General features: G+C 54.4%; 52 protein-coding genes and 1 other RNA gene (1 of these 53 only partly in view). 28 read left to right on the plus strand and 25 right to left on the minus strand.

Annotation, left to right across the window (positions count from 1 at the left end):
* The first annotated feature begins 148 nt into the window (after positions 1-148).
* The 9 genes from zapE to Q1A48_RS04180 all read left to right on the plus strand — a co-directional run bounded on the left by zapE (position 149) and on the right by Q1A48_RS04180 (position 8,539).
* Entirely contained in the window at positions 149-1,270 is a 1,122-nt protein-coding gene (zapE, locus tag Q1A48_RS04140; protein WP_299941582.1) for a cell division protein ZapE, read from the plus strand.
* A gap of 124 nt (positions 1,271-1,394) precedes the next feature.
* Positions 1,395-1,823 (plus strand): 50S ribosomal protein L13, encoded by a 429-nt coding sequence (rplM, locus tag Q1A48_RS04145; RefSeq protein ID WP_299941585.1) that lies wholly within the window; start codon positions 1,395-1,397, stop codon positions 1,821-1,823.
* A gap of 15 nt (positions 1,824-1,838) precedes the next feature.
* On the plus strand, positions 1,839-2,231 hold the full coding sequence (rpsI, locus tag Q1A48_RS04150; protein ID WP_299941588.1) for a 30S ribosomal protein S9: 393 nt from the start codon (positions 1,839-1,841) through the stop codon (positions 2,229-2,231).
* A 298-nt stretch (positions 2,232-2,529) separates the two neighbouring features.
* Positions 2,530-3,129, plus strand: coding sequence for a ubiquinol-cytochrome c reductase iron-sulfur subunit (petA, locus tag Q1A48_RS04155; RefSeq protein ID WP_299941591.1), 600 nt, complete (start codon positions 2,530-2,532; stop codon positions 3,127-3,129).
* Entirely contained in the window at positions 3,126-5,327 is a 2,202-nt protein-coding gene (locus Q1A48_RS04160) for a ubiquinol-cytochrome c reductase (RefSeq protein ID WP_299941594.1), read from the plus strand. The genes petA and Q1A48_RS04160 overlap by 4 nt, the downstream gene beginning before the upstream one ends.
* A 105-nt stretch (positions 5,328-5,432) precedes the next feature.
* Positions 5,433-6,059, plus strand: a complete 627-nt coding sequence (locus Q1A48_RS04165) for a glutathione S-transferase N-terminal domain-containing protein (RefSeq protein ID WP_299941597.1) — start codon at positions 5,433-5,435, stop codon at positions 6,057-6,059.
* 27 nt (positions 6,060-6,086) lie between these two features.
* Positions 6,087-6,482 (plus strand): ClpXP protease specificity-enhancing factor, encoded by a 396-nt coding sequence (locus Q1A48_RS04170; protein WP_299941747.1) that lies wholly within the window; start codon positions 6,087-6,089, stop codon positions 6,480-6,482.
* A 139-nt stretch (positions 6,483-6,621) separates the two neighbouring features.
* On the plus strand, positions 6,622-7,803 hold the full coding sequence (locus Q1A48_RS04175) for a GGDEF domain-containing protein (protein WP_299941599.1): 1,182 nt from the start codon (positions 6,622-6,624) through the stop codon (positions 7,801-7,803).
* 112 nt (positions 7,804-7,915) lie between these two features.
* Entirely contained in the window at positions 7,916-8,539 is a 624-nt protein-coding gene (locus Q1A48_RS04180; RefSeq protein WP_299941601.1) for a Yip1 family protein, read from the plus strand.
* A gap of 22 nt (positions 8,540-8,561) precedes the next feature.
* On the opposite strand, the gene Q1A48_RS04185 is transcribed toward Q1A48_RS04180, so the two are convergent.
* Both Q1A48_RS04185 and Q1A48_RS04190 read right to left on the minus strand, forming a co-directional pair.
* The gene (locus tag Q1A48_RS04185) at positions 8,562-10,493 is read right to left on the minus strand and encodes a M48 family metallopeptidase (protein ID WP_299941603.1); all 1,932 of its coding nucleotides are present in this window, start codon (positions 10,491-10,493) and stop codon (positions 8,562-8,564) included.
* 3 nt (positions 10,494-10,496) lie between these two features.
* Positions 10,497-11,093 (minus strand): LemA family protein, encoded by a 597-nt coding sequence (locus Q1A48_RS04190; protein WP_299941605.1) that lies wholly within the window; start codon positions 11,091-11,093, stop codon positions 10,497-10,499.
* A 184-nt stretch (positions 11,094-11,277) separates the two neighbouring features.
* Between Q1A48_RS04190 and Q1A48_RS04195 the strand changes: the two genes are divergently transcribed.
* Complete coding sequence (locus Q1A48_RS04195; protein ID WP_299941607.1) at positions 11,278-12,468, plus strand: acetyl-CoA C-acyltransferase; 1,191 nt, start codon at positions 11,278-11,280, stop codon at positions 12,466-12,468.
* Positions 12,469-12,573: 105 nt separating this feature from the next.
* Here the strand turns inward: Q1A48_RS04195 and Q1A48_RS04200 are convergent, their stop codons facing one another.
* Genes Q1A48_RS04200 through Q1A48_RS04215 form a run of 4 tightly spaced genes read right to left on the minus strand, consistent with a single transcriptional unit; the run spans position 12,574 to position 16,077 of the window.
* Positions 12,574-13,170, minus strand: coding sequence for a BON domain-containing protein (locus Q1A48_RS04200; protein WP_299941609.1), 597 nt, complete (start codon positions 13,168-13,170; stop codon positions 12,574-12,576).
* Positions 13,171-13,173: 3 nt separating this feature from the next.
* Positions 13,174-13,845, minus strand: coding sequence for an SIS domain-containing protein (locus Q1A48_RS04205; RefSeq protein ID WP_366523375.1), 672 nt, complete (start codon positions 13,843-13,845; stop codon positions 13,174-13,176).
* Positions 13,829-14,149 carry a YraN family protein gene (locus Q1A48_RS04210; RefSeq protein WP_299941611.1) on the minus strand — a complete coding sequence of 107 codons (321 nt, stop codon included), beginning with the start codon at positions 14,147-14,149 and terminating at the stop codon, positions 13,829-13,831. Before Q1A48_RS04210 ends, Q1A48_RS04205 begins: the two co-directional genes overlap by 17 nt.
* A 50-nt stretch (positions 14,150-14,199) precedes the next feature.
* Complete coding sequence (locus tag Q1A48_RS04215; protein WP_299941613.1) at positions 14,200-16,077, minus strand: penicillin-binding protein activator; 1,878 nt, start codon at positions 16,075-16,077, stop codon at positions 14,200-14,202.
* 39 nt (positions 16,078-16,116) lie between these two features.
* Here Q1A48_RS04215 and rsmI point away from each other — a divergent pair, with 39 nt between their 5' ends.
* The 3 genes from rsmI (at position 16,117) to Q1A48_RS04230 (ending at position 18,037) form a co-directional block, all read left to right on the plus strand.
* On the plus strand, positions 16,117-16,959 hold the full coding sequence (gene rsmI / locus Q1A48_RS04220) for a 16S rRNA (cytidine(1402)-2'-O)-methyltransferase (protein ID WP_299941616.1): 843 nt from the start codon (positions 16,117-16,119) through the stop codon (positions 16,957-16,959).
* A 72-nt stretch (positions 16,960-17,031) separates the two neighbouring features.
* An RNA gene (rnpB, locus tag Q1A48_RS04225) (RNase P RNA component class A) lies at positions 17,032-17,385 on the plus strand.
* 346 nt (positions 17,386-17,731) lie between these two features.
* The gene (locus tag Q1A48_RS04230; protein ID WP_299941618.1) at positions 17,732-18,037 is read left to right on the plus strand and encodes a BolA/IbaG family iron-sulfur metabolism protein; all 306 of its coding nucleotides are present in this window, start codon (positions 17,732-17,734) and stop codon (positions 18,035-18,037) included.
* Between the two features lie 137 nt (positions 18,038-18,174).
* On the opposite strand, the gene Q1A48_RS04235 is transcribed toward Q1A48_RS04230, so the two are convergent.
* Positions 18,175-18,912 carry a TIGR04219 family outer membrane beta-barrel protein gene (locus Q1A48_RS04235; protein ID WP_299941620.1) on the minus strand — a complete coding sequence of 246 codons (738 nt, stop codon included), beginning with the start codon at positions 18,910-18,912 and terminating at the stop codon, positions 18,175-18,177.
* A gap of 233 nt (positions 18,913-19,145) precedes the next feature.
* Positions 19,146-20,018: a LysR family transcriptional regulator gene (locus Q1A48_RS04240; RefSeq protein WP_299941623.1), complete on the minus strand. Its 873-nt coding sequence runs from the start codon at positions 20,016-20,018 to the stop codon at positions 19,146-19,148.
* Positions 20,019-20,204: 186 nt separating this feature from the next.
* Here Q1A48_RS04240 and leuC point away from each other — a divergent pair, with 186 nt between their 5' ends.
* The 7 genes from leuC to truA all read left to right on the plus strand — a co-directional run bounded on the left by leuC (position 20,205) and on the right by truA (position 30,214).
* The gene (gene leuC, locus Q1A48_RS04245; protein WP_299941626.1) at positions 20,205-21,653 is read left to right on the plus strand and encodes a 3-isopropylmalate dehydratase large subunit; all 1,449 of its coding nucleotides are present in this window, start codon (positions 20,205-20,207) and stop codon (positions 21,651-21,653) included.
* The gene (gene leuD / locus Q1A48_RS04250) at positions 21,653-22,300 is read left to right on the plus strand and encodes a 3-isopropylmalate dehydratase small subunit (RefSeq protein ID WP_299941629.1); all 648 of its coding nucleotides are present in this window, start codon (positions 21,653-21,655) and stop codon (positions 22,298-22,300) included. Before leuC ends, leuD begins: the two co-directional genes overlap by 1 nt.
* Positions 22,301-22,315: 15 nt before the next feature.
* Positions 22,316-23,389 carry a 3-isopropylmalate dehydrogenase gene (gene leuB, locus Q1A48_RS04255; protein ID WP_299941631.1) on the plus strand — a complete coding sequence of 358 codons (1,074 nt, stop codon included), beginning with the start codon at positions 22,316-22,318 and terminating at the stop codon, positions 23,387-23,389.
* A gap of 74 nt (positions 23,390-23,463) precedes the next feature.
* Positions 23,464-24,579, plus strand: coding sequence for an aspartate-semialdehyde dehydrogenase (gene asd / locus Q1A48_RS04260; RefSeq protein WP_299941633.1), 1,116 nt, complete (start codon positions 23,464-23,466; stop codon positions 24,577-24,579).
* 185 nt (positions 24,580-24,764) lie between these two features.
* Positions 24,765-25,760 carry an Asd/ArgC dimerization domain-containing protein gene (locus Q1A48_RS04265; protein ID WP_299941635.1) on the plus strand — a complete coding sequence of 332 codons (996 nt, stop codon included), beginning with the start codon at positions 24,765-24,767 and terminating at the stop codon, positions 25,758-25,760.
* A 197-nt stretch (positions 25,761-25,957) separates the two neighbouring features.
* Entirely contained in the window at positions 25,958-29,188 is a 3,231-nt protein-coding gene (locus Q1A48_RS04270; protein WP_299941638.1) for a FimV/HubP family polar landmark protein, read from the plus strand.
* A gap of 132 nt (positions 29,189-29,320) precedes the next feature.
* Entirely contained in the window at positions 29,321-30,214 is an 894-nt protein-coding gene (truA, locus tag Q1A48_RS04275; protein ID WP_299941640.1) for a tRNA pseudouridine(38-40) synthase TruA, read from the plus strand.
* 490 nt (positions 30,215-30,704) lie between these two features.
* On the opposite strand, the gene Q1A48_RS04280 is transcribed toward truA, so the two are convergent.
* From Q1A48_RS04280 to Q1A48_RS04290, 3 genes are all read right to left on the minus strand, one after another.
* The gene (locus Q1A48_RS04280) at positions 30,705-31,058 is read right to left on the minus strand and encodes a helix-turn-helix domain-containing protein (RefSeq protein WP_299941645.1); all 354 of its coding nucleotides are present in this window, start codon (positions 31,056-31,058) and stop codon (positions 30,705-30,707) included.
* Between the two features lie 91 nt (positions 31,059-31,149).
* The gene (locus Q1A48_RS04285; RefSeq protein ID WP_299941648.1) at positions 31,150-31,641 is read right to left on the minus strand and encodes a redoxin family protein; all 492 of its coding nucleotides are present in this window, start codon (positions 31,639-31,641) and stop codon (positions 31,150-31,152) included.
* Positions 31,642-32,304: 663 nt separating this feature from the next.
* Positions 32,305-33,048, minus strand: coding sequence for a hypothetical protein (locus Q1A48_RS04290; protein WP_299941651.1), 744 nt, complete (start codon positions 33,046-33,048; stop codon positions 32,305-32,307).
* 501 nt (positions 33,049-33,549) lie between these two features.
* Here Q1A48_RS04290 and Q1A48_RS04295 point away from each other — a divergent pair.
* Positions 33,550-33,747, plus strand: coding sequence for a hypothetical protein (locus Q1A48_RS04295; RefSeq protein WP_299941654.1), 198 nt, complete (start codon positions 33,550-33,552; stop codon positions 33,745-33,747).
* A gap of 118 nt (positions 33,748-33,865) precedes the next feature.
* On the opposite strand, the gene Q1A48_RS04300 is transcribed toward Q1A48_RS04295, so the two are convergent.
* Genes Q1A48_RS04300 through Q1A48_RS04310 form a run of 3 tightly spaced genes read right to left on the minus strand, consistent with a single transcriptional unit; the run spans position 33,866 to position 36,718 of the window.
* Positions 33,866-34,504, minus strand: coding sequence for a lactate utilization protein (locus Q1A48_RS04300; protein ID WP_299941656.1), 639 nt, complete (start codon positions 34,502-34,504; stop codon positions 33,866-33,868).
* Positions 34,501-35,949 (minus strand): LutB/LldF family L-lactate oxidation iron-sulfur protein, encoded by a 1,449-nt coding sequence (locus Q1A48_RS04305; protein WP_299941659.1) that lies wholly within the window; start codon positions 35,947-35,949, stop codon positions 34,501-34,503. The genes Q1A48_RS04300 and Q1A48_RS04305 overlap by 4 nt, the downstream gene beginning before the upstream one ends.
* Complete coding sequence (locus Q1A48_RS04310) at positions 35,942-36,718, minus strand: (Fe-S)-binding protein (protein ID WP_299941662.1); 777 nt, start codon at positions 36,716-36,718, stop codon at positions 35,942-35,944. The genes Q1A48_RS04305 and Q1A48_RS04310 overlap by 8 nt, the downstream gene beginning before the upstream one ends.
* Before the next feature lie 142 nt (positions 36,719-36,860).
* On the opposite strand from Q1A48_RS04310, the gene Q1A48_RS04315 reads away from it, so the two are divergent.
* The 6 genes from Q1A48_RS04315 (at position 36,861) to Q1A48_RS04340 (ending at position 43,590) form a co-directional block, all read left to right on the plus strand.
* Positions 36,861-37,772: a LysR family transcriptional regulator gene (locus Q1A48_RS04315; RefSeq protein ID WP_299941664.1), complete on the plus strand. Its 912-nt coding sequence runs from the start codon at positions 36,861-36,863 to the stop codon at positions 37,770-37,772.
* Between the two features lie 72 nt (positions 37,773-37,844).
* Positions 37,845-38,627: a transcriptional repressor AgaR gene (gene agaR, locus Q1A48_RS04320; RefSeq protein ID WP_299941665.1), complete on the plus strand. Its 783-nt coding sequence runs from the start codon at positions 37,845-37,847 to the stop codon at positions 38,625-38,627.
* Positions 38,628-38,825: 198 nt separating this feature from the next.
* Complete coding sequence (locus Q1A48_RS04325) at positions 38,826-40,130, plus strand: sugar MFS transporter (RefSeq protein WP_299941667.1); 1,305 nt, start codon at positions 38,826-38,828, stop codon at positions 40,128-40,130.
* Positions 40,131-40,161: 31 nt separating this feature from the next.
* Positions 40,162-41,448: a D-tagatose-bisphosphate aldolase, class II, non-catalytic subunit gene (locus Q1A48_RS04330; RefSeq protein ID WP_299941669.1), complete on the plus strand. Its 1,287-nt coding sequence runs from the start codon at positions 40,162-40,164 to the stop codon at positions 41,446-41,448.
* A 2-nt stretch (positions 41,449-41,450) separates the two neighbouring features.
* On the plus strand, positions 41,451-42,602 hold the full coding sequence (locus Q1A48_RS04335) for an SIS domain-containing protein (RefSeq protein WP_299941671.1): 1,152 nt from the start codon (positions 41,451-41,453) through the stop codon (positions 42,600-42,602).
* A gap of 64 nt (positions 42,603-42,666) precedes the next feature.
* The gene (locus tag Q1A48_RS04340; RefSeq protein WP_299941674.1) at positions 42,667-43,590 is read left to right on the plus strand and encodes an ROK family protein; all 924 of its coding nucleotides are present in this window, start codon (positions 42,667-42,669) and stop codon (positions 43,588-43,590) included.
* A gap of 147 nt (positions 43,591-43,737) precedes the next feature.
* Here the strand turns inward: Q1A48_RS04340 and Q1A48_RS04345 are convergent, their stop codons facing one another.
* From Q1A48_RS04345 to Q1A48_RS04380, 8 genes are all read right to left on the minus strand, one after another.
* Positions 43,738-44,532: an IclR family transcriptional regulator gene (locus tag Q1A48_RS04345; RefSeq protein ID WP_299941676.1), complete on the minus strand. Its 795-nt coding sequence runs from the start codon at positions 44,530-44,532 to the stop codon at positions 43,738-43,740.
* 103 nt (positions 44,533-44,635) lie between these two features.
* Positions 44,636-45,997: an L-fucose:H+ symporter permease gene (gene fucP, locus Q1A48_RS04350; protein ID WP_299941679.1), complete on the minus strand. Its 1,362-nt coding sequence runs from the start codon at positions 45,995-45,997 to the stop codon at positions 44,636-44,638.
* A gap of 113 nt (positions 45,998-46,110) precedes the next feature.
* Positions 46,111-46,956, minus strand: coding sequence for a fumarylacetoacetate hydrolase family protein (locus tag Q1A48_RS04355; RefSeq protein WP_299941682.1), 846 nt, complete (start codon positions 46,954-46,956; stop codon positions 46,111-46,113).
* 58 nt (positions 46,957-47,014) lie between these two features.
* The gene (locus Q1A48_RS04360) at positions 47,015-47,758 is read right to left on the minus strand and encodes an SDR family oxidoreductase (RefSeq protein ID WP_299941686.1); all 744 of its coding nucleotides are present in this window, start codon (positions 47,756-47,758) and stop codon (positions 47,015-47,017) included.
* A gap of 13 nt (positions 47,759-47,771) precedes the next feature.
* Entirely contained in the window at positions 47,772-48,971 is a 1,200-nt protein-coding gene (locus Q1A48_RS04365) for a UxaA family hydrolase (RefSeq protein ID WP_299941689.1), read from the minus strand.
* Positions 48,968-49,285: a UxaA family hydrolase gene (locus tag Q1A48_RS04370; protein ID WP_299941691.1), complete on the minus strand. Its 318-nt coding sequence runs from the start codon at positions 49,283-49,285 to the stop codon at positions 48,968-48,970. Before Q1A48_RS04370 ends, Q1A48_RS04365 begins: the two co-directional genes overlap by 4 nt.
* 68 nt (positions 49,286-49,353) lie before the next feature.
* Positions 49,354-50,199 carry an amidohydrolase family protein gene (locus Q1A48_RS04375; protein WP_299941694.1) on the minus strand — a complete coding sequence of 282 codons (846 nt, stop codon included), beginning with the start codon at positions 50,197-50,199 and terminating at the stop codon, positions 49,354-49,356.
* On the minus strand, positions 50,190-51,233 hold the full coding sequence (locus Q1A48_RS04380) for an aldo/keto reductase (RefSeq protein ID WP_299941697.1): 1,044 nt from the start codon (positions 51,231-51,233) through the stop codon (positions 50,190-50,192). The genes Q1A48_RS04375 and Q1A48_RS04380 overlap by 10 nt, the downstream gene beginning before the upstream one ends.
* Positions 51,234-51,389: 156 nt before the next feature.
* On the opposite strand from Q1A48_RS04380, the gene Q1A48_RS04385 reads away from it, so the two are divergent.
* Positions 51,390-52,817 carry an alpha-L-fucosidase gene (locus Q1A48_RS04385; RefSeq protein WP_299941700.1) on the plus strand — a complete coding sequence of 476 codons (1,428 nt, stop codon included), beginning with the start codon at positions 51,390-51,392 and terminating at the stop codon, positions 52,815-52,817.
* 65 nt (positions 52,818-52,882) lie between these two features.
* Here Q1A48_RS04385 and Q1A48_RS04390 read toward each other — a convergent pair whose 3' ends face one another.
* The 3 genes from Q1A48_RS04390 to Q1A48_RS04400 all read right to left on the minus strand — a co-directional run.
* The gene (locus Q1A48_RS04390) at positions 52,883-55,192 is read right to left on the minus strand and encodes an alpha-L-fucosidase (RefSeq protein WP_299941703.1); all 2,310 of its coding nucleotides are present in this window, start codon (positions 55,190-55,192) and stop codon (positions 52,883-52,885) included.
* A 17-nt stretch (positions 55,193-55,209) separates the two neighbouring features.
* The gene (locus tag Q1A48_RS04395) at positions 55,210-56,778 is read right to left on the minus strand and encodes an alpha-L-fucosidase (RefSeq protein ID WP_299941707.1); all 1,569 of its coding nucleotides are present in this window, start codon (positions 56,776-56,778) and stop codon (positions 55,210-55,212) included.
* A gap of 557 nt (positions 56,779-57,335) precedes the next feature.
* Positions 57,336-57,384, minus strand: the 3' end of a protein-coding gene (locus Q1A48_RS04400; RefSeq protein ID WP_299941710.1) for a PDZ domain-containing protein. It continues 2,426 nt past the right edge of the window; the window shows 49 of its 2,475 coding nt (coding positions 2,427-2,475); its start codon lies beyond the right edge, outside the window; the stop codon is at positions 57,336-57,338.

Genomic DNA, 57,384 nt, shown 5'->3' on the forward strand with positions numbered 1-57,384 from the left:
GGTCAGCCACCAGTCCCGGGTTATCGCCAATTTCCGGCTAAGCAGAGCCGGCATTATTTCGGCTTCAGGGGGCCGGCACCTAGGCGTCTTTGCCGGGTATTTGATAGAGTGCGCGCCGATAAACCCGTTGTTGAAGATCGTTTCCTCTATGTTGTCTGCCAGACCGCCATTAGCTTCCCCCCTTGAGCGTTATGAAAGTGATTTGCAGCGCCCGGATTTTACCCTGGATCTATCCCAGCAGGTAGCGGTGCAGGCGTTGCAGGATCTGTACCTGCGCTTGGTTGCCCGGGCCGAGCGGGGTGTTATTGCCCGTCTGCTGTCGCGGTTGCGCAGAAATTCAGCGGTACCGGAAAGGGGGCTCTACTTCTGGGGCGGGGTCGGCCGGGGCAAGACCTATCTGATGGATGCTTTTTTTGAATCTCTGCCATTTGCACAGAAACAACGCACACATTTCCATCGCTTTATGCGCCAAGTGCACAGGGATTTAAAAGAGTATGCGGGAGAGAAGAATCCGCTGGATAAGGTGGCTGACAAGATTGCCCGTCGGGTTCAAGTGTTGTGCTTTGACGAACTCTTTGTGTCAGATATTGCCGATGCCATGCTCCTGGCGGGCTTGCTCGAGGCGTTGTTTAGTCGGGGTGTGACCCTGGTGGCCACTTCCAATATTGAGCCTGAGGGACTCTACAGGGATGGCTTGCAAAGAGCGCGGTTTCTGCCGGCCATCGATTTACTCCAGCGCCACACCCAGGTGGTCAATGTGGACGGCGGCATCGATTACCGGTTGCGCACGCTGGAGCTACTGGAACTCTACCACACGCCCCTGGATAGGGCGGCGGAGGACAGCCTGGCTTATAGCTTTGCCCAGTTGAGTGTGGATGGCTGTGAGGTGCGCAGCAATGTGCAACTGCAGGTGGAGGGGCGACCTATCCAAGCCCTGAAAGTGGCGGATGATGTCGCTTGGTTTAACTTTGCTGACTTGTGTGATGGTCCCCGCTCCCAGAATGATTACATAGAACTGGCACGGGAGTTTCAAACCATACTGCTGGCGGCGGTCCCTAGGTTTGATGCGCGTATGGATGCCCAGGCACGGCGTTTTATCCATTTGGTCGATGAGCTCTATGATCGGTGTGTCAAGCTGGTGGTTTCTGCCGAGGTGCCGGCTGAGCAGCTATACGGTGGGCACCACCTGCGCTTTGAGTTTGAACGGGCGGTCAGCCGGCTGCTCGAAATGCGCTCCCGCGAGTACCTGGAGCGCGCGCACAGGCCCTGATAAGGCCTGGCGGGACGGCGGCCCAGGTTGGAAATGGCTTGAAAAGCCAGTACGCCTTTTGTACTATCCGCGCTCTTTTGTGGGACGGCCCCCAATCCAGGGGTCACAGACAGGTGTTTATAACATGAAGACTTACAGTGCTAAGCCAGAAGCGGTAAAACGCGACTGGTACATTGTTGACGCTGCGGACAAGACGCTCGGCCGTATTTCTGCCGAGATCGCCCACCGCCTGCGCGGCAAGCACAAGCCTGAATATACGCCCCACGTGGATACTGGCGATTACATTATCGTGATCAATGCCAAAAAGGTCCGCGTGACCGGCAACAAGGCCATAGACAAGATCTATCACAGCCACTCCGGCTACCCCGGCGGCCTCAAGTCCATCAGCTTTGAGAAGTTGATCGAGAAAGCCCCTGAGCGCACTATTCAGAGCGCCGTTAAAGGCATGCTGCCGAAGGGCCCGTTGGGCCGCGCCATGTTCAGAAAGTTGAAAGTGTACAGCGGCAGTGTACATCCTCATGCGGCTCAACAGCCGGTTGAACTGGCGATCTAAACGGGAATAACTCTGATGGCAACTACTCAATACTATGGTACCGGCCGCCGCAAGACCTCCACCGCGCGCGTGTTTGTCGTACCCGGTGAGGGAAAGATCACCGTGAATGGTCGGGCCCTGGATGAATACTTTGGCCGTGAAGTGGCTCGCATGATCGTGCGCCAGCCGCTGGAAAAGGTCGATATGGTGGAAAAATTTGACATCAATGTCACGGTAAAAGGCGGCGGCTCCTTTGGTCAGGCGGGTGCTATTCGCCACGGCCTCACCCGTGCCCTTATGCAGTATGACGAGGGACTGCGCCAACCGCTGCGCAGCGCGGGCTACGTGACCCGCGACGCCCGCGAGGTAGAGCGTAAGAAAGTGGGGCTGCGCAAAGCGCGCAAGAAGCCGCAGTTCTCCAAGCGTTAATTTTTTGGGCCCGGCACCTGCCGGGCTTTTTTTTGCTCGGCAGTTTGCGCGAATCGCGAATCTAGACGGATTTTGCCCGGTTTGTCGCAGTTTCACCACGCGGTTTCCGGTGCTCCCAGGTCTTTGCCTTGTATCAAAATGGCATTTTCTTTAACATTGCGCCGATTTGTATCCGCTTGATTTGTGGGGTTTATTCGCGCGGGCAATGTGCCGGAGCGGGACTGCTTTCAAGACTTTTTGAGTTTGGGCCAGCGCTTCCCCTGTGTATCCGGGATCGCTGTGATGGGAGAATTAGGTCATGAGTGATGACGGTGTAAATGCAGGACGGCGCCGTTTTTTGACCGCTGCCACCTCAGTTGTCGGTGGTGCGGGTGTGGTTGGGGTCGCTGTCCCTTTCGTCGCCTCCTGGAATCCGAGTGCCAAGGCAAAAGCCGCGGGTGCTCCGGTTAAGTACAATATCAACAAGCTGGAACCGGGCCAGATGGTCACTGTTGAGTGGCGTGGCCAGCCGGTTTTTGTGGTGCGCAGAACCACCGAGGCACTGCAGAACCTGGAGAAAGTGGTACCGTTGCTGCGCGACCCGGACTCAGAAGAATCCATCCAACCGGCGTATGTCAATCCGGAAAACCGCGCCATCAAACCGCATTTACTGGTATTGGTTGGTCTGTGTACCCATTTGGGCTGCGCCCCCATTTACCGGCCTGAAGTTGGCGCCACCGATCTCGGCGGCAGCGAGTGGCTCGGCGGCTTCTTTTGCCCCTGCCACGGTTCCAAGTACGATATGGCCGGTCGCGTGTATAAGGCTGTTCCCGCGCCGACCAACCTGGTGGTACCACCGTATTTCTATGAGAGTGATGACGTCATCGTAATCGGCGTAGACCAGGAGGATACCCCATGAAATGGTTGGCAGATTTCGGTGACTGGGTGGATCAGCGGCTGCCGATTTACCAGGCGTGGGACAAGCATATGGGCAAGTACTACGCGCCCAAAAACTTTAATCTGTGGTACTTCTTTGGGGTTTTTTCCTTAATCGTGCTGGTCAATCAGCTGTTGACCGGTATCTGGCTGGTCATGAGCTACAACCCCTCTGCCGAGGGCGCCTTCGCCTCCGTCGAGTACATTATGCGCGATGTGGACTGGGGTTGGCTGATTCGTTATTTACACTCTACCGGCGCCTCGGCATTTTTTGTGGTGGTGTATTTGCATATGTTTCGCGGTTTGATGTACGGCTCCTACAAGCCACCGCGCGAACTGGTGTGGATATTCGGGATGTGTATCTACCTGGTGCTGATGGCCGAGGCTTTTATGGGCTATGTATTGCCCTGGGGCCAGATGTCCTACTGGGGCGCCCAGGTGATCGTCTCCCTGTTTGGTGCAATACCCGGTATTGGCGAGAGTCTGGTAGAGTGGATCCGGGGCGATTACCTGATCTCTGGTATTACCCTCACCCGGTTTTTCTCCCTGCACGTGATTGCGCTGCCACTGGTGCTGGTACTGCTGGTTGTGCTGCACATCCTTGCCTTGCACGAAGTGGGTTCCAATAATCCAGACGGTATAGAGATTAAGAAAAATAAGGACGAGCAGGGTATTCCCAAAGATGGTATCCCGTTCCACCCTTATTATTCTGTACACGACCTGGTGGGCATTGCAGTCTTCCTGTTTATCTTTGTTACCGTAGTGTTTTTCTTTCCGGAGATGGGGGGCTTCTTTCTTGAGCACGCCAATTTCGAGGAAGCCAACCCGTTGAAGACACCACCGCATATCGCGCCGGTCTGGTACTTTACCCCTTTCTACGCTGTACTGCGCGCAGTGACCATGGATATCGGGCCACTGACGGCAAAGTTCCTCGGTTTGGTGGCAATGGGTGCAGCGATTGCCGTCCTGTTTGTACTGCCGTGGCTGGATAAGAGTCCGGTGCGCTCCATCCGCTATAAGGGCTGGCTGCCGAAAGCGTTGCTGCTGATATTTGTTGCCGTGTTTATTATTCTCGGCTATCTGGGTGTGAAATCCCCCACACCCGCTCGCAACTTTCTGGCGCAAGTGGGTACCCTGTTCTATTTTGCCTTTTTCCTGACCATGCCGGTTTGGACCAATCCCAAGGTGCGCAAAGGCATGGGTTCCTGGATTGTGAGTGGTGTTTTTGGTGTGCTGTTCCTTTGGATGGCCGTTGAAAACTATAGTGCGAATACCTTTGTTGCTGTTGTGACTGTACTACTCGCTCTGTTTTTCGCTGCCCTGCCCTGGATTGCCAGTCGCGACGAGGTGTATCCGGAGCCGGAGCGGGTCACCAGTCCCTCTGGCGGCAAGACGTTCGCAATCCTGTTTATGGGCTTGATCGTTGTGGGCCTGTTGACTCTTATTCCCATCAAGGCGGTGGGCGCCGAGTCAAACATTGAACTGGACCACATCAATACCGACCTGCAGGACAAGCCGTCGCTGCAGCGCGGTGCCAAATACTTTGTCAACTATTGTATGGGTTGCCACAGTGCCGACTATTCGCGCTGGGAACGGGTGGGTACCGACCTGGGTATCCCCACTGAGCTGATGATGCAGAACTTAGTCCTGGGTAATGATAAGATCGGTAGCCTGATGCAGATTGCCATGCGTCCGAATGAGTCCAAGGAGTGGTTTGGTGCCACTCCGCCGGACCTGACGCTGGTAGCCCGCTCCCGCTCCCCGGAATGGCTCTACACGTACCTCCGCAGTTTCTACCGGGATGACAGTCGTGCTACCGGGGTGAATAACAAGGTTTTCCCCAGTGTGGCCATGCCCCACGTATTGCTTGAGCTGCAGGGGCTTCAGGAGTGCGCACCCGGGCCAAAGCGCGACCACGGCAAGATCGTGCGCGATGAGTTGGGCAACCCGATCATGGATGCTGACTGTGGCAGCCTGCAGGTGGGCAAAATCAAGGGTTCAATGAGCCCGGAAGAGTTCGATCGGGCCATGTATGACCTGGTGAATTTTATGGAGTACATTGCCGAGCCGATGGCTCTTGAACGCAAGCGTATCGGTTTCTATGTACTGGCGTTTATTGTTGTCTTTTTTGTCTTTGCCTGGTTGCTGAACCGCGAATACTGGAAAGACGTGCAGCATTGAGGTTCGCCGGTTACTGTTTGATGGGTAGTGGAATCGCTGCGCTGCCCTTTATCTTTTGAATACAGGTCGGCGCTCGCCGGCCGACAAGTTTGAGGTAGTTTGAATATGGGTGTGCCTACCAACAAGCGCTCCTCTATGACCTTCTTTTCCGATGGCCAGAGCCATTACAGTCATCGGGTACGCATTGTGCTTGCCGAAAAAGGAGTGTCTGTCGATATCATAGATGTGGGTGCAAATGATAAACCTGCCGAGCTCGCTGACCTCAACCCCTACAACTCCCTGCCCACTCTGGTAGACCGGGATCTGGTGCTGTTTGAAACCAAGGTGATGATGGAGTACCTGGACGAGCGTTTCCCGCACCCGCCGCTATTGCCGGTATACCCTGTTGCCCGCGCACAGAGCCGCCAGATTATGTACCGCATCGAACGCGACTGGTGTCCACTGGTGGACAAGGTCCTCAGCGGTGGTAAGGATGCCGCTGCGGCGCGCAAAGAACTGCGCGACAGCCTGGCCGGTATAGCGCCGATGTTTAATGACTTGCCGTATTTCTTCAACGAGGAGTTTTCACTGGTAGACTGCTGCATGGCACCGCTGCTGTGGCGTTTGGATCAGTTCGAAATCAGCCTGCCCAAAACTAAGCAGGTAAAACCGCTGCTGGACTATATGGATCGCCTGTTTGCCCGTGATGCCTTCCAGCAGAGCCTTACCGAATACGAGCGGGAAATGCGCTGAGGACAGTTTGGTGTGAGTAAGCCGGCTATGACATCCAACCGCCCCTATATTCTGCGGGCATTCTACCAGTGGATCACCGATAACCGCTGCACGCCCTATATCCTTGTTGACACCCACCTGCTCGGTGTGTTGGTGCCCCAGCAACATGTCAATGACGATGGCCAGATTGTACTGAATATTTCTGAGAGCGCCGCTGCCGGCCTGACTATGGATAACTATGCCATCCGCTTCAATGCTCGTTTCAGCGGCGTACCCACCGATATACAAGTACCGGTAGGTGCGGTGGTCGGTATTTATGCCCGCGAGAATGGGCAGGGGATGGTATTTGAAGCAGAGGAAACTCCCGAGCCACCTGAGCCTACACCGCCCACCAGCCTGGGGAAAAAATCTATGAAAAAGCCAGCCCTGCGGGTAGTGAAATAAAATAATCGCGGAGGTAAAAGTGTCGGATAAGCGTTCCTTTTATTTATAACCTCGTGTTCTTCTATTGTGCGGTGAGTCCATGAATACGTCGGTGCGTGCTGCGTATAATGGCCTGTTATATTTCCAACGCTGACTTGTCATGCCGTCGTATCTGCAGTGGCTGCGTTTTTTCTGGCTGCCGGGGCTGCTTCTGGTATTGCCGCTCGCGCAATACCTTCCCTGGATGGATCTAGGGCACCTGTACAATCAGCAGCTGCCTTTTTTTCTGCTGGGGGCTGCACTGGTACTCAGTGTCCTATACCGCTCCAGCCGGGTTGCACTCGCCGCCGGGCTTTTCCTGCTTTTGTATACCGCCGCCAGCCTTGAGTTCCTGCCGGAGCAGACGCAAGGATTGCCACTGTATCTGGCCTTGACCTCTCTCAACCTGATGTTAATTACCTGTGCCCGCGACCGCAGTGCCCTCAGCTTTATTGCGCTTGCCTGGCTGTTAGTACTGGTTGCGCAGGGAGCGGGTATCCTTTTGTTACAGGAGTGTTGCGGCCCCCTTTCCCGTCAGTTTGCGTCGGAAAGCCTGCCTGCCTGGGTGTCTGAGGGCAGGGATGCCTCTCTAGCATTGCCGCTACTGGTCTGTGTCGCGGCATCTGCGGGCGCGTTTATCGTATTCACCCTGTATCCCGGACCCACGGTGGCGGGGCTGTTCAGCTGTACCCTGCTTCTATGCTACGGGATTTGGAACGGGTTGCCACTGGTGTCTATTGTATCAGCGGCGGGTCTGTTCCTGATCCTCTCTTTACTGGGTGCCGGTTATGAATTCGCTTTTCGCGATGCGTTGACCGGGCTGTTGTCGCGCCGTGCCTTTTACTACCATATGCTGGCACCGGGCCGCCACTACAGTCTGGCGATGATTGATATCGATCATTTTAAAAAGCTCAATGACCGGTTTGGTCACCAGACGGGAGACCAGGTGCTGCGCATGGTGGCGAGCCTCATCAACCGCTACACCAAGGGGCGGGTATTCCGCTTTGGCGGTGAAGAGTTCGCGGTAGTAATTCCCGGCCGGGACCGCGCGGCGGCCGAAAAAGCACTGGGGGACTTGCGTGGGAAAATCGCTGCTTACCCCATGCGGTTACGGGCCACTGGCCGTCTTCGTGACCGCATGATTCCGAGCCGAAGCGGCCAGCAGATCAAGGTTACGGTCAGTATCGGTCTCGCCCATCGCGAAAAACCTTTAAAAAAATCAGATGCTGTCTTGAAGGCAGCAGATCTGGCCCTGTACAAGGCCAAGCGCTGCGGTCGCAATCGCCTGTGCGTTCATGCATAGAATGGACATAAATCAGTTTGATGTAAAAGTGGCGTTTAATTTATTATTTGCATTGGTTAATCTGCCGCCTCCCCCCGATACTGCAAAACAAGACAATGAAGGGAGATTCAGCGTGCGATTACTCAGTCACACAATCGGAATCCTCACCAACCCGGAAAAGGCGTGGAAAGCCATTCGAGCAGATCGACATTCATTCTTTCAGGTGTTTGTCACGCATGTACCCTTCCTCGCGCTGATACCCACTGTTGCCGGCTACTTCGGTGTTACCCGTATGGGGTTCCAGGTGGGGGGGCACCTGGCCAAGCTGACGCCGGAGAGTGCCGCGGTATTGTCTGTGGTCACCTATTTTGCACTGCTGATTGGGGTTTATTGTCTGGGAGAATTTATTAACTGGATGGCCAGATCCTATGGTGTCGAAGGGGATGAGCCCACCCGGCACTATGAGGGGACGGCACTGGCGGTATTTATCTCCACGCCGATTTTTCTCGCCAGTATTGTTGTCCTTTACCCGCACCCATGGTTGACTATGGCTGCGGTGAGCATCGCCGGTATCTACTCTATCTACCTGGTGTTTGCCGGTATTCCGATTTTGATGAATATGAATAAGGACCGGGCCTTCCTCTACGCCTGCGCTGTGCTGACTGTGGCCCTGGTGATGATGGTGACCGTGCTGATCACTTCGGTAATTTTATGGAGTATAGGTATTGGTCCTGTCTACCAGCACCATACCCCGTGATTGGAAAGCCAGGCTGGCCATTTTAGGGGCTTATTGATCTGGGTGAGGTGCTTCCTGGGTCGGTTGACAACAGCGGGGGGATTGGACAGTCCAGGCTGTCGGCTACGGCGCGCAGCAGTTCGATCTCCTCGGCCTTAATCACTCCGTTGTGGTTCAGGGTGCGCACCATCGCCTTAAGCAGTGCGGGCTTTTCCAATGGTTTCATCTGCCCGGCAATGGCGATGGCTTTGTCCAGTCGGGATAAATTGATGTCTTTGTTGCTTGGCAGTGGCGTAACTTCCAGTGCCAGGGCCTTGAGCCCCTGCTCGTAGGCGCGTTTCGCCGGTAAATACTGATTGTTGCCAGAATGGGCAATGGCGGCAAGAAGAAATCGCACGGCATCCGTGCTGGCCCCTTTTTTGCTGGAGTGACGCTGCAGGTCGGGGGTATCTTCCAGGGCATGTACCAGGACCCGGTACAGGGCCCATTCCCAAATCTCGATTTTTCCGTCACTGTGCAGCAGTTTGATCAGATTTCTCTTGAAAACTTGATATTGCTGGGGAACCAATGCCCTCAGGGCGGGCACGCAGAGGTCCAGTAGCGCCAGTCGTGTCGTGTTTGGCAGGGCTTGCAGTTGTGGTTCCAGTTTTTGCATTTCCCGCACAACTGCGGGATGGGCGATTTTTTTCAGCAGCTGGCGCTGAGCCTGCTGTTCCACCGTATCCTTGTGCAGCAACAGGTGGTAGATCAAAGCGCGGGCGGCGAAAGGATCGTGGGCCGCCTGCTGGATACCGGCGGGAATGGACTGCAGCAGCTGACGGCCGTACTGCACCTGCTGTTTGCTCGGGTTTGCAATACTGTTGTCCACGGCCTCCAGGGCGACCTGAAACGACGCAGATTGTACAGTGCCGGATAACTGTGCCTGGCTTGGTGCGGGTGTTTGTGTTGATGAAGCGGCGCTACCGGCACTTGAATTGGGGTAAAGGCCATTCCAGCCGGGATCGAGGCGCGAGATGCGATCCGCCAGCGGCGGGTGGGTGGAGAAGAGATTAAACAGCGAGCGCTTCAGGCTGCTGGCAAAAAACAGGTGGCTGAATTCTGCCGCCTTGCCGTTAATCAGTGTTGAGCCGGTGCTGGAGCCACCGATTTTTTTCAGAGCGCTGGCAATGCCGGAATTGTCGCGGGTAAATTGTACCGCCGAGGCGTCAGCGAGGAATTCCCTCTGGCGACTGAGTGCGGATTTGATCAAATTGCCCAAAAAGGTTCCGCTAAAACCCACGATCATCAGGGTGGCACCGAGTCCAAACAGGGCGATGCGACCGCGATTGCCTCTACTGGTGGGGTAAATTCCGCGCACAAGCCAAAAACCGAGCAGGCCAATGACCAGAATGCCGTTCAAAAGGCCCACGATACGGATATTCAGGCGCATATCGCCGTTGAGTATATGACTGAACTCGTGTGCGACAACGCCCTGCAGTTCATCTCGGCTAAGTTTTTCTACACAGCCGCGGGTGAGGCCGATCACCGCGTCAGTAGGATGGTAACCTGCGGCAAATGCATTGATGGCATCCTCTTCGATCAGGTAGACATCCGGCACCGGGGTGCCCGAGGCAATGGCCATCTCTTCCACCACATTCAGGGCGCGCCGTTCGCAGGCATTTTGCGGAGCGATATTGAGCTTGCGACCGCCGAGTGATTCCGCCACCGCACTGCCGCCGGCACTGAGTTGGTGCAGCTTGTACAAGCTGCCTAGGACCACAATAGCAACAATGGCCAGGGCGATGGCAATAACGGTTTGCCATCCCAGCACCTGTTCGATATCTGCCGGTGAGAAGACCTGGCCGCGGGAGAGTGATACCGCGACGGCGGCGGCGAGCGTGGTAAGGCCGACCAGCAGGATGACTGCCAGGGTGAATAATCCGACCAGCAGAACGCTGTTGCGCCTGGCGCGGTCCTGGTATTCAAAGAAATTCATTGCTTAAAATTCAATGCGGGGCGCTGCCTGAATGGTTTCGCTGTCGGCAAACTCCAGCAGGCGGCCATCGGCGCGATGTCCAAAGAATCCCGCCAGCAGAACCGGGGGGAAGCGCTGCTTGTAGATGTTGTAACTGGTTACGCAATCGTTGAAAGCCTGGCGGGCAAAGGCAACCTTGTTTTCGGTGCTGCTCAGTTCCTCGTTAAGCGCCATCATATTCTGGTCGGCTTTCAGATCGGGGTAAGCCTCCATTACCGCGTTGAAACGCCCCAGGGCCCCGGTCAGGGCACTCTCGGCTCGGCCCAGATTGTCGATGGCGCTGGCGCTCGCTGGGTTGGATGCAGCCGCTTTGAGGTCGTTGATTGCGGTGTTGCGTGCGCAGGTTACGGCTTCGAGTGTTTCCCGTTCATGTTTCAGATAACCCCTGGCGGTTTCCACAAGATTGGGGATCAGATCGTGGCGCCGCTTCAGTTGTACCTCGATCTGGGCAAAGGCGTTCTCATTGCGGTTTTTGAGGGAAACCAGCCTGTTGTATATACCAACGATATAAAACAACAGGGCGGCAGCGATGATCAGCGCGACGATGCTTGTTATCTCCATGAGCCTCTTTCGCCATTTTTCTTTTCTGTGTGGCGCCGATAATAGCATGCCCTCCACTCCGGGTAGTGGGATGTGTTCTCCACCTTTCTGGCGAAGCAGGCTACTGCTTCGGCTATAATGCCGCGACATTAGCAACCCGTGCCGCCACAACAGGGGTGTCGGCACAGAATGTGGAGCAGACAGAATGAATGACGTAACTTCAGACCCCGTAGTGATCGCCGGAATAGCACGCACGCCGATGGGCACCATGCAGGGCAGCCTGTCGGCACTGAGTGCCCCGCAGTTGGGTGCGGTTGCGATTCGTGCAGCCCTCGATGATGCTGGCATGGCGCCCACGGATGTGGATGAAGTTCTGATGGGCTGCGTGCTTCCGGCGGGGGTCGGGCAGGCGCCGGCGCGCCAGGCATCACTGGGCGCGGGAATTTCTGACAGCACGCCCTGTACCACTGTGAACAAAGTCTGTGGTTCCGGTATGAAGACCGTGATGATGGCGCGCGATACCCTGTTGTTGGGTGAGGGCAAGGTCATTGTCGCCGGTGGTATGGAAAGTATGAGCAATGCGCCCTATCTGCTGTCAAAGGCCCGCGCCGGTATGCGCCTCGGGCACGGCGAAGTGAAGGACTCCATGTTCCTCGACGGCTTGGAAAATGCCGAGGACGGCAAGCTGATGGGCACCTTCGCCGAGAATACCGCCGACAAGTACGGTTTTACCCGTGAAGAGCAGGATGCCTTTGCCATGGAATCCCTGGCGCGCGCCCAGGCGGCAATTGAGAAGGGTGACTTCACCCGTGAAATTGCCCCTGTGACGATTACTTCCCGCCGCACAGAGGTGGAGGTGTGCGTGGATGAGGCCCCGGGCAGTGCCCGTCCCGACAAGATTCCCCAGTTGAAGCCGGCTTTCCGCAAAGATGGCACGGTCACAGCGGCCAACGCCAGCTCTATCTCCGATGGCGCTGCGGCCCTGGTGCTGATGCGCAGGAGCGAAGCGGACAGGCGCGGCCTCAAGGTACTGGCGGTTTTGAAAGGCCAAGCCCAGTTTGCCCGTGAACCGGAGTGGTTTACCACCGCCCCTGTGGGCGCTCTGCACAGGCTGCTGGAAAACACGGGCTGGTCAGCAGCCGATGTCGACCTGTTTGAAATCAATGAGGCTTTTGCGGTGGTGACCATGGCGGCCATGCGGGAATTGGACCTGCCCCGGGAAAAAGTCAACGTGAATGGCGGTGCCTGCGCCCTTGGTCATCCGCTGGGTGCCAGCGGTGCCCGTATCCTGATCACCCTTTTGGCAGCAATGGAAAAGCGCGATGCCAAGAAGGGCATTGCCTGCCTGTGCATTGGCGGCGGCGAGGCCACCGCAGTGGCCCTTGAGCGGGTATAATTTGAACCGCTGATGCTACCCTCGCAATAAAAACGGAAGCTTGGGCTTCCGTTTTTATCCGACGTCAATGCTCGGTGAATTTTTCCTGCCTGCACCGATTGGGATTTAGTTGATGTACTCCACCGCTTTCACAACCTTTTGCACCCCACCGATTGAACGGGTCACATCCGCTGCGCGCTCAGCTTCTGTCTGGGTCAGCAGCCCCATCAGGTAAACCACCCCATTTTCTGTAACCACCTTGATGCGCCCGCTGTCGATTTCCTTGTTGGAGAGCAGGTTGGTTTTCACCTTGGTGGTTAACCAGGCGTCGTTGGTGGTGGCGAGCAGGCTGACTTTGCCGCGAATCTGGGTTTCATTGTACACCTGGCGCACATTCTGTACTTGTTCCGCAGTGCGCCCGGCGAGCAGGCGCAGTTCCCGATCGGGAATTTGCCCGGTGAGTAATACCACCCCATTGAAAGAGGTGACACCAATATCGGCGGCTTTCAGGTCCGGGTGTGACTTATTGATATTCACCTTGACGATCGTCTCGATTCTCTGGTCATCGATATAGGTGCCCAGTGAGCGCTTGCCGGGGTCCTGCTGGATCGGGCCGTCATGTGTGGCCTCCAGTACGGTACTACACCCGGACCCGGCGAGAAGAAAGAGTACAGAAAACATCGCTAAAAGGCGTTTTCCCAGGGGTCGTTGTCTATTTTTCATAGTTTAGTCCTCATAGCCACCGAACAGGCTGCTGTCGATTAAGTCGGAGAGGCAAAATATCGTCAGTAGATGTACTTGATGTACCTCAGCCGAGACCTCAGAAGGCACGCGCAGTTCAATATCGTGTGTATTCAACAGGCTTGCGCAGTCACCGCCATCACCACCAGTGAGTGCCAGTATGCCCATATCGCGGTCCCGCGCGGCGCGCATGGCCTGCACCAGGTTGGGTTCGCGACCGTGGCTGCTGATAATAACGAGCAGGTCACCGGACTGGCCCAGGGCGCGCACCGGACGGGCAAAGGTGTCGGCGGAGCCGTGGTTTTGCGCCACGGTGCCCATAGAGACGCCATCGCTGTTCAGGGCCATTGCGGGGAGGCCGGGGCGTTCGCGCTGGAAGCCTCCGGTGAGTTGCGAGCTGAAACTCTGCGCAAGGGCACCGCTCACACCATTGCCACAGAGCAGCACTTTGCTCTCAGCCAGCAGCGTGTGAACTACCATCTGGCTGGCTTCCGCAATCAGTGGTGCCAGTATTTCACCGGCATTCATGGTGGCTTCCAGGCTGTGGTGAAAAAGGGTTACGACTCGTTGTTCCATTGTGTCCTTAATTCTGGCGAAGCGCTGTTCGCCATGCTCTGTCACGATAAATCCCGGTGCTGCCTCAGGCTTCAAAGGCATTCTTGATCCACTGGATGTTTTGCGCATCGCTGTCTATGGCAAGGACATCGAAGCGGCAGGGACAGTCCAGGTTGTGTTTTTGTAGATAGCCACAAGCGGTGGCAAGCAACTTCTGCTGCTTGCGCGCGTCCACGCTGGCCCCGGCACCGCCGAAGTGGTTACTGCGGCGGAAACGCACTTCCACAAACACTACAGTATCACTATCCCGGGCGATAAGATCTATCTCTCCGAAACGGCTGCGGTAGTTGTGTTCGATGACAGCCAATCCCGCGCGCCGCAAGTAGTCTGCGGCCTTGTCTTCCATCTTTGTGCCAACAGTGTCGCTGGTGTGCTTAAAAATTTCCCTGTCCTCGCCTATTGGGCACTTCCCCGCAGTGCAGGAGGCGATTCCACGGTGGTAATTGGTACCGGCACCCCCTTTTTAACCAGGGCCCAGATCTGTTCGCGCAGGATGCGGCCATCTGCACTCAGGCTGAGGGCGCCGGTGAGACCGTGCAGCTTGAGCCGGGGGAACTGGCGCAGCATGGGGATGCGAGGGTAGAGGCGGAAAGCGTCGGCGCCAAGGGCGTAGAGGCGGGCAAAGGCCGGTGCCGGAGCAGCCTGCTGTTCGATATCCCGTTTGGTCTGGTTGCTTTCAAACAGCCAGGGCAGGGCGGTAAAGCGAATGCCGTTGATGTCGCGGTCGGGGGGGATGCTGCCTGCGAACACCTGGGAGGTGGCATATACCGGCAGGTCCCCAGCGTAATAGTAAGTCAGCATGGGGTTGATCTGGCGCGCCTGTTGGGGTTGCGCCGCCAAAAACACCATGTCCACGTCGTCGCGGCGGCGCGGGGTGAACGCCAGCGGCGCAGACAAGCGGCCTTGCAGTGCTTTCTTGCGCGCTTCGCTGGCGGGGATTAACAGGGCATCACTGATCAGGTTGGAAAATTTGCTGTTGGGAGAGAAAGTTTTGCTTATTGCGACAGTACCACCGAGGTGCTGCCACTCTTCCTGAAAGGCCTCCGCACCGCGCTGTCCCCAGCTGCTGTTTGCCGCGAGTACCATCGCCTGGCGGTGGCCCTGGCGGTAGGTGTGCCGGGCGATCTGGCGGGCCTCGTCTTCCACAGCCAGGCCGAACTGTACCAGGTCTTCGCTAAGGCGCCCCTGGTCGCCATAATTCAGGGCCAGGGTAGGTACCGGTAGTTTTTCCGTGGCCAGCAGGTTGGTTACCTTGTTTTTGTCCAGGGGGCCGATAATCGCTTTGGCCCCGGCGTCCACGGCGTTCTGATAGATATCTTCGAAAGGCTGCTCGGCTCCGGTGTCGTACACCATTACACTGGGGGTGGCGGCGCCGGCATTCAGAGCGGTGTAGTGTGCCGCCATAAAGCCATCTCGGATTGCGCGCCCGGCGCTGCCGAGGGGGCCTGAGAGTGGAAGCAGCAGGGCAATGTTGTCCACCCGCTGGGCTGCCAGCCGCTCCAGCAGCTTCAGGGCTTCAGGGGGGTGGATATTAGCGCTGTGTGTCGGCCAGCGTTCGCGCCAACGCTTGAGGGCAACCAGCTGCGAGCTGATGTCGGTCTGGGTATCGCGGCCCAACAGAGCCAACTGGTACCAGCCACGCATCTGGGTATCGCTGCTATCAGCGGCGCGCGCCTGCAGCTCGCTGGAGGGCAGTTGAGTCAGCAGCTGCCAAAAGCCGTTGTTATTCTGCAGGATTGCCTCGTCGGTTTGCGCCAGAAAAGAAATTTCCCGGCGCTCTGTGATGGCGTTGTCCAGGTTGCCCAGTAGACCCCATAAGTCTGCGCGCAAGCTGCGCAGGGGCAGTGCCGTTGCTTGCGGCAACCTGGCCCAGACTGTGTCCAGGCGCGGCGAGGTTGCCAGTGTGAGGGCCTCAAAAAAGTCGTCACTGCCGGCGAGCAGATTGCCGTAAAGCTGTGCGTAGCTGGCATACAGCGTGTCGTCCAACTGTGTGGGAACAATGCGGGTCACCGCCTCCCTGGCCGTCTCTTTATCCCCCAACTCGTATAGAATGGCGGCTGCCTGCAGGCGTTGTTGGTCCCTTGCCGGAGTGGGCAAAGCCTCCGCACTGCGCAATAGATGCACGGCATCATTGCGGCTGGTTGATTGGCCCGGGGGGTAGGACGGCTTGTATACCCCTGGTCGTGGAGCCGGAGTTTGGCAGGCCGTCAGCACCAGTGCGACAGCTGCCATACTGGCGATCACAGTAGAGGTGCGCCTGGAAGAGGCGGACATAATCTTCTCCCGCAATAATGATATTTGGAGTGAACAGCTATGGGGCCTGATCTGGGGCTGCTTTATATTGTCGCTACGCCCATTGGCAATTTGGCCGATATGGTACCGCGAGCTGTCGAAGTTCTACAATGTGCCGATCTGGTTGCTGCGGAGGACACACGTCACAGTCAGAGACTCTTTTCGCATTTCGATATCGATTCGCCATTGATGGCATACCATGACCACACCGATGCCAAGCGCACCGAACAGATTCTACAGCGCTTGGAGCAGGGGCAGACGGTGGCACTGATCTCGGATGCGGGCACCCCGCTGATTTCCGATCCGGGCTATCGCCTGGTGCGTACAGCCCGCGAGCGGGGCATTCGCGTGGTGCCAATTCCCGGTGCCTGCGCTTTCATTGCTGCGTTGAGTGCCGCTGGCCTGCCCAGTGATCGCTTCAGTTTCGAGGGCTTCTTACCGGCCAAGGGCGGCGCGCGGGAACGCGCGCTGCGGGCGCTGGCCGGGGATACCCGCACCCTGGTTTTCTACGAGGCGCCCCACCGGGTGGCGGATACCCTCGACGCCATGGTTGCGGTTTTTGGAGGAGAGCGCGAAGCGGTGATTGCCCGCGAGGTGAGCAAAGCCTTTGAGACCTTCCAACTGATGCCGCTGCGCGAGTTGGCTGGCTGGGTGCGTGCGGACAGCAATCAGCAGCGCGGTGAGATAGTGTTACTGGTGCGCGGTACTGAGCGCCGGCGTGAGAGTGTGCTTGACGGCGAATCGCAACGGGTTATGTCCCTCTTGCTGGCTGAATTGCCACCGAAAAAAGCCGCCGCTGTGACTGCGGAAATCACCGGGGTGCCTAAAAAGGTACTGTACAACTGGAGCCTGTTGCAAAAATAAGGGGGTCAATGGATGTTCCCCTGGCGGGATAAGCCTGTTGCAATCTGCCAGTCGTCTCATTACTCTTCACGGCGAGCTGGCCGGGCAATCGCTATCGCCTTGTGCGGTGGAGGAAAGTCCGGGCTCCATAGGGTGGAACGCCAGGTAACGCCTGGGGGGCGCGAGCCTACGGAAAGTGCAGCAGAGAGTAGACCGCCGATGGCTCCCTCGGGAGCACAGGTAAGGGTGAAAGGGTGCGGTAAGAGCGCACCGCGCAGCTGGTAACAGCCTGCGGCATGGTAAACCCCGTTCGGAGCAAGACCAAATAGGCCCTCTATAGGTGTGACCCGCACTGAGGGCGGGTAGGTCGCTTGAGGTGTCTGGTGACAGGCATCCCAGATGAATGATTGTCCTCGACAGAACCCGGCTTACAGGCCAGCTCATTTTTCACACCGCTTGCATACTGCGGTAGAGAATGTATTTGCGCGTTACACTCCCGATGGAGTGTGGGTTTTTTAACCACTGCCGCACAAAACCCGCTTTTGCCATAGCCATCTGCGGCACTGGTGTAGCCTTCAAGTACGCGGGTCTTACTGTGGCGCACAGGGAAGGCATAGGTCGGATCACCGATGTGGATTAATAATCGTTGTGCTACCCCTGGTTTGAGTGCCAATTAACCTCCCTTCTTTTGGGTGGCCATACCTGCGCCTGGTGATAGGTGCTGCCTGATACAACATTGGGACTAACAGCCAGACGCACCTTGTCACTATAGAGAAACCGGTTGAGAGCCTCTATGACCCTTGCAAAACAGATCGAAGACAAACTCAGGGCGAGCTTTGCCCCACTGCACATTGATGTCCAGTGCGAAAGCCATATGCACAACGTGCCGGCAGGGTCGGAGATGCACTTTCGGGTGGTCCTGGTCAGTGAAGTTTTTCAGTCACTGGGAAAAGTGCAGCGTCACCAGAAAGTTTATTCTGTCCTTGGCGAGGAAATGGCTGGCCCTATCCACGCACTCGCCCTGCATGTCTATGCGCCGGATGAATGGGAAGGTGAAGCCCCTGAAAGCCCCGAATGCCGGGGGGGTGGAAAAAAATAAAGGGCAGATGCACGCCCGTACCCTACAGGCAATGCCATACACGGTTGTGTCAATATTTAAGCGCGGCTGTTAGCCGCGCTTGGCGCTTTTTCGACAGGCCGATAGACGGAAGATTCAACCGCGTGAACCGGATCTGGCTATAGATGCAGGTTGAGGCCGATATAGGGGCCTTTGATTTCTATATCGCTCTGCAGATCGTCCAGCTCTTCCAGGTCCAAGCTCATTACCCGGTAGCCGGCTTCAAAAGCCAGGTCCAATACCGGTACAAAATTCCAGCGCACCTTGGCGGTCAGGTCGGTATGGGTGTCGCCGCGAAAGGTAGTGCCATTGCCCTGGGCAATCAAAGACCAGCCGGTAAATGGCAGATCGAAGCGCGCCATGGCATAGGCCATAGGCAGATAGCCGGTAAGATCGACGGTTTCTGACTGGGTTTCGCTGACAGCAGTAAATTCACCATTGTACTTGCGCGCAGTCAGGCCCAGGTCCAGGTTGACCCAGTTGTCCAGCACTTCGTAGTAAAAGGTGGCATCGGTGTGGCTGAGGTTCAGGTCGGTGTTGACCTCGGAGCCCACTTCGAAGGCTTCGTCGTTAAAAGTCACAGCGCTTTCCAGGTGGGCGGCGCCATCGGTGTCAATTTTACTGTGGGCGAGCAGCACATTGGGTACCAGCGGGATAGGGTGCTCCAGGGCCGCCTGAAAGGTGGTGATGTTGTCCTCACTGAGGGAGAGGTTGTCCAGATCATAGTGATCGCTACCGATATCACCGGTATACCCCGGTAGCCAAACGCCGGCGGTGGCGTCAATGCCGAGAATCGTATCTGCGCTGGTGGCGTTGCAGGCGAGGAGGGCACTGAAAGCAATTGCGGTTTTTTTCATAGACGTTTCTTCGTAGTGATTTTGCTGTGAAGTGTACAGGTTTATTTTTTGCGTGCCGCTGTAAGCAGCACAGTTTTACAACACTTTTTGAATGGATATACAAAATTGGCGTGTGAAAGTATTGCGCTGGTTGGCCTGTACCTGTTTATCTCTTGATGTATGTGCTTTGGTTCCCTGAGGCATGAGTCAATTCCGGGTAGTGCTCTTGGGAGACTCCTGCCGAGTGAGCTTGTTCATTTTGCCACTTCAAGCAACATCTGCTGTAGCGCGCGGGCGGCATTGCTCAGAGTGCGGCCGCGATGGCTAATCACGCCGAGGTTGCGCAGGATCTGTAATTTTTCCACGGGCAAAATCGCAAGGCTGTTATCCACCAGGGTGCGCGGAAGCACGCTCCAGCCGAGCCCCACACAGGCCATCATCTTGATGGTCTCCAGGAAGTTGGTGGCCAGCTTGGCCGAAAGTTTCAAGCCGTGGGCATCAAACTCCCGCTTGATCAGGCGCCCGGTGTAGGTATTGAGATCCGGGAGTATGGCGGGATAGTTGGCCAGGTCGGTCAGTGCCAATTCAGAAATCTTTGTCAGGGGATGGTCCGGTGCGGCCACCACGACACAGGGGTCGGGCCAGATAATCTGCGCATTGAGTTGTGGGTATTCCTTCAGGGCCAGGGTTACTACAGCCAACTCGTATTGGGCCGCCATCAGCGCCTCGTAGGCCTGTTCGGAATCCACGAAGTCGATGTCCAGGGTTACCTGCGGATAGCGATTGCTGAACTCCCTGAGTACTGGCGGTAGGTGGTGCAGCCCTACATGGTGGCTGGTGGCGATACGCAGGCTGCCGTTTACAGAGCTGCCAAGGGCGCGCAGTTCCCGCTCAGTGTCGCTGATCTCATTGAGGATATGGCGGGCACGGGGTAACAGGGCCTGTCCGGCATCGGTCAACTGCAGGCGCCGTCCAATGCGGTTGAACAGCGCTGTGCCAAGTTGCTGTTCGAGGGTCGCAAGGCGCTTGCTTGCCGCGGGCTGTGTCAGGTGCAGTTGAGCCGCCCCCTCTGAAACGGAGCCCCGCTCGGCAATGGCCAGAAAGGCCCTAAGCCATTGAATTTCCAAGCGCAGTACCCCCTCGATTAACTGCAGTGGCAGAGCGGATTAGCCGCCCTTAAGTGTTCGAAAATACATGCTATCCCAAGAACACTTTTGAATTCCATAAAGGAATAGGTTCAATAATAAATATAAATTGGTGTTATTTGTTGCTGCTGGGTAGACTCGGCCTCTAAACCATTGAGAGGACAGGCTGTGGCTGCGCAAACACTCTACGATAAGTTGTGGCAAGACCACTTGGTCAAGGCCCATAACGATGGCTCCGCACTGATCTATATTGACCGTCACCTGATTCATGAAGTGACTTCCCCCCAGGCTTTTGAAGGCCTGCGGCTGTCGGGGCGCAAGCCCTGGCGCAAGGATTCCCTAGTCGCCACACCGGATCACAATGTGCCCTCCGAGACTGTCGAGCGCGCCGCCGGTGTGCAGGGTATTCGCGACGATATTTCCCGCATACAGGTACAGACCCTGGACGAGAACTGCCGGGATTTCGAGGTGGTGCAGTTTGGCATCAACGAACCGGGGCAGGGCATTGTGCATGTTATCGGCCCTGAGACCGGAGCGACACTGCCCGGTATGACCGTGGTCTGTGGTGACTCCCACACCTCCACCCACGGCGCCCTCGGCGCGCTGGCCCACGGCATCGGCACCTCCGAAGTAGAGCATGTGATGGCCACCCAGTGCCTGATCCAGAGAAAAATGAAGAATATGCTGGTGCGTGTGGACGGCGAGTTGTGCCCAGGCGTTACTGCCAAGGATGTCGTGCTGGCGATTGTTGGCAAAATCGGTACCGCCGGTGGTACCGGCTATGGGATCGAATTCGGCGGAGAAGTGATCCGCAAAATGTCCATGGAAGGCCGTATGACCGTGTGCAATATGGCCATTGAGGCCGGCGCGCGCGCAGGTATGGTGGCGGTGGACCAGATTACCCTCGATTACGTGAAGGGCAAGCCCTATGCCCCCAAAGGCGAACAGTGGGACAGGGCAGTTGAGGTCTGGAAGCACCTGCACTCCGATGACGATGCCAACTTTGATGAGGTGATCGAACTGCGCGGCGAGGATATCGAGCCCCAGGTCAGTTGGGGGACTTCACCGGAAATGGTGGCGCCGATCAGTGCCCGGGTGCCGGACCCCGCTGCCGAGGGCGATGCCACCAAGCGCACCGGCATGATGCGCGCCCTCGAATATATGGGACTCACGGCGGGGCAGAATATCAGTGACATCAAACTGGACCGCGTATTTATCGGCTCCTGCACCAACTCCCGTATCGAAGATCTGCGCGCTGCTGCGGCAGTCGCAAAAGGCCGCCGCAAAGCGGACAGCGTCAAGCAGGTGCTGATCGTGCCCGGCTCCCAGGCGGTGAAGGTCCAGGCGGAGCGGGAAGGATTGCACGAAATTTTTGTCGAAGCGGGGTTTGAATGGCGCGAGCCATCCTGCTCCATGTGTCTGGCCATGAATGCGGACAAACTGGGAGCCGGCGAGCACTGTGCCTCCACCTCCAATCGCAACTTTGAAGGGCGCCAGGGCTACGGTGGCCGCACCCACCTGGTGAGCCCGAACATGGCCGCGGCGGCGGCCATTGCCGGGCACTTTGTGGATGTGCGCGAGATGGCGCCGGTACCAGCGGAAGAGGAGAGGGTCTGATGAAAGCGTTTACCCAACACGAAGGGCTTGTGGTGCCCATGGATCGCGCCAATGTGGATACGGACCTGATCATCCCCAAACAATTCCTAAAATCCATCAAGCGCACCGGCTTTGGCCCCAATCTGTTTGATGAATTGCGCTACCTGGATGAGGGTTTTCCCGACCGGGACTGTTCTGGCCGCCCCCGCAATCCGGAATTCCCCTTAAACTTCCCCCGCTACCAGGGCGGCTCTGTGCTGCTGGCGCGGGAGAATTTCGGTTGTGGTTCCAGCCGTGAGCACGCTCCCTGGGCCTTGGACGACTACGGCTTCCGCGCGATTATTGCGCCCAGCTTTGCCGATATCTTTTTCAACAACTGCTTTAAAAACGGCCTGTTGCCGATTGTGCTGCCGGAACAAGTGGTGCATCGCCTGTTCGAGGAAACCCATGCACAGGCGGGGTACGTGCTCACTATTGATCTGGAGCAGCAGCAGGTACGCAAACCCTCCGGCGAGGCGATTCCCTTTGAAGTGGACGCATTCCACAAGCACTGCCTGCTCAACGGTCTCGATCATATCGGCCTGACCCTGGAGCACTCAGAGGATATTCGTGCCTATGAAGCGGCACGGCGGGAAAAGGCCCCCTGGCTTTTCGATGCGATTCAATAATTAAAGGAAATATACGTGACAAAAAAAGTGATGATTCTACCGGGCGATGGCATTGGTCCGGAGATTGTTGAGCAGGCCATGGCAGTACTGGAAGCCGCGTCTGGAAAATTGAATCTGGGGCTTCGCTTTGAGCGGGGCCTGATCGGCGGTGCCTCGATTGATACCCACGGCGAGCCACTCACCGATGCGGCGCTCGAGGCTGCGGGCGAGTGCGATGCGGTCCTGCTCGGTGCCGTGGGTGGTCCCCAGTGGGACACCCTGGCGCGGGAAATCCGCCCGGAGAAGGGCCTGCTGAAAATCCGCAGCGGTCTTGGGCTCTACGCCAATCTGCGTCCGGCGATACTCTACCCGCAGTTGGCCGACGCCTCCTCGCTGAAACCGGAAGTGGTTTCCGGGCTGGATATTTTGATTGTGCGGGAGCTGACCGGCGGCATTTATTTCGGTGAGCCCCGCGGTATCCGCACCCTGGAAAACGGTGAACGCCAGGGTTTCAACACCTATGTATACAGCGAATCGGAAATCGAGCGTATCGCGCGCAGCGCGTTCGAGGCGGCGCAAAAGCGCAACGGCAAACTCTGCTCCGTGGACAAGGCCAATGTGTTGGAAGTGACTGTGCTGTGGCGCGAGGTGCTGGATCGCCTGGCGCCGGAGTATCCGGATGTGGCGCTGTCGCATATGTACGTGGACAATGCAGCCATGCAACTGGTGCGCGCGCCCAAGCAGTTCGATGTAATGGTGACCGGTAATATGTTCGGGGATATTCTCTCCGACGCTGCCGCCATGCTCACCGGCTCCATTGGCATGTTGCCGTCCGCATCCCTGAATGAAAGCGGTTTTGGCCTGTATGAGCCCTGCCACGGCTCTGCACCGGATATTGCCGGCCAGGGCATTGCCAATCCGCTGGCCACGATCCTGTCTGCCGCCATGATGCTGCGCTACTCCCTGGATATGAGCGAAGCGGCGGTTGCCATTGAGGCCGCAGTGCGCAAGGTGCTCGACCAGGGGTTGCGCACCGCCGATATTCACACGGAAGGCTGCCAGAAGGTCTCCACCGCAGAAATGGGCGCTGCCGTCGTATCTGCGCTGTAACCGGTGCAACGGTTTCCACTGCCGCGCTGCCTTCCCCGGCGCGTAGATTGATCACACCACGCAAGGACATCGCAATGCAAAAAATAGGGTTTATCGGTTGGCGCGGCATGGTCGGCTCGGTATTACTGGAGCGCATGCGCACAGAGGGTGACTTTACCCATATCGCCGAACCGGTTTTCTTCTCTACCTCCAACGCCGGTGGCAAGGCGCCGGCTATTGGCCGCGCACTGCCCCCCTTGAGAGATGCCTACGATATCGACGCGCTGGCGCAGTTGGATGCGATTGTCAGCTGCCAGGGTGGCGACTATACCAAGGAGGTGTTCTCCCACCTGCGCGAGGTGGGCTGGAAGGGGTACTGGATTGATGCCGCCTCCAGCCTGCGTATGCGGGATGATGCGGTGATTGTGCTGGACCCGGTCAACCGGGATGTGATCGACAGAGCCATTGATGCCGGGCAAAAGCACTTTATTGGCGGCAACTGCACCGTGAGCCTGATGCTGATGGCCCTTGGGGGCCTGTTTAAGGCGGATCTGGTGGAGTGGGTCAGCGCCATGACCTACCAGGCCGCCAGTGGTGCCGGCGCGCGCAATATGCGTGAGCTGATTGCACAGATGGGCACTATTCGCGATGGGGTCGCCACCGAGTTGGCAGACCCTGCCAGGGCAATTCTGGAGATCGACCGCAAGGTGGCCGCTGATATGCGCTCGTCCGAATTTCCCACGGAAGCCTGCGGCGCACCCCTGGCCGGCAGCTTGCTGCCCTGGATCGACACCCAGCTGGAAAACGGCCAGAGCCGGGAGGAGTGGAAGGCCCAGGTAGAGGCGAACAAGATCCTGCACACTGCCAGACCGGTCCCGGTGGATGGCACCTGTGTGCGTATTGGCGCAATGCGTTGCCACAGCCAGGCATACACCGTAAAGCTGAAAAAAGATCTGCCTATGGCGGAGATCGAGCAGATCCTCAGCAGTGCTAACGATTGGGTCTGTGTGGTACCCAATGATCGCGAGGCCACTCTGACGGCACTGACACCCACGGCGGTGACCGGCAAGCTGACTATTCCCGTGGGGCGTCTGCGCAAACTGAGTATGGGGCCCGAATACCTGAACGCCTTTACTGTAGGCGATCAGTTACTGTGGGGTGCGGCCGAGCCACTGCGCCGTATTCTGCTGATATTACTGGGCAGACTGTAACCGGGCGGGCCTGGCAGAGACCCCAGAGGGCGCGCCTTTCGGAGCCTTCTAGTGGAGGGCATTTTGCCAAGCTGTGAACTCCTTCGCGTTAAAAGCCGCAACGGGTTGCCATAGTGGCTTTTTCGACTTTTTTCCGCAGGTATAATCGCCCCTCGCTTTTTTCCAATCCAACCAAGTGAATTATCATGTCTGAAACCACCCGCGAACTGGTCATTGTCGGTGTCGATAGCGCCGCCTTTGCCCCTCTGCTGGAAATACTGGGAGAGCGGGAAATGATCTCCGCCGAGCAGCTGATTTTGCTGGAGACCGAGGAGCGCGAAGTGGACCCGCAGGTATTTGCCAATCGCACAATTCCCGTACAGTCCCTGGGGAAATTTGTTTTTAACGATGCACAGGTGGTTGTTTTGCTGAGGTCAGGCGACGACGTCGCGACCGCCATGGCTGCCGCTGAACAAAACGGGGCCTGGGTGCTGGATGCCGCTGCCATTACCCGTGGCGATGAAAGCGCCGCGCTGATCCATCCCGTGTTGAACAGTGCAGAATTGGCGAATCTTGAGCGCCGGGTTGTAGCACTGCCCAGTGCCGGCGCCGCAATGGTGGCCGAGGCGCTGGCGCCACTGAAAGACGGGCTGCAGTCTGTGTATGTGCAATTGAACCAACCGGTATCCGCGCTGGGCAAGGCCGCCATCGATTCTATGGCCGCGCAAACGGCGTGCATGTTCAGCGGCCAGGATGCAGAGATTGACCCCGCTATTGGCCACCGCCTGGCATTCAACCAATTGAGTACCAGCGAGGCTCCACTCTCCAGCGGACATACTTTGAGTGAGCTGACCCTGATCCACGACCTGCGCCGCCTGCTGGGTGAGGCTGTGGCATTTGACGCCAGTATCACTACGGTTGCCGTATTCCACGGGCAACTGGCCAACCTGGGTGTCGTGTTTAAAGAGGATATCGATCTGGAAAAAGTGCGCGCCTTGTTGGGCAATGGCGCGCGTCTGCAGTTGGCGGAGCAGCCCTCGACGGAAAATGCCGTGGGCAGCGAAGTGACACTCATTGGCCGCTTGCGCCAAAGTCTACTCGACAAGCACCAGTTAAACCTCTGCGCGGTATCTGACAATCTGCGCAAGGACGTTGCGGTGAACTGCGCACAAATTGCTCACTTGTTGCTAAAAAGCTACTGATAATTAATACTTAGCCGCCATAGTGAAGGTGTAATCTTAACTCTGGTGCGGCTGGGAGTGGCGAGCCATTCGTCGCGGTTGGCGGCTGCCTGCACGGCGGTCAGATAGTCGAACGATTACCGTTCAGTAATGGGGATTTTCTGAAGCTGCGCTTTTCGAAAGCCCTGGGCAGATTCTAACAATAAAGGGAATCGGATATGCGTGTGCGTAAGCTGGCACTTGCAGTTGGTCTAGTCGGTGCACTGGGAAGCAACGCGGCCCTGGCGCTCGGACTGGGGGAGATCAAGCTCAACTCCACCCTGAATCAGCCGCTCAGCGCGGAAATCGGACTGCTTCAGACACGCGGTCTGGATAATACGGAGATCAAGGTCCGCCTCGCGGGGCCGGAGGAATTCGAGCGCGCGGAGGTGGAGCGTTCCTACTTGCTCACATCGCTGCAATTCGATGTGGATTCCTCGGGCAGCAGTCCGGTGATCCGCATATCCAGCCGCGAGCCGATCCGTGAGCCCTATTTGAATTTCCTTGTCGAAACCCGTTGGCCGAGCGGACGTCTGTTGCGCGAGTACACCCTGTTGATGGACCTGCCGGCATTCTCGCCGAATACGACCCAGCAACCGGTGCGCGCCGCGGAGCGCGAGCGCCAACAGGTGCGCCGCGACACACCGGTACAGCGCCCGGCAGAGTCAACGCAGCAGTCGGCAACCCAGCCCGAGGTTGAACAGCCCCGTGAAACCCCGGCGGTGCAACAACCCGAGCCCGCGCGCCGCCAGCCCCCGCGCAGTATAGAGAACACGAACAACAGCCAGGTCTACGGCCCTGTTTCCTCCTCCGATACGCTATGGGAAATTGCCCTTGAAAACCGGGTTAGCCGGGCGTTTTCCGTGCAGCAGACGATGCTGGCCATTCAGCGCCTGAACCCCGAAGCCTTTATCAGCAACAATATCAATCTGTTGAAAAAAGGTGCCGTACTGCGCCTGCCCAATGCCGACGACCTGCGCAGCCTGAGTCTCACCGAGGCGATTTCACAAGTTGCCGAGCAGAACGATTCCTGGCGCCTGCGCAGTGATGTGGAAGAAATAGCGACAGGCGCGCCATTGGATGCCCGCGTGGTAGAGGAAGAGGATGTCGCAAGCGGCGGAGTTGAAGGCCGTGTAAGCCTATCCGCACCCGCCGATAATGAATCTGTTACCTCCGGTTCCGGCAGTGGCGTGGGGGATAGTGAGGCGCTGGAAGGCGGCCTGACCCTGGCCGAGGAAGAGCTGGATAAATCCCAGTTGGAAAATACTGAACTGCGCGAGCGCATTTCAGAACTCGATGAGCAGATAGATACCATGGAGGCCCTGGTCGACGTCTCCAATGAGGAGATGCATGCGCTACAGTCCGCCGCAGAGCAGTCCGATCCCCTGTTCGATCCCGCTGAAATGGATGTCGCAGAGGATGAACCTCCCCTGGATGGCACACTTGCCGCCGAGGAAGGCGAACCGCTCAATGCCACTATAGAGCAGCCCGAAGAGCAGCTCGAGGAGGAAACCGCAGCCGCGGAGCCTGAAGCGCGCAATCGTGTGGTTTCCGTACAAACCAAGTCAGAGCCCACCCTGATGGAAAGGCTCGGCGGTAATATGCAGCTGATCGGTATTGGTGCCGCAGGCTTGCTGGCGGGCGTATTTGGCCTTTTTACCTGGCGTCGTCGAAAGGCTGAGCAGAAGGAGGTCGAGCAGCCATTGGATCAACGCAGGGCCCCTGAGCAGGAGCCGGTAGGGATGCCCGAAGAGATGCTCGAGCCGGATGAAACCCTGGCTGCTGTGGAGAGTATGGAAGCGGATGACACCTTCGATCTCGCTGACCTGGAGGATGTAGGCACCGATGATCCGGTCTCGGAAGCGGAAATTCACCTGTCCCTGGGCCAGTACGAAAAGGCCGAAAGCAAACTGTTGCAAGGGCTGGAAAAAGACCCACAGGTGGTGGATGCGCGCCTGATGCTGATGGAAGTGTACGCCCATAATCAGGATGTGAAGAAATTCGACGATCACTACCGCCAGCTGCTGGCTATCAGCGACGGCCCGGTCGCCGACCGCGCTGCACGTTTGCGCGAGACTATCACGGGAGCGCCGGATTTCGAGGCGCCCACGGTGGATTTTTCCAGCGAATCTCTGGAAGCCGCGCAATTGGATGATATGGGTGCTGAGCGGGATCTGGTCCCATCCAGCGAATCGCTGGTTTTGGATTCCAGTGCCGAGCCGATGGCCTCGGACCCGGGCGATGCGTTTGAGGAGGATACCTCACTGCTCGATGAACTGACCATGGACTTGACCCTGGATGACGGCGAAGGCGTTGACAGCGCTGCCGGGCAGGCTTTATCCCTGGACCTGGAGTTGGATCTGGAAACAACACCCGAAGAGCAGGCCCGGACCGCCGGGGAAGCGTCCACCTCCCCGGCTGTTGAGTTCAATTTGGATGAATTGGACCTGGACAGTGTCCTCGCCGACAGCAGCCTGCAGCCTGGTGCTGAGACTCAGGCGGAACCGGATCATGAGTTGAACCTTGACAGTCTGGAGCTGGATTCCCTGGAACTGGATACGGTCGCTTTGGATGCCGGGACCAAGGCACCTGATACAGGTGAGGCCGCTGAGGGTAATGCCGGAAAGGAGACCGCCGACGCTTCAAGTAATGGTCTGGATTTTGAGCTGGACCTGTCAATGATGGACGATCAGGCTGGGGTCAAGGGGGAAGAGCGTGCCCCTCTCGCCGCGGATGGTGCTGATACCCTTGTTCTGGATGGCGCCCTGGAAGTGCAATCTATTGACGGGAGTAATGCCGGGCCGGAAAACAAGGATGCCGGTATTGAGGAGAGTCTGTCTCTGGAGGCGATTTCCGAAGACGAGCTGGCAATGATCGGAGGCGAGCTGGAATCGGAATTGGATCTTGACAGTATCGACCTGGACGATATCGCCAAAGACTTGTCCTCTATGGAAGCGTTGTCTGTGCAGACGGATACAACTTCTGACGGACAATCCGGCGGTAGTGCGTTGTCTCCAAGTGAAGATTCCGTCGGGGAGGAACTCTCCCTTGAGGATGAATTGGCACTGATTGATGCACCCACTGGTGATGACCTCACCCTGGAAGAGGACCAGGGACCCTCGGCTGGGGCAGCGGCTAAAACCACGCCACAGCTTGAGGCTGTTATTGAGAAAGAGCAGGGTGTGGAATCTGATTTTGACGATCTGGATTTCAGCCTGGAAAGTGATCTCAGTCCCGAGTTGAGCCTGCTGGAAGGCGGTGATGAGATGGAAACCAAGTTGGAACTGGCGCAGGCCTATCTGGATATGGGCGATGAGGATGGTGCCAAGGATATTCTCAAGGAGGTGGCCCAGGATGGCGAAGGTGAACACAAAAACCGTGCCGAGAAAATGCTGGAGCGTATGGTGTAAACCGCGACTGCAATTCGCATCGAAAAACCTCGCACTGGCTGCGAGGTTTTTTTATTGTGCCACAAGGGGTGCGTTTACAGAGGGCAGCTCATACCCTGAGGTGTGTCGGTTTTTAAGAGTAATTGTGGATATATGTGTCAGTCGATACCGCGTGAATACCGCTATAAGCCCAATGGGGAAGTGCCCCCCGGTGAGAAGCTGCCCCGGGGCCTGCATCGTATTGCTTTGGGCATTGAATACTGTGGTGCCCGGCTGCACGGTTTCCAGAAACAGAATTCTGCCGTGGAAACCGTACAGGCCCAGCTTGAGCTGGCCCTCTCCACGATTGCCGCAGAGCCTGTAACCCTGGTCTGTGCCGGGCGCACCGATGCAGGTGTGCACGCCACCCACCAGGTTATTCACTTTGACACCCGTGCTCAGCGCCCGCAACGGGCCTGGGTTCAGGGCGTGAATACCAATTTGCCCGAAGCGGTGCGGGTGCGCTGGGCCCAAGAGATGCCCGCGCAGTTCCACGCCCGCTTTTCCGCCCAGGCGCGCAGTTATCGCTACCTGATCCACAGCGCGCCTACCCGCTCGGCTCACAGTGCGGCAGAAGTCACCTGGACCCAACACCCCCTGGATCTCGCGGCCATGCGCGAGGGCGCCAGCCACCTGCTGGGGCGCCACGATTTCACCAGCTTCCGCGCCTCCCAGTGCCAGGCCAAAAGCCCCGTGCGGGAAGTCACCCGTTTGGATATTGCCCGCGTCGGGTACCTGATTGTGCTGGAAGTCAGTGCCAATGCCTTCCTGCACCATATGGTGCGCAATATCACCGGAGTGCTGATGGCGGTGGGGCGCGGCGAGCACCCGCCGGAATGGGTAAAAGCCGTGCTCGACCAGCGAGATCGCTGTGCCGGCGGTGTCACCGCACCGCCGTTTGGCCTCTACCTGGTGGATGTGCGATACCCGCAAACGTTTCAACTGCCCCGGTGTGAGCCGGGACCGCTGCTGGTGCCTTTACCACTGGGAGCGTTATTGCAAACTTAATCGGGCCATGGGACGCTCAGGCGACTAAATCCAGCTTATTTTTATCTCCCATTCCCCATCAAGAGTACATCAACAAAGCGTGGCTAAAGAAGTATGGGCACGCTGGCTGATACAGGGATGCAGGTCACTTTGCCCGGGATGCAAGTCATCGAATACAACAGCAATTATTGACATAATATTCAACAGATAGGATTGAAAGCCGTTACGCTTAGCGCGCACACTGGTTGCGCTACGGCTAGCGCCGTAGCCGGAATTTGCAGCCCGTATCTACAAGGCGCCGGGAAGACGCCGTTGGCAGTATGCGTCTTTTTTTGTGCGCGAAACCTCGAAGTTATGGTGGGGTATTTGGCCCCGCCGTTTCCTTGTAGCGATATTGCAAACCCGTTTATTCCGCGACCTTATCGAGATTTGCAACTTCTTGGCGCTGGAAAACTTCCTAACAAGTCAATCCATGGCTACGGGCCTGATTTAGGTGTTAGCTGCTCAAACATCAAGAGCAATATTCGTGTAAATGGAGTATTAACTGCAGTATCAAGTGCTCCTTGAGCAGCCAACCTGAGATTTGCTCCGGGCTCCATTTTTCAGCAAGCTTACCGTCAACCAAGCTATTCAACTCTGGTGTCAGTTTTGTTACCTTTCTGGCCTCTTCACGACGCCAAAGCGCAAACCTCTGGGCTTGCTTGTGTCGATACCGGCATTGACCACTATTCCGCGCTAACTCCCTTGATATCGTTGACTGACTCACGCCTAGAGCCACCGCAATCTCTGCTTGTGTAAAACCGCTTTTCTTGAACGCCTCAATCTGGCATCTTTGCTCATAGGTCAGTTGCTTGTAGTGTCTCATTGCATAACTCTTGCCGGAGAAAAAGCGAGAAGCCTACGGGCAACTGGCCGCTTTTTCTAGCTCCATTGAGATATGCACTTACAAGTTGAATCTAGGCGTTGTTTAAATGTTGTTCTGAAATAAGACTTGCCAGCTCGGCTCCAAGTAACAGATCGTGTTCATGGCCAAATTTTTTTTTGCGAAGATAGCCATTTCGATCAATTAGGATTAATGTTGGTGTCCCTCCCATTTGGTACGCGGTCATTGTCATTGGATTCGGGCTTCCATCACTGGAAGGCATATCAATGCCGACTGGAAAGTCAATACGGTATTCATGCAAAAAAACACGTAACGATACCTCTTTCATAGCCTCATGGTTCTCAAAAACTGTATGCAGTCCGATAACAATAAGATCATTAGAATTAAACAAACGGTAAACTTTCTTCGCTTGGGGAATTGAATGTTCTACACATCCAGGACAGAGCATTTGAAATGCAAAAATGGCAATTACTTTTCCTTTAAGTTTCTCTAGAGATAATGTTTCGTTTGTATTTAACCAAGTTTGAATGTGCAGCTCTGGTGCTTTTTTAAGCGTCGCCTGCATAATAATCACCTCTTTTAATATGAGGCATAACTGAAAGCCGGATTATGCCCTTGTCAATCAAAAAGCCTGTTTAACTTTTCCGGTTAATGACAGATCTTGAGAAGCCACATCAAAAAAACTACAACACACAATAGTGACGCGTGGGTACTTTCATTAATCCACAGCTCAGATGTGACACCATAAAAGGAAACACCCTTTAACGCCCTTATATTTCGAAATGGCACCAGTACGAACACGTCTGTTTTACCGATAACAGAGAAATATCTGGGGCTATCTATCAAGATAGACCAGGCTACAGGCAATTTTTGTTTTTTGCTTGCAAATGTATCTTTGATTTTCAACGCTCCTTTGTCGCAGATATCATGAGGAATTGAAACAATCCAGTGTGAGTTTCATACCGTGCTTTCATTTTAAAAATTCCTATCGGCGTTTTCCTCAACTAATCATGTATCATAACAATCTGGATGGGAAGTAATTGACAAAGGCAAAAATACCCAGATCTTTTTCGAAATCAGCAGCTGAATTGTCTTAATTATTGAATCAGCAACCACCCGCTCCGTGGGTGGTTGCTGATTCAAAAAAATTGCTTGCAAACAACGCAATGCATTATCAAGCGCTCAATTGAGCTGGGGCTGGCCAAACTAGCCACCCACTGACTATCAATTATTCAATCTTGCCGGGAAACGATAAATCTCCGGAGGCAACATCAAAGACATTTACAACACAAAACAACGGTGCGTGCGCACTTTCATTAATACGAAGACCGGAAGTTACTCCATCGAAAGCGATACCTTTCAGCTCTTTTGCATTTCGAAATGGCACTCGAACCAGTACTTGCTTGCCGTCAATCACAGGAGAATATCCTGGGCTGTCAATCAGAAGGGGTAGGCCTGGCCAGGTTAGTGGCAATTTAGGTGTCGCTCCGGCAGGGATATCTTGTACTTTCAAAGCACCTTTGCCGCAAACATCATCCGGCACCAAAACAACCCAATGGGAATGCCATACGGTGCCGTCATTTTCTAAATCACCATCGCCATTTTCATCAAATAGGGGTGTATCGTCGAAGTCAGGGTGAGATGCTATGACCATTGCTAGGACGCCCTGATCTTTGTCAAAACCAACAGCAGAGCTATCAATTTTGGTCGGCCATACATATGAGAATGCTTCGCTGCCTTCCAGTTTACCAATAGGTGTTGGCTTCGATTGGCCTGCCTTGTTGCTGACACGCATTTTAAATGTCAACCAATTATCGCCGGCCTCAATATTTGCATGAACAATATCAAACTCCGCGAGTTTGGCATTTCCTTTTTTGGCATTTATCCCGCCATTATTTGCAATGGTTTGTGTAGTCGAAAGGCTAGTAAATAGAAAGATTAAAAAAATAGGCGTAATTAATGCCTTTTTCATGATGATTACTCCTTTGCGTTCAGTTTCTGGAGCCGAATGACGAGGATTCAAAAGCGCTGTAAAAAATGTACACACCAGGCTATTTGCGCTCTAATTTTACACGGCTTCTTGACACAGATTAGGTTAATTTTACTCGATATAACGATCAGTGGTAGCTACATTGGTGTGCCTTGTAATGTCTCTGGGATGCTCCATGGGCTTGAGTTTCACGTCCGCGATATACAAATATGGCACAATGAGTGGACAGTGCAACTCTCGAATATACGATGTTTTATTACAATTCATCGTTAACTATTTTGGACAATACATGACAAATGTCGAGCACTTGTCATTGAGTTTTTATTCTTATTTTTAAGGTTTGCCAGCAGTGCCTAGTCAGTCGCGGTAGGCAGTAGTGCAAGGATCAGATGCAAAATCCAAATGGCGTCACTTTCTCTTCAAGGCTGCCAACTATTGCTCATGGATCTGAAATAATTAATATAATTTGGTATCAAAGCGCGCATGAAATACGATGCCAGAAAACTTAGCCATGAAGAGCAGCATCTCATCCGAGAAATTGCCCTCCAGCGCGTATTTGATGAGGAGTCAGCAGCAGAAGTCATCCGTAGCTTGGGGTTAGGTAGCAAAACTATTTTTCCTTGGTTGAAAATTGCACGAAAAAGGCATCGATGCATTGGCACCCCAAGCTGGGGTTTATAGATCAGATTGTGTCAGTCCTGATTCGAGAGAAATTCAGTACGGACGAGTGCTGATTTCAATGTGAAAGCCTTTGTGCTCATAGCGCTTGTTATTGTATTGGGCTAATGGCGAGACAGATTTATCCTGTCAACAGTAGTACGACCAGTGCATGCGGGCCGTGAGCGCCATATGCCAGGGTCTGCTGTATGTCAGCGGTCTTTGAGGGGCCTGAAACCAGAATGGCATTGGTGGGCATGGCCTGGCTCCAGGCTTGTCGCTGTATGGCCGATTGAAAGTCGGGAAAAAGACTCTTTTGTTCGACCAGGACCAAGTGTACGGGAGGCACCAGAGACATGCTTCTGGGCTCTACCGAATCTGGCCATAAGATGATTGAACCGGTTTCGGCAATGGCGCCTTGGGAAGTGGTTATGGATGCGTCAATCTTGTTAAATAACGCCTGCTTAAATATTTCAATACTCTCTGGAAATTCTGAATATTGGGGGGCTTCTGCAGTTGGCAGCATATGCCGGGTGCGCTCGGAGGTGAGCAGGGTGGAAATCTTTTTCTCGATAAAGAGAGCGCCCAGAACCTGTGTAAGTGCTGAGCGGACCGTGATAATCACCTCTGCGTGATTGCTCTCCAGGGCTTGGACAAACTGCTCTGTCATAAACTCTGTTGATGGCTCTGCTGGAGATTGCGCGGTGCGGGCGAAAGCGTGTTTTGCGCTCAGGGGTGTTCGATTTAACCGGGCGAGGATGTTCTGCTTGGCCGAATTCATGAGTGAATCCTGTTTTTAAGTCGCTCGTGAAGGGGCTTTGATGCGGGCTTGGGTAGCGTCCGGCTCTGTGTCCAGCCGTTTTTCCAATTGGGTATTAGCTGGCGGCCGCGCGTTACTGCCCAACTGGTCGTGCGATAGAGTGCAGGTCTTGAGCAGATGCCGGCCCACACCCTCCACAACAAAGCCTCAAGCCGCCGGCGCGCACTGCCTTCTCCGTGCATCACAACCGGTTCTGTTCGGTCTGAATTTTCAGTTTTGACCCGTAGCGAGGGCTTATTGGACTCAACCCTCAGTCGCTGTAGAAGTTTTGGAATGGGTATTTTGACAGGGCAGACTTCTTCGCAGGCGCCGCAGAGGGACGATGCTGTGGGCAGGTCCTTGGTCTGTTCCAGGCCAAGCTGATGCGGAGTGAAAATCTGGCCAATTGGGCCAGGGTAAACGGTGCCGTAGGCATGACCGCCAATGCGCGTATACACGGGGCAGTAATTCATGCAGGCGCCGCAGCGAATACACTGCAGGGTTTTGCGAAGCTCGTCGTCGGCAAACGCCTGGCTGCGGCCATTGTCGAGCAGTACCAGATGCACTTCTTTCGGACCATCGCGCTCATCGTCCTGGCGTGGCCGGGTAATCATATTGACATAAGTGGTGATGGCCTGCCCGGTGGCTGAGCGCGTAAGCAGCTTAAGCAGTGGTGGTATATCGGCCAAAAATTCCACCACTTTTTCGATGCCGGTTACTGCAATATGCAGGTTGGGGACGGTTGTGGTCATTCGGCCATTGCCTTCGTTTTCAACCAGGCAGAGGGTACCGGTTTCGGCGATTGCAAAGTTGACGCCGCTAATGCCAACGTCTGCGCCATAAAAGTGCTGCCTAAGCTGTTCCCTGCCAGTATTGATTAAGCGGTCAACATCGGTGGTGTAATTGACGTTGGGTATTTTGTCGGCAAACAGGTGCCCGATCTGCTCGGCATTTTTGTGTATGGCCGGCATGATGATATGCGAAGGGATTTCTTTTGCCAGCTGGACAATGTATTCGCCCATATCGGATTCAATACAATCGATGCCGAATTGATTCAAGTGGTCGGTGAGTCCTATTTCCTCGGTGACCATGGATTTTCCCTTAACTGCGCTGCGACCACCGCGATCGGTGATGAGTTGCTGCACGATTTGATTGGCTTGTTGTGCGGTCTCGGCCCAGTGTACCTGTATACCATTGCTGTGGCATTGTTGCTCCAGTTGCTCAAGCAGTTGTGGCAACTTTTGCAGGCAACGCTGTTTAATCGCTGCCCCCTGGGCACTAAGCTGCTCGAAATCTTCCCGGTCGGGAAATGCCGCTCGGCGCTTGTTGCGCAAGAAATCCATGGCGCCGCGGAAATTTGAGCGGATGGTATTATCCTGCAGCGCTTGATGTGCGTTGTGCTTAAAGTTCCGAGGTGAATTATGCATTGTCAATGGGCTCTGGTTCTGCCTGTGTGCGCTGAAGTAAGTAGCTGGCCAAATGGATACCGCGTAGAGTTTGCTGTTGGTGTTCGAACGCACCATTGAGGTTGAGCATACAGCCCCAGTCGGCACTGACGTAGAGGTCGATGTCAGCTTCGCGCAAGTGCCGCGTCTTGTCTTCGAGCATAGCGCTGGAAATATCGGCGTGCTTGACAGAAAAGCTGCCGCCAAAACCGCAGCATTCACTTTCGTAAGCCTGTTCGACCAACATAACATTGTTCAGTTGGTGCAACAACTGAACACCGGGTTCTCTAATGCCCATTTCTCTGCGTCCTGCGCAGGAGGTGTGCAGGGCGACGCGCTCGGGGTGGCCATTATCCTCCAACTTGATCTTCAGTACATGAACCAGAAACTCCGAGAACTCATAGATCCGCTCTGAAAAGGCTGCCACTTCAGGGCTGTCGGGCAGTAGCGTGGGATAGTGTTTTCTCAGCATGCCGCCACAAGACCCGGACAGTACAACGATGGGCCAGGGCTGGGGAAATTGCGCTATTTGGTGGATGGCGACTTGTTGGGCTTGTTCGGCGTAGCCCGAGTTGTATGCAGGTTGCCCACAGCAGGTTTGACCCTGGGGATAAATGATCTCAATGCCCTCGCGCTCTAGGAGCGCAATGGCATCCAACCCGGATTGTGGTGCAAAGTTATCAACCAGACAGGTCGCGTACAGATAGACTTTTTTCGGTTTGGACGGGTAGTGCTTGATGGCTGTTTGCATAGCAGGCCTCAATCGATGCTGAGCTCAATGGGCTCAGCCGCTGTGGATACAGGGGTGAATGCAGAGTAATCACTGTGATATTGGGTGTATATAGAAAATAGATTATTATATTGTTTCCAAAAAATTATTAATCAATACCAATATGCCGTCAGCCAGTGATCTCGCACTTTTTGGCCTGCTTGTGGAGGCAGGCGCTTTTCATCAGGCTGCAAAAACCGCCGGTATGTCGGCGCCGGGCTTTAGTAAGCGTATTTCCAAGCTTGAGTCCGAGCTCAAAACCCAGCTGGTTTATCGCAGCACCCGAAGCCTGAGCTTAACTGAGGCGGGAAAGCGTCTGTGGGAGCACGCCAGAATCATTAATTTACGTTTTGACCGGGCACTGGCGGAAGTGTCCGAGTACAACGCCGAGCCCAGGGGGGAGGTGTGCATTAGTGTACCGACGATTTCGGGGGATATCCTTCTGGCCGATACAATCTCTGATTTTTGCGAGAAATACCCCAGGATCAGAGTCGATTTAAGGCTGGATAATAATTACGTTGACCTGATTCGCGATGGTGTCGATATTGCCATTCGCACCGGGCAGCTGCAGGACTCCAGTCTCAAGGCGCGCTTGTTGATTGAATCCGATTGGGTTGTTTGCGCATCAGAGGGTTATTTACAGCGGCACGGAGCGCCGGAATCGCCTCAACGATTGCTGGATCACAACTGCCTTATCTACAGCCTGCAGGATGGTGGGGCTAAAAACTGGCTGTTTAAAGGGAGAGAGGGGCGCTATAGCCTGGCGGTGGGCGGGAGTCTTGAGAGCAATAATGGCATGGTGCTGAAGAGGTCAGCCCTGCGGGGGCACGGCATCATCTATGTGCCCAGGTGTCTGGTGCATCGAGAGCTTTGCAATGCAACCCTGAAGCAGCTGTTCAAGCACCAGACCGATAAGCGCCAGGGAGTTTACGCGGTTTCCCCCTTTTCAAAGGTGCTGTCACTGCCGGTCAGGCTGCTGATAGATCATACAGAAGCGGCCTATGGCAGCTATGCCGATTGGTTTCAGGATACCTGAGCGTCTCAAGTGTAAGTTTGTGAAAGTGCTGATGGGTTGTTAAGATTTCCTTTTGATCGCGATAGAGATTCCATGTTTGACACCATTCAGCGACGCCAAAAAATCGTCGAAGAAATCCAGCAACAGGGGCAGGTACGTGTCGAGGCCCTGTCCAAGCGTTTTGCGGTATCCTCGGTGACCATACGCGGTGATCTCAATGAGCTGGATCGCCGCGGCCTGTTGGTGCGCTCCCGCGGAGGGGCGGTGGCCTCAACGCCGCTGGCCAAAGAGCTGTCGATGAATGATCGCTATCGGCAAAATCTTACGCTGAAGCAGAAAATTGGCAAGCTGGCGGCGGGTTTGATTGGCAATGGCGAGCGTGTGATTCTCGATTCTGGCAGCACCGCCGAAGAGGTGGCGCGCCACTTACATAAGCATCAGAACCTGCAGGTGATGACCAGTGGCCTGAATGTGGCTACCCGTCTGGCAGAAATCGATGCTGTCGCCCTGATGCTATGTGGCGGTAACCTGAGACACAAGACCCAGTCATTTTATGGTCCCCTGGCTGAGGCGAGCCTGAAGAACCTGCGTTTCGACAAGTTTATCCTGGGGGTAGACGGCTTTGATCTGGAAGCGATTACCACCCACTTTGAGCCGGAGGCGTGCCTCAATCGGCTGATGTGTGACGCGGCCAATGAGGTTATTGCCGTGACGGATTCGAGCAAGTTCGGCCGCAAGGGCCTGCATCTGATCTGTCAGCTGTCCAGATTGACCGCTGTGGTGACCGATAGTGCTCTGCCAGAAGACTATGCCGTGCGCTTAGCCCAGGCTGACGTGACCGTACACTTGATTGATGCCGGACCCGATCAGGTTTAATCCAGCAGTTGTACTGGCCTCGGTGGTGCCTCAACGCTCTTTAATGACTTCATTCCACTCCGTGGCCTGGGCGGAATTTTTTTCATCTATAGACTTTCGTTTGCTTTCGAATGTATTATTTGAAAGATGTCGAAACTTCTGTTTTGCCTGACAAATCCAGCCGGTGTTTTCATAACTTCTAATAATGAGTGCCAACCCATGTTGATAAATACCCGTTCATCCAGCCTTTTACCGATGCTGATCATTGGCATTTTGTTTTTTACCTTTGGCTTTGTGACCTGGTTAAATGGCTCTTTAATCCCCTTTCTGCAGATTGCCTGTGAGCTGAGTCATACCGAGGCCTACCTTGTCACTATGGCGTTTTACATCGCCTACACAATCATGGCACTGCCTATGTCCATGGTGCTGCGTCGCACAGGCTACAAAAATGGCATGGTATTGGGATTGTTGGTGATGATGGTGGGCAGCTTGATTTTTATACCCGCCGCTCTGAGTCGTACTTACGGTGTATTTTTGATGGGGCTGATGGTTCTGGGTACCGGCCTGACGATCTTACAGACAGCCGCCAACCCTTACATTGTGGTGATTGGCCCACGTGAAACCGCGGCGGTCCGTATTAGTATGATGGGCGTGTTAAACAAGCTGGCTGGTGTGGTGGCCCCCCTGGTCTTTACCGCCTGGGTGTTGAGTGATATTTCTCAGTTCTCTGAAGGCGCTCTGACCGCTATGAGCGTCAGCGATAAGACCGAGGCCCTGGTGGATTTGTCATCTCGATTGATGACACCTTATGCCATTATGGCGATGCTGCTGCTATTGCTGGCTGCATTCGTGAAGTTCTCTCCTCTGCCTGAACCCGACCTGGGTGAAGAATCAACCGAGAGCGGCATATCCCGTTCGATCCTGTCGCATCCGCAACTGATGCTGGGTGTGGCGGCTCTGTTTTGTTATGTCGGTGCTGAAGTGATTGCGGGGGATACGATCGGATTATTTGGCAAGGGTCTGGGGGTCAATAACTTTGGCCAGCTGACCTCTTACACCATGGGCTTCATGGTGGTGGGGTATCTGATCGGGATGTTGCTCATCCCTCGCTGGATCAGCCAGTCGAAAGCGTTAATGGTCTCGGCGGCCCTGGGGATTGTGTTGAGTGTGTTGATCTACACTGCCAGCCCGGACAGTTATGGTGTTTGGAGCAGTCTGTTGCTGTGGACCGGTGTGCAGGGTATTCCCAATGTGGTTTTGTATGTGGCGCTTTTTGGTTTGGCCAATGCGCTGGTTTGGCCCGCCATTTGGCCCATGGCGCTGGAAGGGCTGGACGCTAAAGAGACCAGTACCGGCTCGGCACTGTTGATCATGGCAATCGCAGGCGGAGCACTTTTACCGATGCTTTACGGTTTGGTGGCCGACATACTACAGGACAGTCAAACGTCCTATCTACTGATGATTCCCTGTTACCTATTTATCCTATTCTACGCTTTTAAAGGCCACAAACTGCGTCAGTGGTGATTGTGTAAACAACGTCGGGCAGGATTTTGCCATGCAAAAAATTCTGGATATTGCTTCCGATAACCGGCGCGGTTTAGCGCGCGGAATTTATGCTATCTGCACTGCGCACCCGTTGGTTCTCAAGGCGGCACTGCTACAAGGGCTCAAGGACAATACGCCGGTATTGATCGAAGCAACCGCCAATCAAGTGAATCAGTTTGGCGGTTATACGGGCATGCAGCCTGCAGATTTCATCCCTTTCGTCAACGCGATTGCCGAAACCGTCGGCTTTGACCGGCAGCAAATCATTTTCGGGGGCGATCACCTGGGGCCGGTATGCTGGGTGTCGGAGTCCGCCGAGCAGGCGATGGCGAAAGCCAAGGATCTTATTCGTGCTTATGTGGCCGCAGGTTTTAAAAAAATCCACTTGGATACCAGTATGCGCTGTGCAGATGATACCGGGCCACTCACCGACGCCACTGTCGCGGAGCGCGCCGCCGCACTGTGTGCGGTGGCTGAGAAAACGGCACTGGCGGTTTTTGGCTGCGCGGAGCTGGTCTATGTTGTGGGAACCGAAGTGCCGCCTCCAGGCGGCGCGGCAGAAGCCATTGACGATCTGCAGGTAACCGGCTGCGAGGACGTGCTCGCAACTGTTGAGGCGCATCGGAAAGCTTTTTTTCAGCGGGATTTGTCTCAGGCCTGGGAACGGGTTGTGGGGCTGGTGGTACAGCCGGGGGTTGAGTTTGATCACACCTCGGTACACGACTATCGCCCGGATGACGCTAAAGACTTAGCCGCCCTGCTTTCAAAAATCCCCAACCTGGTTTTTGAGGCACATTCGACCGACTACCAGCCGGCAATAGCCTACACGCACTTGATTGCCGACCACTTTGCCATTCTCAAAGTCGGCCCACAGTTGACGTATGCACTGCGCGAAGCGCTATTTTCCTTGAGTCATATTGAGGATGAGCTTATTACAAAAGAGAAGTGCTCCGGCTTGCGTCAGGTCTGTGAAGACATCATGTTGGCATCACCCGAGCACTGGGCAAACTACTATCCGAAGCAGGAGCCTCAGGGGCGGCTTTACCGGCGTTACAGCTACAGTGATCGTATTCGTTACTATTGGGTGAAGCCTGAAATTGAACAGGCGGTTACCTGCCTTATGAATAATTTAACCGAATCGTCCATACCGGAGCCTTTGCTTGCGCAGTATCTCCCGCAAGAATATCAAGCCGTGCGTTCGAAAGTGCTGAAGCCAACTGCGCAAGCGTTAGTTCTTTTTCATATTATGCAAGTGATCGATGTCTACGCCAAAGCTTGCTGGAAGCAAGAGGTTTAGCGATGTCTGAGTATTTATTAAATTATCCAACGGCTGTGTTGGAAAAGGCTAACAGCTATTGGACGGCAAAAGAAATTGATCAGCAGCCCCGTGTATGGCGCGAAGCGGCACAAAATATCGTAGAGCAGCGAAGCGCAATTGAAGATTTTCTCGTACCAATTGTGGCAGATGCCGGGCTGAAAATTATTTTGCTGGGGGCCGGAAGCTCTTCATTTATTGGTGAAGCGATTGCTCCCCACTTACGCCAAAGTTTGAAGCGACGTGTGGAAGCCATCAAAACCACTGATATCCTGGCGGCTCCGGAACTGTATTTAGAGGCGCAAACTCCGACACTGGCAATTTCGTTTGCCCGCTCGGGCGATAGTCCGGAAAGTCTTGCCGCCGTGGCGTTGGTGAATCAGATTGTCGAGCAGCACTCCCATCTGGTGTTAACATGCAATCCTGATGGCAGTCTGGCCAAAGTCTGTGCCGAGCGAGGGCAGGACCACATGCACTGCCTGTTGATGCCTGAAGGCACCAATGACCGCAGCTTTGCCATGACCAGCAGCTATTCCTCTATGATTGTTTCCTGCCTCTGTGTGTTCGGAGCTTGTTCAAGCTGGGTTGAGCAGGCGGCTCAAATGACCGAGCGCTTATTGGCGCAAGAGCTCGACCATATTCAGACGCTGGCGCAGCGGCCCTTTAATCGCCTGGTGATTTTGGGGGCTGGGTCACTGCTGGGGTGCGCTCAGGAATCCGCGCTTAAAATGCTGGAACTAAGTGCTGGCCAAGTGGTGCCAATGCATGACTCACCATTGGGTTTTCGCCATGGTCCTAAATCCGTGGTTGATAAAAACACGCTGATTGTGCATTTTCACTCTGCCAATGCTTATACTGAACTCTACGACCGGGATCTTTTTGCAGAGCTAAATCGCGATGACAAGGCGCTATCCATTATTGGACTGTCGGCGGATCATTTTCAGTTGGATAGTAAATCGAGCGCTATGATAGACGATATCTGGCTTGGTTTGGTGTACGTTGTTTTCTGTCAGGTGTTGGGATTCTACAAGGCGATTAATCTGGGGATTGGTGCTGACAATCCGTGCCCCTCCGGTGAAGTGAATCGGGTTGTACAAGGCGTGAGTTTGTATCCTTATGGATCACAGGCCGAATAATCACTGCTGAAGACGGGCTCAAGGGTCTGAAGGTGTAACATAGTGGGGGTGAGCGGGGTGAATAATGCTATACGGTATTGATGTCGGTGGAACGAAAATCGAAATAGCCATTTTTGATGATCATCTCAAGCGTCAAGACGGCTGGCGAGTCGACACCCCGAAAGACTGCTATCGCGATTTTATTGACGCAATTATTTCTCTGATTGCACAGGCTGACCAGCGCGTGGAGCAGCCGGCAAAGGCCATCGGTATTGGCATGATCGGCATCGTTGACGATAACGGCAACTGTGTCTCTTCCAACTTGCCCTGTGTGAATGGTATGTCTTTGGTTGAAGACCTGACGCGCTCACTGGTGCGGCCTGTGGCCATAGACAGCGACATGAATACTTTTGCGCTTTCTGAGTCCCTGGGCGGCGCTGGGGCGGGTATTGACATGGTATTAGGCGCGATTGTGGGGACCGGTACCGGCAGTGGTCTGGTGGTTAAAGAGCAAATATACAAAGGCCGGTCGGGCATCGCGGGTGAGTGGGGGCATGTGCCTATTTCGGCAACATTGGTACAGCGCTACCAGCTGCCTCTGCGCGCTTGTGGTTGCGGCGGTTTCGGTTGTGCCGAGACCTATATTGCCGGCCCTGGGCTGTTGTGGCTCGGTCAGCATTGCGGAGGACAATTTGTCGATAACCCAGAGTTGATTGCGGCGCTGCGTGGAGGGGATGAGCGGGCTGAAAAAGCTTTTGCTATTTATCTTGATTGCCTGGCGGGTAGCCTCGCCCAAGCCATTTTGCACTACGATCCGGGTGTGATAGTGATCGGTGGGGGCGTGTCCAATATCCGTGAAATTTTCCATCGACTGCCGGCTTTAATTGAAGCGCACCTATTGCCCGGAATGTCTGTTCCAGCGTTAAAGCGCCCTCGATTTGGTGATGCCAGCGGTGTTCGCGGTGCCGCCATCATGGCTCAGCAGCTCTGTCAGAAGACGGCGAGGTGACACAGTGAAAAAGCACCTGTGAACAGCCGAGTGTTTCCCGGTGTTCACTGGTTGGATCAGTATGTCCTAGTGATCGAAAGCCCAAATTAACCTGGATTGACGGTGTGAGGGGGTACTGTAATGATGAGTCCCAATACGGGGCTGGTGTTATTCCGGTTTATAGCCAAGCTGTAGAGAAATACTGTGCGCGGCGGCTGACAGCATCTCTTTCACTTGATCAAAGGTGGGGTGTGGGGCGTTATCCAGGCGCTCAAGGTAAGGGACTGTGATCGCAGCCAGGACTTCGCCGGTATAGCCAAAAACCGGGTAGCTGATATCCCTTACCCCACTGACCTGCTGACTCTGCTTGCTTTCATAGCCCTGCTCGCGCACTTTTTTTAATCTCGCCATTAGCGCTGACTTTTTGAAGCTATCGCCGGCGCGTTCCTGCAGCATTTGCTTGAGCATGTCATCCTCGGCAAAGGCCATCAAAACATGGCCGGAGCAGGTGTCGACCAGGTCTATTTCACTGCCCAACTTTACTCGGAAACCAAGATCCATCTGGCTGTCACGCTGACCAATGACCAAGACTTTACCACGGTGATAAACGCTGAGATGGCAGGACTGCTCGATGGCGGGGGCCAACTTTTGCATGATCGGCAGGCTGGCACCCGTCAGCCGTTTAACCAGTGAATGCTGATGAGACAGCTCAAACAACTTCATGGTTAATACATAGGTGTCTCGTCCGGACTCGGTACTGAGGTAACCGCGTCGATCAAGCACGGCGAGCATGCGAAAAATTTCACTGGTGGAGCGCGACAGTTTGGTGGCTATTTCACTAAGGGTTAAACCAGACTCTTCACCGCTGAGCAGCTCGATGATGTCCAGCCCTTTTTCCAGCGCTGGCGCCGTGTAGGGGGTTTTAGCCTTCTTTTTGTCCTTTTCTTCAGGGACTTTTGTCACGGAAATCTGGCACTCCTGGACTCTGTTTGTGATTGCGCTACTTTCAGCTGCGAAGTGTAGCACAACTGGTCTGGGGCTATAAAGGAAGCGACTTTGGGCCCATTCACCCGTGGAGGTGTTTGGCTCGGTAGCCATAGATGGCAATAACCACAAAGCAAATCAACGGCAGTGCAAATGAAGCTTGAGCGCCGCTCAGAAAATCCAGCGACCAGCGATCAATGACACTGGCTTGCAGCATTGGCAGAAAAGTGCCGCCGACGATGGCCATAACCAGTCCTGCAGCACCGATCTTGGCATCGTCTCCATGCAGCGTTTTAAGTGCGATACCGTAAATGGTTGGAAACATTAATGACATGCATCCTGAAATGGCGACCAGGCAGTAAAGTCCGTCAATGCCACCGATAAAAATGGTGCCCAAGCTGAGGAGCATCCCGCCAGATGAAAGAATTATTAACAGAAAACCAGGGCTGACGAACTTGAGTAAAAAAGTACAGATAAACCGACTGATGCAGAAGAGAACCATGGCGGCTATGTTGTACTGTTGGGCGAGAATCTGTGCCTCCTTTTCTGCCATACCTTCAGAGATAAAGACCTCGGTACCGTAATGAATGATGAAAGTCCAGCACATGATTTGCGCACCGACATAAAACATCTGTGCGATAACACCCTCAACATAGCGTGTCGAGGTTACCAGGCGCGCTAAAATAGCCTTCAGACTGGCATTGTCGCTGCTGGCGGTGGGGTTGCCAGGCATAGCGCGCAAACTGATGATGACAAAGAGAATCGCCAGCACTAAACCGATCGCGATGTAAGGGGTACTGACCACAGTGAGATCGGCAGCTTTTACGGCTTCAAACTCCTCCAGAGGGAGGGCTTCCCGGGCGGATTTACTGCGAGCATCCAGGTTGGCCAGAATGAACTGCGATGCTGTGTACATGCCCAGCAGAGAGCCGAGAGGATTAAATGCCTGAGCCAGATTCAGACGCCGAGTGGCTGTTTCTGAGGGACCCATGGAAAGAATGTAAGGGTTGGCTGTGGTTTCAAGGAAAGCCAATCCGCAGGTTAAGACAAAGTAGGCGAGCAAAAAAGGATAAAACTCTCCGATTTGGCTGGCGGGCACGAACAGCAGGCCCCCCAGTGCATAGAGTCCAAGCCCCATTAAAATGCCGGCTTTGTAAGAAAATCGACGGATAAACAGCGCCGCGGGAATGGCCATAGCGCCGTAGCCGCTGTAGAAGGCAACTTGTACCAGCGTGGCTTCAGTGGTGCCGGTCAGGAAAATCTTCTCGAACGCCGCGACCATGGGATTAGTGATATCATTGGCGAAGCCCCACAGAGAAAAACAGCAGGTGATCAGAATAAACGGAATCAGCAGGGCCTTTGGAATCAGGGCATTTTTTTGCGGGCTCGCTGTGTGAGCCGCTCGGGCGGGAATATCTGCCGAACTTGTGTCTGCGATCGTCATTGGATGTTCCTGAGTTATTATTATGAATCAGCGTGCGACAAGCTTGCTGTTGCTCAGTGTAACAGCCTGCCTGTTGCCGGTGCTCAGTGTAACAGCCTGCCTGTTGCCGGTGCTTAGGGGGTGGCAATCACTGTCTGGTGCTGTTCCCCGAGTCCTTCGATACCCAGCGTCATGGTGTCATTGGCTTTCAGATAAATGGGTGGATTAAAGCCGAGGCCCACGCCTGGCGGTGTGCCGGTAGAGATGACATCTCCCGGTTGCAGGCTCATAAACTGGCTGAGGAAGCTGACGATATAGGCGGGTTTGAAGAGCATGGTTTTGGTGTTGCCGGCCTGGCGTCTGATACCGTTGACGTCCAGCCACATGGACAGATTGCCAACATCGCTGATTTCCTCCTTGGTGACAAGCCAGGGGCCAAGGGGACCGAAAGTGTCACAGCCCTTACCCAAATCCCACTGTCCGCTGCGCTCAAGCTGGAACTGGCGTTCGGAAATATCATTGATAACGCAGTAGCCGGCAATCGCTTCCTCAGCAACTGTCTCATCGGCATAGGCGGCCGCTTTGCCAATTATTATGCCCAGCTCAACTTCCCAGTCGGTTTTTTCACTGCCCTTGGGAATCATAACATCGTCATTGGGACCGCTAATGGCGCTGGTGAACTTTGAAAAAACCACAGGCTCTTCGGGAACTTCAGCACCGGTTTCTGCCACGTGATCGGCATAGTTCAATCCAATGCATAAAAATTTCCCGACATTGTTCACGCAGGCACCGTAACGCACTTTTTGATCAACCAGGGGCAGGGTACTTGGATCCAGGTCCATCAGCATTTGGAGCTTGTCCCCAGACAGTAAGTCCCCATCAATATCGTCAACGAACTTTGACAGATCGCGTATATTGCCATCACAGTCCAGCATGCCGGGTTTTTCGTGATTTTTTTTCCCGTAGCGTAAAAGTTTCAAGCTTGTATCCTCGCTATCGTTCAATCAATGTTACGCAAGCGCACGTGTTTACCTGTAGTTAAATGCTCCAACCACCGTCGACCATATTGATGGACCCGGTGGTGTAGCTGGATTCGTCCGAGGCCAGGTAGAGGACGAGTGCGGCAATTTCATCGGCTTGACCGAGGCGCCCCATGGGCTGTCTGGCCTCAAAGTCTTTGCGCGCCTGGGCGGGATCTGCAAAGGCATTTAGCCTGTCTCGTAGGGACGGTGTGTCCACAGTGCCCGGGCAGACCGCATTACAGCGTATTCCCTGGGTGACGAAATCAGCGGCGATCGACTTGGTCAGGCCAATGACGGCGGCTTTGGTTGTGGTGTACGCAAAGCGATTGGGAACACCTTTAATACTGGAGGCAACGGAGGACATGTTGATAATACTGCCTTTCTGTTGGGCCAGCATGGCGGGTAGAAAATTTTTGATCATTTGATAAAAAGATTTTACATTGAGATCAAAAGAGAAACTCCAGTCCTGCTCGTCACATTCGAGAATCGTGCCGTTGTGCACAAATCCGGCGCAGTTGAACAGTATATCGATGTTGCCGATTCTCCCTGAAAATTGCGCGATGGCCGCGTCATCGGTAACGTCGAGCACACAGGTGTGAATGGATGGGTGTTCTGCACTGAGCGCTTCCAGCGCTGAAGCATTGATGTCCGTTGCCCACACAGTGGCACCCTCGGAAAGGAATCGGATGGCTGTTTCTCGCCCAATGCCCGCACCAGCGGCGGTAATGACGGCTGTTTTGTGACTCAGTCTCAGGTTCATACGCTGTCTCTTTCTAATGACTTGGTAGGCAGGCAGGGCCTATGGCATCAAATTTTTTGTAGGTCAGAATAAATTCCTGGTGACCAAGGGTTTCGGACAGGCTGGCTTGTCCCCGGGAAACAGCAATGGTCTTTTGGTAAATCTCTTCGCCCACTTCATCCAGGGAAGCTTCGCCTAAAATAATTTTTCCGGCATTAATATCCATGTCATCACTGAGCTGAGCGAAGGTTTCCGGGTTACTGCAGATCTTGATCACCGGAGAAATGGCAGAGCCAACCACCGAACCGCGACCGGTGGTAAAGAGCGTGATGTGAGCGCCGCTGGCAATCATTTCCACAATTTCAGCGTTGTCTGAAATATTGGGAAAGCCAAAAGTTGGTTCGCCATCGGGAACCACGTCCATCAGATACAGGCCACCGTTTGGGGGTATATCTCCGGGTTTAATCATTCCGCTTATTTGCGCCGACCCCGATTTCATGTAAGCGCCTATGGATTTTTCCTCAATGGTGGTAAGGCCACCGTCGGCATTGCCGGGGGCAAAACTGCCATAGCCCATCTTGCTGTAATAGCGCTCGGCTTTATTGACAGAGGCTTGAATTTCCGCGCCCAACTCTGGAGTGATAGAGCGCTCGGCCATGATGTGTTCACAGCCAATCAATTCACCGGTCTCTTCAAAAATACAGGTGGCACCCTGATCGACCAGCTTGTCAAAGCTTCTGCCCACTGCCGGATTGGCGGAAATGCCACTGGTTCCGTCTGACCCACCACAAATGGTGGCGACAATCAATTCATTGATGCCCATAGGAACCTGGGGCTGTGTCGCTATCTGTGCCTGTGTGGATAGCACCCAGTCCAAGCCCTGATCAATGCTGGATCGAGTGCCGCCTGCTTTCTGGATGACCAGGGTTTTTACCGGTCGGCCGCTGCCATCAATTTCCTCGTGCAGGGTGTTGCGGTTAAAGCCTTCACAGCCCAAAGACACCAATAGAGCAGCGCCCACATTGGGGTGTGTGCACAGACGCTTCATAAGCTTTAGGGCGTAATCATTAGGAAAACAGCCGGGAAAGCCAATCAATTGTATGTCGGTGTGATTGGCACCCTCGACAATGCGGCGGGCCACATGGTGTGCGCACTCCACCAGGTAGGCGACGACAACAACATTGCGAATACCTTTGCGTCCATCTTCTCTGGGGTAACCAAGTATCTCTGTCATATTTTACCTTGAACCGCATGTCTATCGTGAGAGGGCATGTAATCACTCTTGATATTGTGCATGTGAACATGTTGGCCGAGTGCAATCTCCACTGTGGCCGAGCCTATCGGCATGCCACAGCGAACAATCTTTTCCCCCTTGGTGATCGCTTGGCGTGCCACCTTGTGGCCAACGCCAATGGCGGTTGATAATTGCATTTCGGTGCCGTTTATCATTACCACTTCATTCGCTTTAATTGGCCGGCAGCAGATGAGTACATTGTCTTCATCACTTAAGGCAATCAGGCGTTTATCTTGGGCTGTCGTTGTGTTCATGAATGTCATCAGTTTGTTGTGTTTAAGCAAAAAAGTGCGTCTTAAGAACGGGTCTTTTCCCCGGGCTGTCAAATGGTAGAGTGGTGCTTGTGCAGCCGATAAAAGTGCTGGGCACTTGTGCCCATGATGGCGGCCTGATCGTCAGCGGGCAGCGGGGCAATAAAAGTTTGTACCATCGAGTGCCAGTGCGCGTAGTCGGAGGCAAGATTGAGCACAGGCCAATCGCTGCCCCACATCAGTCTCCGCGGGCCAAAGCAAGCCAGCAGGTGTTGCATGTAGGGCTGAATTTCTGTATCGCTGGCACAGTGACCCGCTTCGGTGAGCAGGCCAGACAGCTTGCAATAGGCGTTGGTATCTTTGGCGATGCGGCTTATATTGTCGGCCCAGAGATCAAATTCTCCTGAGGCAATATCGGGTTTTGCGCCGTGATCAATGACGACGTTTAAGCTTGGGTAGCGCAACATCAGGGTGTGCAGGTTGTCCAGGTGCTCGGGTTTGACCAGAGCATCAAAACTCAGATTTTCCCTGAGCAAAATTTGAAATGCTGGATCGAGTTCGGACTTTAACATCCAGTTGCGGTCGTTAATATCTTGCAGCATCGGGCGAACTCCCAAAAACCTGGGTTGCTGACTCAGCTTTTGAAGATCCGCCTGGCCCGCGGGGGTATCCATCGCCACCCAGCCAACGACGCCGGCAATAAACGCATTTTCATCGGCCAAACTGAGCAGGTATTGCGTTTCTGCCAGTTTATCTGTGGCCTGTACCAGAATGGTTTGATCAATGTCACCGGCTTGCAAATGGCCTCTGATATCGTCGGGTAAAAAATCGCGATACAGTGCTTCGAAGCTGGGGCCCAGCCAGTCGTAATCTCCGCGGCTTAGCAGCCAAAAGTGCTGATGGCTATCTATCCGCATCGTAATTTCTCACCCGGTACTGGAGCGGATTCGCCGATTGCTCCACAAGATTTAAGCTCTGTCCAAAATTCGTCGGGGATCGTGTAACTCAACAGGTCAATGCTCTGTTGAATTTGCTCCGCTGAGCACATTCCGGGAATGACACTGCACACAGCCGGGTGCGCGAGAGGAAACTGAAGGGCCGCCGCAGGCAATGGCACTTGAAAGTGGCGGCAGACGGATTCAATCCGCTCAACGCTTTGAATGACCTCAGCGGGGGCTGGCTGGTAATTGTAATTGGGGGCGGCATTGGTTTGAGTGCCGCTGGCGAGGATACCCGAATTGAAAGGTCCGCCGATAATAACGGCGCTGTTGCGCTCGACACACTTGGGTAAAAAGCTCGTCAGTGCGCCTTGCTCCAGGAGCGTGTAACGCCCCGCTAACAGGAAACAGTCAAACTCCCCGTGCGCCATAGCGGCTTCACAGACCTGATATTCATTAACGCCCATGCCAATGGCTTTAATACGGCCATCGCGGCGAAGCGCATCCAGCGCTTTGTAGCCACTGGTCATGCAAGTGTGAAAGTGCTGTTGGTGGTCGGCGCCGTGGGTTGCCTGGCCCAGGTCGTGGATCAGCAGTACATCGATACGGTCAAGCCCCAGGCGCTGCAGGCTGTGTTCAAAGGAGCGCATGATACCGTCGTAGCTGTAGTCATAATGGCTGTCAAAGGGCATGGGCGAGTGAAAGCCGTGCCGCTGTGCACGGTAACCTGCCGGTCTCAGCAAGCGACCGACCTTGGTTGACAGCACGTAACCCTGATCCTGTTTTTGCCGCAACAGATCGCCCAGGCGCCGCTCAGACAAGCCCTGCCCGTAATGCGGGGCCGTGTCAAAGAGTCGAATGCCGCTGTTCCAGGCCGCTTCGAGGGTGTTTTTGGCCTGTTGGTTGCTAATGGCCTGGTACAAGTTCCCCAGCGGCGCGCAGCCGAAGCCGAGCTCACCCACGCTTAATGTGGTGTTGCCCAGGGTATTTATTGCAGAAGCGATATTTTTCATAAATAAAAATAGTTTTCACTTTCTAAAAAAAGAGTAACATAGTCCCCTATGGACGTACAGCGATCATTTACTGTGGGGTTGCCGGACAAGGCGATCCTTTGGCGGCTGGCCTCCAACGCCCTGGTCTTATTCGATTAACATTTAGGGGGTGTATCTGTGCGCAATTTGGGCTGTTTATTGTTGGGAATGCTACTGGGCACATTGGCCCTGGCCTATGATCCGGTGGAAGAGGGAGAGACAGAGGTCTGGTATGAGGATGCGAAGTTGGGGATTTTTATTCACTGGGGTCTATATTCGGTGCCAGGCTATGCGCCCGTGGAACATTACCCGGATGTTTCTAGGAGCTTTCTGGAAGAAGTGTGGGAATTTATCAAAAATGGCGGGGAAGTGGAGTCGGCCTACGCCGAGTGGTATTTGCACAACCTGAAAAAGGAAGGCGGGAAGACCGAGCACTATCATCGCGCGCAATTTGGTCAAGACTTTGACTACTACAACTTTGCCAAGACCTTTAACCAGGCGGTTCAGCAGTGGCAGCCTCAATCCTGGGCGAGTCTATTCGAACAGGTTGGTGCCCGATATGTGGTGTTGGTCAGCAAGCATCACGACGGTTTCACACTGTGGCCCAGTCAATACCCGAGTGCCAATATCCCTCGTGAAAATGCCCGTGCAAGTCGTGATATTGTGGGAGAACTCAGCGAGGCAGTTAGGAATGCGGGCTTGCACATGGGCTTGTACTTCTCCGGGGGCATCGACTGGTCTTACAATGCCAGCTACGACTTCACGCCACTGGGGTGGCACGCTTATCCCGAGGATTTTATTCACAATACTGACAATCAACTGGAAGAGCTGGTCGAGCGCTACCAGCCCGATATTCTATGGAATGATATCAGCTATCCAGAGGGCAGCCGGGTTGTTGATATTATTCACCGCTACCGCCAACAGCGACCTCACGCAGTGATTAATAATCGCTGGAGAGACATTTCCAGAGCAGAAATTAAGCCAGATTTCGGTACCCCGGAATATGCAACCTATGCAGACATTCAGCCGTTTAAGTGGGAAACCAGCCGGGGCCTGGGGTATTCCTATGGTTACAACCAACTGGATTCCGAACAAACCACGATCTCGCGCAAGGCGTTGATTCACTTTCTGGTTGATGTGGTGAGCAAGAATGGCAATCTATTGTTGAATATTGGTCCCAAGGCTGACGGCACTATACCGGATATCCAGTTAGACCGGTTAAAAGGACTGGGTGAATGGATGGCCGTGAATAGCGAGGCAATCTATAAAACCCGCCCCTGGATACGGGCCGAGGGGAAGACGAAAGAGGGGGGCGATGTGCGTTATACAGCCACAGATGACGCACTCTATGCGACACTGTTGAGTGCGCCTTCTGCTGAGCTTGTCACACTACTCGATACGCCGGTTGGCAAAATAGGGACCGTCAGCCTGCTGGGATTTGAGGGTGAACTTGATTGGCAGCACCAGGATGGAAATATCACCTTTCATTGGCCGGAGACGGCGGCAAACGCGCACGCCTATGTGATTAAGATTAGCCGTTCAGCATCTTTTGTTCAGTCGCGTTGATTGATCACAAAAAAGCCGCTGCCCGCAACGACGGTACAGCGGCTTTAGTGCGAATGCCCTGAAGCTCAGGGTAAGAACCCAATCTCGGCGGCTCCGGCAAAACCTGTTCCCTGAGCGCCACCAGTGGATGTAATTTTAATGTATCGGGTGCTGATGGCTGTTTCAAAGTAGTGGATGCGCTCCACAGGGTTGTTCAGGATATTGCCAAATTGGAAAGGCTCCAATTTTTTCCAGCTCTTACCGTCGTCGCTGATTTCAATATAGCCCGCTTCAATCATGCCTTCAGCAATGGCTTGGTCCTGCCGGGGCAAGTAGCTAAGGGCACTAATTTCCTGCTGACTACCAAGATCCAGGGCCAGGTAGTGCTTCTCCTGCTTTTCCTGATCCAACTGGGCACTGAGCCAGAAGGTGTTGGCTTTGCCATCGAATGCTTTCTCAGCTGAGTGTTTGCCGTTCCAAAACTGATACCATGGACCTTGCTGTGCGCTGCTTGCGGACAGTAATTTCCAGCTGTCTTTACGGATGCTAAACAACCGGGTCGAGATTTCCCCCGGCGCGTTGCCGAGAAAGGCTCTGGCCTTAACGGTGCCGCCATCAAACGCAAAGGGCGCTTTATAGAGTGGGGAGTCCAAGGTTGGAGCACTGCCGTCGAGGGTGTAATGAAAGCGGGTCTGGCGCAGCTGGGCCTTGCTGTCAAAGCGTTTTTCTGCGGGATTCCAGTCGAAGTTATGTTCAGGTGCGCCCAACTGTATCTTGCCAAAGCGGGTCCTACTGATAACAACCGCGCTTGGCCGCGGGCGGTAATAGTGGCCTGAGATCGACATGACCGTTGCCTGCAAACGGCTTTGGGGGACTCTCAGTCGCAATTTATCCGTCGTTACGTCGGCAAATCGAAGGATCTTCTTATAGCCAACGGTGGTGCCCTTAGCGACCTCTTGCCATTGATTATCGATCCAGGCATCCAGGGCATGTTGTTCGATTCGCTGTCCTTTCCAGGCAATCGCTTCCTGCAACACAAAGCGGTTTAAGGTTACCGGCTGCTTTAGGTTGAGCTCAAAGTTGCGCTGATTGTCTGAGGTTTGCCAAAAGCTGCTTTCATTGTCATCGAGCACTTCAACGGGGCCGGAGGCATCTTCCAGCAGATTGGTATTATAGGTCTCACGAATACGCTTACCTACTTCATTGAGGACATCGGCATCTCGACGGGAGAACTTGCCCTCGGTATTGGGTGGGATATTCAGTAGGAAAACACCATTGCCCCCCACGCTGCGCTCGTAAATATCGAAGACATCATCGGCATTGCGGACGTCCTGATGGGTGTCGTCACGATAAAACCAACCATCGCGGATGGAGGTGTCCACTTCGGCAATGATATAGTTGAGCTGATTGGCGACCAGCTCCTCACCATAGACTTCGTAGTTTGGATCAAAAAGACGATCGCGGGAGCCGAGGTCCTTATCGGGTCGGTCGAGATTAATTTTTCCTTTCTGTGTGGGAATAATACTCCACTCAGAATCGCGTATATCCCCGGCTTCATTACCAACCCAGCGCACATCAGGCCCGCCAAAAATAACCGCTTCGGGGGCCAGTTCCCGAATCATGCTGTACCATTCGTCGCGAATATACGCTTGGCCCCCTTTGCGTTTAGGGTGGGCGCCATCAAACCAGACCTCATGAATGGGTCCGTATTCGGTCAGGACTTCGAATAGCTGGCTCATAAAATATTCATTGTAGTCGTCAGTATTAACGCGGAAAGTACGCGCGTCTGAAAAGGGGCGGCCCTTAACCGGTTTGGGAATGGTGCGCTCAGAATAAGTGCTGCGATTACCGTAAAGCCCCTGATCTGATTCCATTTGATAAAGATCGGCGGGGGACAAATAAACGCCTATTTTTAACCCTTCAGCCCGGCAGGCGTTGACCATTTCACGGAGTATATCTCCCTTGCCGCCCTGGAAGGGGGAGGACATTACACCGTGTTTGGTGTAGCGGCTTTGCCACAATACAAAGCCATCGTGGTGTTTCACCGTAATCACCGCCGTCTTCATGCCGGCTTGCCGCATGGTTTTACACCATTGGTCGGTATCCAATGCGGTTGGATTGAAAACCGCGGGATCTTCCCTGCCATTTCCCCATTCGACACCGGTAAAGGTGTTGGGGCCAAAGTGGATAAAACCGCTAAATTCACGTTTTTGATAAGCCAGCTGTCGATCACTGGGGATGACATTGGCAGCCTTTTCAATAATCGTGTCAGGGCTGTCACTGGGGCTTAGGGGCTGGACATGGGCAGGACTGATGGCCGCCGATACGGTGATCGATAGCCATACCGGCGTACACAGTGTGCATAAAAGGAGTGCTTTACGGCTTGCCTTAATCACAATAATACCTGTCGTTATTAGTGTTTGGGTTGGGTGATTCGCAGGGTGTAGGCGTACTGCTGTTCACTGCTGTAGTGATTGGGGGAGAATGAGGGCATAGTCACAATCAAGTTCCCGCCCCTGTTCTCCCAGCTCAAATCCTGATTCGAACCCAGCAGTGTTATCTTGCTGTCAGGGCTAGCCTGGACGCCTTTTAGGGTTAATTCAGATTCTGGCCACTGGGGTAAAATGGCGTACAAGTTATTCTCATCCGCGTTCACTTTCTGAGTGAAGAAAACCTGCTTGACAGCGTAGCCGGGTTCGGGATCAGTGGTTAACTTAAAGATGTTGTGATTGCCCACATAGTGTGTTTCAGGTTTGTAGTCACGGCGTCCTTCGGACCACTGTGTGGGGCGCTTCCATTTTTGCGTGCCATAAATGGCTTCGCCATTGGTTTTCAACCAGGCGCCCATACTCAACAAGCGATCCTGCATGATAACGGGGATATTTCCCCGGCTATCAGGTCCTATATCGAGAAGCAAATTACCGCCGTTGCTAACGATATCTATCAGGGTTAACACAAGCGCATGCGCGGAACTGTAATCAGCGGCATGCTCATTCTGGTTGTAGCCAAAAGAGAAGCCCAGGCCGCGACACTCTTCCCACACCCCGTCGAGAGATTGTGCTTCATACTCGGTGGTCAGATAACCGGTGAAGCCTGGTGATTGGCGCGTATCGTTTCCCCATCGATCATTAATGACCACCGTGTCTTTCACTTTGGAATCGTTAAATAACCAGGCGATTAATTCCGGGGTTTTCCAGTCTTCAGACTGCATATCCCATTCGCCATCTCCCCAGAGTAAGTCGGGCTCATAGCTTTCGACCAAATCCTTAAACTGGGGTGTGAAATGCTGATCGACATAGGCGTTATTATTTCCCCGAGTGCCTTTCCACTGTGGATGATACCATTCGTAGAGGGAGTAATAGAGGCCCATCTTCAGCCCGCTATTCTTTACCGCATGACTGAGTTCGCCGACAATGTCTCGTTTGGCCGCTGTATCGTAGCTGTTCCAGGGGAATCCGCGTCCATTGGCTTCCTCACTGGGCCAGAGCGCGAAGCCGTCGTGATGCTTCGAGGTCAATACCACATATTTGGCACCGGCGTCTTTGAACAGATCTGCCCACTGCTCTGGATTAAATAAATCCGCACGGAAATCATCAGCAAACTGATAGTAGCTGAAGTCTTCCCCGTAGGTTTTTTTGTGATAGCGACTGATTTCGTCGCCGTTAAAATCACCGTTGCCAAACAAACTTCTGCTTTGCAGCCAGTATTGATACCATTCGGCATAGGTGCCTTTGGGAGAGTAGGCCGGGACTGAGTAAGGGCCCCAGTGTATGAAAATGCCAAATTTGGCATCACCAAACCAACCGGGTATTTCCCTGGTATTGAGCGACGACCAATGAGGTTGATAGCGGTCGTCTTTGCTGGCTGCTGTGGGTTTTGTCTGGGGAGCATTGGTGATCGATTTTTGTCCCGGCAAGCTGCAGCTGACTAAAACAGCGGCGGTTGCCAAAAATACCATGGAGTGTATTATTTTTATTTTCACGCTTCGGTCTCTCCCTAAGTTTGCTGCATATTGAATAGCACAAAGCCAATTCAGCTTCTGGTAAAATCTATACGATTTTTTTACATTCTCCTCTCCCTTCACTGTTTTTCAAATTCAGGGCAGGGATTCCCTTTCGGATATAAAACTGATTGCGCAGATTGCAGGTTCCTGATTTAGTACACGGCTAATCCCGACTCGCCTTAGCGAACAAGCAGTGTCCCCACTCTAACCAATGACAGTGCCGAAAACACCGGCATTGCTTTACAATCACAATCTGTACAGACACCCCCTGGGTCTGACGGTTGTCTGTGGACTCATGTGCATAGCCGGGCAAGTACGATTGGTATATGCCGCAGGTGCAGGCACGGCAACCCTACCCAGCCACTACTGCCCGCGCTTGAACTGATGGAAAAATTCGCGCCAGTCTTGGTCAAATAGGACCTGTTGGGAGCGGGTTTGGCTTTAACATACTTGCCCGGCTGCGCAGGATGTCTTTTTTCGATTTCAACATACCCGGCACCTCCCAGTCTTCAAGAGCGTGTTGTATTGGCCAAGACTTATTCGGATTCAAGGTGAACCAAGGTGTTTTTCTGGTTTCGGACAACA

This window comes from uncultured Microbulbifer sp., from assembly GCF_947489355.1.
GTDB lineage: Bacteria > Pseudomonadota > Gammaproteobacteria > Pseudomonadales > Cellvibrionaceae > Microbulbifer.

What these genes read in the sequence shown, in the direction of transcription:
- Q1A48_RS04235 (WP_299941620.1), bottom strand. Translation starts at nt 18,912, where the DNA reads ATGAAAAAAACCGCAATTGCTTTCAGTGCCCTCCTCGCCTGCAACGCC.
- Q1A48_RS04325 (WP_299941667.1), top strand. Translation starts at nt 38,826, where the DNA reads ATGTTGATAAATACCCGTTCATCCAGCCTTTTACCGATGCTGATCATT.
- Q1A48_RS04205 (WP_366523375.1), bottom strand. Translation starts at nt 13,845, where the DNA reads ATGCCTTTGAAGCCTGAGGCAGCACCGGGATTTATCGTGACAGAGCAT.
- rpsI (WP_299941588.1), top strand. Translation starts at nt 1,839, where the DNA reads ATGGCAACTACTCAATACTATGGTACCGGCCGCCGCAAGACCTCCACC.
- Q1A48_RS04265 (WP_299941635.1), top strand. Translation starts at nt 24,765, where the DNA reads ATGTCTGAAACCACCCGCGAACTGGTCATTGTCGGTGTCGATAGCGCC.
- petA (WP_299941591.1), top strand. Translation starts at nt 2,530, where the DNA reads ATGAGTGATGACGGTGTAAATGCAGGACGGCGCCGTTTTTTGACCGCT.
- rplM (WP_299941585.1), top strand. Translation starts at nt 1,395, where the DNA reads ATGAAGACTTACAGTGCTAAGCCAGAAGCGGTAAAACGCGACTGGTAC.
- Q1A48_RS04340 (WP_299941674.1), top strand. Translation starts at nt 42,667, where the DNA reads ATGCTATACGGTATTGATGTCGGTGGAACGAAAATCGAAATAGCCATT.
- Q1A48_RS04380 (WP_299941697.1), bottom strand. Translation starts at nt 51,233, where the DNA reads ATGAAAAATATCGCTTCTGCAATAAATACCCTGGGCAACACCACATTA.
- Q1A48_RS04360 (WP_299941686.1), bottom strand. Translation starts at nt 47,758, where the DNA reads ATGAACCTGAGACTGAGTCACAAAACAGCCGTCATTACCGCCGCTGGT.
- Q1A48_RS04200 (WP_299941609.1), bottom strand. Translation starts at nt 13,170, where the DNA reads ATGAAAAATAGACAACGACCCCTGGGAAAACGCCTTTTAGCGATGTTT.
- truA (WP_299941640.1), top strand. Translation starts at nt 29,321, where the DNA reads ATGTGTCAGTCGATACCGCGTGAATACCGCTATAAGCCCAATGGGGAA.
- Q1A48_RS04170 (WP_299941747.1), top strand. Translation starts at nt 6,087, where the DNA reads ATGACATCCAACCGCCCCTATATTCTGCGGGCATTCTACCAGTGGATC.
- Q1A48_RS04310 (WP_299941662.1), bottom strand. Translation starts at nt 36,718, where the DNA reads ATGCAAACAGCCATCAAGCACTACCCGTCCAAACCGAAAAAAGTCTAT.
- Q1A48_RS04190 (WP_299941605.1), bottom strand. Translation starts at nt 11,093, where the DNA reads ATGGAGATAACAAGCATCGTCGCGCTGATCATCGCTGCCGCCCTGTTG.
- Q1A48_RS04160 (WP_299941594.1), top strand. Translation starts at nt 3,126, where the DNA reads ATGAAATGGTTGGCAGATTTCGGTGACTGGGTGGATCAGCGGCTGCCG.
- Q1A48_RS04270 (WP_299941638.1), top strand. Translation starts at nt 25,958, where the DNA reads ATGCGTGTGCGTAAGCTGGCACTTGCAGTTGGTCTAGTCGGTGCACTG.
- Q1A48_RS04315 (WP_299941664.1), top strand. Translation starts at nt 36,861, where the DNA reads ATGCCGTCAGCCAGTGATCTCGCACTTTTTGGCCTGCTTGTGGAGGCA.
- zapE (WP_299941582.1), top strand. Translation starts at nt 149, where the DNA reads ATGTTGTCTGCCAGACCGCCATTAGCTTCCCCCCTTGAGCGTTATGAA.
- Q1A48_RS04290 (WP_299941651.1), bottom strand. Translation starts at nt 33,048, where the DNA reads ATGAAAAAGGCATTAATTACGCCTATTTTTTTAATCTTTCTATTTACT.
- leuD (WP_299941629.1), top strand. Translation starts at nt 21,653, where the DNA reads ATGAAAGCGTTTACCCAACACGAAGGGCTTGTGGTGCCCATGGATCGC.
- Q1A48_RS04370 (WP_299941691.1), bottom strand. Translation starts at nt 49,285, where the DNA reads ATGAACACAACGACAGCCCAAGATAAACGCCTGATTGCCTTAAGTGAT.
- Q1A48_RS04215 (WP_299941613.1), bottom strand. Translation starts at nt 16,077, where the DNA reads ATGTCCGCCTCTTCCAGGCGCACCTCTACTGTGATCGCCAGTATGGCA.
- agaR (WP_299941665.1), top strand. Translation starts at nt 37,845, where the DNA reads ATGTTTGACACCATTCAGCGACGCCAAAAAATCGTCGAAGAAATCCAG.
- Q1A48_RS04330 (WP_299941669.1), top strand. Translation starts at nt 40,162, where the DNA reads ATGCAAAAAATTCTGGATATTGCTTCCGATAACCGGCGCGGTTTAGCG.
- Q1A48_RS04280 (WP_299941645.1), bottom strand. Translation starts at nt 31,058, where the DNA reads ATGAGACACTACAAGCAACTGACCTATGAGCAAAGATGCCAGATTGAG.
- Q1A48_RS04165 (WP_299941597.1), top strand. Translation starts at nt 5,433, where the DNA reads ATGGGTGTGCCTACCAACAAGCGCTCCTCTATGACCTTCTTTTCCGAT.
- Q1A48_RS04365 (WP_299941689.1), bottom strand. Translation starts at nt 48,971, where the DNA reads ATGACAGAGATACTTGGTTACCCCAGAGAAGATGGACGCAAAGGTATT.
- Q1A48_RS04300 (WP_299941656.1), bottom strand. Translation starts at nt 34,504, where the DNA reads ATGAATTCGGCCAAGCAGAACATCCTCGCCCGGTTAAATCGAACACCC.
- Q1A48_RS04305 (WP_299941659.1), bottom strand. Translation starts at nt 35,949, where the DNA reads ATGCATAATTCACCTCGGAACTTTAAGCACAACGCACATCAAGCGCTG.
- fucP (WP_299941679.1), bottom strand. Translation starts at nt 45,997, where the DNA reads ATGACGATCGCAGACACAAGTTCGGCAGATATTCCCGCCCGAGCGGCT.
- Q1A48_RS04335 (WP_299941671.1), top strand. Translation starts at nt 41,451, where the DNA reads ATGTCTGAGTATTTATTAAATTATCCAACGGCTGTGTTGGAAAAGGCT.
- Q1A48_RS04295 (WP_299941654.1), top strand. Translation starts at nt 33,550, where the DNA reads ATGAAATACGATGCCAGAAAACTTAGCCATGAAGAGCAGCATCTCATC.
- asd (WP_299941633.1), top strand. Translation starts at nt 23,464, where the DNA reads ATGCAAAAAATAGGGTTTATCGGTTGGCGCGGCATGGTCGGCTCGGTA.
- rsmI (WP_299941616.1), top strand. Translation starts at nt 16,117, where the DNA reads ATGGGGCCTGATCTGGGGCTGCTTTATATTGTCGCTACGCCCATTGGC.
- Q1A48_RS04185 (WP_299941603.1), bottom strand. Translation starts at nt 10,493, where the DNA reads ATGAATTTCTTTGAATACCAGGACCGCGCCAGGCGCAACAGCGTTCTG.
- Q1A48_RS04210 (WP_299941611.1), bottom strand. Translation starts at nt 14,149, where the DNA reads ATGGAAGACAAGGCCGCAGACTACTTGCGGCGCGCGGGATTGGCTGTC.
- Q1A48_RS04230 (WP_299941618.1), top strand. Translation starts at nt 17,732, where the DNA reads ATGACCCTTGCAAAACAGATCGAAGACAAACTCAGGGCGAGCTTTGCC.
- Q1A48_RS04195 (WP_299941607.1), top strand. Translation starts at nt 11,278, where the DNA reads ATGAATGACGTAACTTCAGACCCCGTAGTGATCGCCGGAATAGCACGC.
- Q1A48_RS04285 (WP_299941648.1), bottom strand. Translation starts at nt 31,641, where the DNA reads ATGCAGGCGACGCTTAAAAAAGCACCAGAGCTGCACATTCAAACTTGG.
- Q1A48_RS04375 (WP_299941694.1), bottom strand. Translation starts at nt 50,199, where the DNA reads ATGCGGATAGATAGCCATCAGCACTTTTGGCTGCTAAGCCGCGGAGAT.
- Q1A48_RS04175 (WP_299941599.1), top strand. Translation starts at nt 6,622, where the DNA reads ATGCCGTCGTATCTGCAGTGGCTGCGTTTTTTCTGGCTGCCGGGGCTG.